The following is a 57671-nucleotide window of genomic DNA, read 5'->3' as shown; positions in this document are numbered from 1 at the left end:
GGACGGATTTGGATTGATCGCGTTCGCAAGCGTTTTCCCTATAATAACCGTGATGGGGTATGCGCAAATCACACGCTGGCTGGTGGCGCGTAGCGTGAGAACAGCAAAGGAGAAATGACATGAATTTTAAGTTAATCGTCGCAATGGTCAAGACCACGGAAACAGACCGGATTGTAGAAGCCGCTCAATCTGCGGGCAGCACAATGGCAACAATCATCCCAGCCCGGGGCACTGGTAAACATGAGGCAAAGACCTTCTTCGGTCTGCACCTTGAAGCGCAGACAGACGTGGTGCTCTTCCTTCTGGAACAGAGTCTCGTAAATGGGGTCCTTAACGCCATTTATGAAAAAGGGAATTTCAGCAAACCGGGTACGGGTATTGCGTTTGTACTGGATGTGGAAAGCGCGGTAGGGATGGAAGGCCAGATTGAACGCTTCAAGCAGTTCATGGGAAAAAATCCATGATTTTGAAGGGACAGGATTTATATTTGTGTCAGTGATTGCCTGACCGGAGATTGAACAAAATCGTCCTTAGGAAGGAGTTAATATGCTGAAAGCGAAAGATATCATGACGAAAGATGTGATCACAGTTGCACCAGATACAACGATTGAAGAGTTGGCACGCCTGTTCATCCAGCATCATATCAGCGGCGCGCCGGTGGTGGATGATGAGGGAAACCTGAAGGGGATCGTTACGGAAAATGATCTCATTGCGAAAAACAGCAGACTCCATATCCCTACCATACTGCGGCTGTTCGATGCCTATATCCCTCTCGGGACAAGCAAACTTGAAGAAAAAATCAAAAGGATGACTGCGTACCGGGTTGACGAGATATGCACAAAAAAAGTGGTGACAGTCGACGACGAAGCTTCCGTAGAACATGTTGCGACGATAATGACCGAACAGAAGATACACCTTTTGCCTGTTTTAAGAGACGGCAAATTATCTGGGATCATCGGCAAAAAAGACCTTATTCGGGGTATTGCGGCTGAGGGTTCCGGCTCTTAGGATATGCCTGCGGTGTCACCTGATGAATGGAGGGAGAAGTCTCCCAATTCTCTGTATCGCTGATGGACTTCAATCAGAATGTGGGAGTTCCTTCCGGCAGCGGGGACAGATTATTGCATCTGATCCTGTCTTTTTTGCACAGTAAAGACAATTTCTGTCCCGGACCTCTCCCTCTTTTTTACCGGAGACAGGCTTTTCACGTGCTCTCTGCATTTCATCAACGATATCAAGAAATGCTCCGAAAGAACACTTTTTTTTCTCGTGCTTTTCACCCATTGTCACGTTTCTGAATTATAGGATACCATGATAAATACATCTGTTATTCCCTGTCTTTATATTATATCCCGCGAAGCAACCTTGTTTTCATGGTCACCCCGGGAGTAAATATACATACTCCGGAGCCCTTCGGGGCATTTCTCCCTCATACAACTGTTCCCGGATACGCTGTGTCTCTCCACTCCTGCATCAGCCGGACATGGAATAATGTGCAGAGGAGCGGGACTGTGATGAATCCAATGGCAAGGCGGAATAGCGTTTTGGCCATCCCGCCTTTTGTAGGCATGAGATTACCGGATAATCTATTTGCTCTCCGGTACAATAACACCACAGGGAAATATGTAAAAAGTATGAAGACTTATAAATCCATTTTTTTTATTATAGGTTTATTATCGGATACGTAAAGAGTTATGAGTCAGAATAATACGCACAACCGGCCCTACCCTGTGAAAGGTGAAGTAATCTTCGAGGTGCGGAACCTCACAAAAGTCTTTGATATGGGAGAGGTAAAGGTGCATGCCCTCCGGGGGATCAGTCTGGAGCTGTATTCCGGTGAACTTGTCGTGCTCCTCGGTCCTTCAGGCAGCGGGAAGTCGACCCTTCTGAATATCCTTGGCGGACTCGATACTGCCACAGAAGGGACTGTGACATACCGCGGAGAAACCCTGACACATGCCGTGGAAGCACAGCTGACGGCGTACAGGCGGTTTCAGGTTGGATTCGTTTTCCAGTTCTATAACCTGATCCCGAGCCTGACATCGCTTGAAAACGTATCGGTCGTTACGGAAATCGCCACTGATCCCATGAGGCCCGAAGAGGCCCTTTCGCTGGTAGGGCTTGAAGAGAGGCTTCACCATTTCCCCGCACAGCTTTCGGGCGGCGAACAGCAGAGGGTTGCCATAGCACGGGCTATTGCCAAAAGACCGGGGGTGCTCCTTTGCGATGAGCCTACAGGCGCGCTGGATTTTGCCACCGGCATCGTGGTACTGGATGCGCTTGAACGTGTGAACAGGGAACTCGGCACCACAACAGTCATTATCACGCATAATTCCGACATCGCCCGGATGGCAGACCGCGTCATATACCTCAGCGACGGGCGCATTGCCGAAATAAAGAAAAATGAGAAGAAGAAATCTCCGAAGGAACTGAAATGGTAGGAAGAATCAGTTCCCTCGACCGGAAACTCCTCAGAGATCTGTGGAAGATGAAGGGACAGGTCCTCGCGATCGCACTGGTGATCACGTGCGGGGTTGCCGCTTTTATCATGATGATAAGCACGATGGACTCCCTGAATGTAACCCGCGAAAAATTCTACCGTGAGTACCGGTTCGCAGAGGCCTTCGCTTCGCTTAAGAGAGCTCCCGAAGGACTCAAGGAACAAATACGGGAAATCCCCGGAGTGAATATCGTCGAGACCCGGGTAGTAGCCGACGTGAAACTCGACATTCGGGGGTTTGAAGAACCGGTAACCGCACGTCTTGTTTCCCTGCCTGAGGAAAGCATGCCCCTGCTCAACGGTCTCTTCATAAGAAAAGGAAGGCTTCCGGAGCCGTGGAGCGAACGCGAGGTTGTAGTGAGCGAATCTTTCGCCGACGCACACGGATTCTCTCCGGGTGACAGTTTCGGCGCGGTCATCAACGGCAGATGGAAGAACCTGGTCATCACGGGCACTGTCCTGTCTCCTGAATTCGTCCTTCAGACAAGACCCGGGGCAATCAGTCCGGATTACAAAAGATACGGCATACTCTGGATGAGACGCACTGCCCTCGGGACAGCATATAACATGGACGGTGCGTTTAATGATGTGGTCATCTCTGTTGCACGGGGTACTCATATCTCAGACACGCTGCAGCGGCTTGATGAAATAATCGACCGGTACGGAGGCCTTGGGTCCTATGCCAGAAAAGACCAGATATCGCACCGTTTCCAGAGCGAAGAATTCAACCAGCTGAAGCGGTATGCGGAGATTTTTCCTGCGCTCTTTATCGGGGTGTCAGCATTCCTTCTGAACGTCGTCATCAGCAGGATCATTCTCACCCAGCGCGACCAGATAGCGATTCTCAAGGCGTTCGGTTATACGAATCTCTCGGTCGGCATGCATTATTTCAAGATGGTGGTGTTTATAGTGCTGATAGGAATAGCAGGCGGTCTTGGGGTAGGCATCTGGATGGGACAGAAGATGGCGGGGATTTATATGGATTTTTACCGTTTTCCGTATCTGATATATGTGCTGAAACCATCTGTTGCAATCACTGCCGCCCTGATCACTCTTGCCTCAGCGACAGCGGGAACGCTGATGTCTGTACGGAAGGCAGTTGTGCTTCCCCCGGCTGAGGCAATGCGTCCCGAACAGCCCGTACTCTACAGAAAGACCCTTCTCGACCGCATCGGTGTCGGCCGTTTTCTTTCACACCCCATGCGCATTGTCATCAGGAACATCGAGCGCAGGCCCCTGAAGGCATTCTTCACCATTACCGGCACATCTCTCTCGTGTGCTATTATGTTAGGTGGTACGTTCTCGTGGGATGCGGTCGACTTCATGATGGACGTGCAGTTTACCCAGTCTCAGAAAGAGGATATGACCGTCACATTCACAGAGCCGACTTCAAGAAAAGCGGTATACGACCTGAAAAGCCTTCACGGAGTGGTCCATGCGGAAATATTCCGGTCTGTTCCTGTCAGGTTCAGGTTCGGCAACCGGAGCTACCGCACCTCCATCCAGGGTGTCGAGCCCGGCAACCGCTTGTCGTTTCTGCTTGATGACAGGCTGAAGCCTTTCACCCCGCCTCCCGAGGGAATCGTACTGAATGACTACCTCGGAAAGATCCTCGGCGTGAGGCCGGGAGACATGCTCACCGTCGAAATTCTGGAAGGAAGCCGACCGGTTCGGCAGGTGCCGGTCGTGAGTACGGCAAAGCAGTATATCGGACTGACGGGGTACATGGATCTCACTGCGCTGAACCGCATGATGAGAGAAGATGATACGGTGTCCGGCGCCCTCATTACAATAGATTCGCGATATCAACAGGACATATACCGGAGACTTGTCACAATGCCCAGGGTCGCAACGACTGTCGTGCGCAGGGATGAGATACGGAACTTCTACGCGACACAGGCAGAGGCAATTCTTTTCTTTACCCTGATCACCTCCATTCTCGCGGGGAGCATCGCTTTCGGAGTGGTATACAACAGTGCAAGGATTGCCCTTTCCGAACGGGGCAGGGAACTCGCAAGCCTCAGAGTGCTGGGATATACGCGGGCAGAGATATCATATATCTTTCTTGGCGAACTCGGGGTGCTGACACTTGCCGCAATTCCGGTCGGTTTTATCCTTGGGAACGCGCTCTGTACTTATATTGCCGATATGGTCAGTTCTGACCTTTTCAGGATACCGGTCGTCATCGAGTCTTCGACCTATTCGCTTGCTGCCACAGTTGTACTGGTTTCCGCCTGTCTTTCTGGTCTCATCGTAAGACACAGGCTGGATCACCTCGATCTGATCGCGGTTCTGAAAACAAAGGAATAATTAAGAAATGAAGAAGGGCAGATGGATTGTCATCATTGCGATTACCGCAGGGATACTGCTCGCGGTCCTTTACGGTTTCAGGGCACAGCCCGTTCCTGTTGATATCGCAAAGGTTTCAAAAAACCCGATGCAGGTGATTGTCGAAGAAGAGGGCATTACGAGGGTGAAAGACAGGTACAGAATCTTCGCCCCGGTATCCGGATTCATGCAGCGCATCATGCTCAGGGAAGGAGACCCTGTAAAAAAGGGGCAGGTTGTTGCACGCCTCGAACCATTACGGTCTGCCGCGCTTGATCCGAGAAGCTATGCGGGCGCAGAGGCTGCGTTCTCTTCGGCAGAAGCCGCGGTCAGGGTATCTGAGGAGAATATGCGGGCAGCCGCTGCTGATGCTGATTATTCCGCCCATAATCTGGAACGAATGACACAGCTCTTTCATAAGGGATACGTGTCACGGGACGACCTCGATAAGGCAGAAAGCGAAGCCAGGCTTACTGCTGCAAAACGGCTTGCTGCCGAAGCCCAGGTAAAGGTCAGCCGCTTCGAGCTTGAAAAGGCAAGAAGCTCTCTCAGGTTATTTACTGACGGAGCAAAGAGAGAAGACCGTATTGTCCCGGTACAGACCCCTGTATCAGGGCGCGTGCTCAGGATGCATCGCGAAAGCGAGGGGACAGTAAACGCGGGAGATCCCCTGCTCGATGTGGGAGATCCTGAACATATCGAAGTCAAGGCCGAAGTACTCTCTGTTGAAGCGGTAAAGATGAACCCCGGGACACCTGTCGAATTTGTGCGGTGGGGAGGGGGTTCTATGCTTGCGGGAAAGGTAAGGGTCATCGAACCCAGCGGGTTTACCAAGATATCAAGCCTCGGCGTGGAGGAACAGCGCGTGATGGTAATTTCAGACATTACCTCGCTGCCGGAAGACTGGCAGAACCTCAGGGACGGGTACCGGGTTGAAGCGCGCTTCGTAATCTGGGAGGGCAAGGATGTGCTTCAGATACCTGCAAGCGCCCTGTTCCGCAAGGGGGAAGGCTGGGCGGTCTTTGTGGTGAAAAATGGCAGGGCCCATGAACGCGCCATCAATGTCGGACACAGGACCGGTCTTGCTGCGGAAATCATCTCAGGAATCACTGAGGGAGAGATGGTGATTACTCATCCCGAAGATCAGGTTAAGGACGGAACCCGCGTCCGCCCGCGATGAAAGAGGCAGATTTCACAGTTTCCGAATAACGGGAATGAACGCAAGTACCATGTCCCTTCATCACATATATTTCTATCTTTCACTCGGGATAAGGCCTTGCTTTCTCTTCCCGGATGATACACCTGAGTGTTTCCACAGAAGGGGCTGGCAAGAGTCTTCCAGACTCATCGGGGAACATCCTTCAGGAAAACCCCTGCACATCAACCGGCTGGACCTCTCTTCCATTGATTAATACTGAAGGAGAACCCTTCAGCCCACGCGCTGCTGCTTCCCCGTCTGATATCCTGGAGAAATTAACCACAGCATCCGCAGCTTCCTGCGCAAGGGCCTGACGGATATTTTCTCTCAGCACGTTCTCTGACGCACAGCTTCCTGAAAGGTAGCAGTCGATCTGCATATTGACTTATATAAATTTATTTTTATATATTAATTTAAAGCGATTTTAATTTCGGCATAAAAACAGTATTTTGTATATATTTGCTTCTATTTAATATACTTTTTCATTACATTTTTCGCAACTTTATTCTCCAGGGAGGTATGCATTATGCAAATTAAGGTACTGGGACCCGGTTGTCCGAATTGCCACAAGGTTGAGGAAATGGTAAAAACCGCGGTAAAGGAACTCGGCATCGATGCTGAAATAGAAAAAGTAACAGATATGATAGACATTATGAAGTATACAATGTCTACCCCCGGAATTGTGGTAAACGGCACACTGAAATATTCAGGCAAACCACTCCCCACGGTCGAAAAAGTGAAGGAATTGCTGAAGGCGGAAGCATAACATGCGGGACCTCCTGCAGATCTATAAGGCTCTTTCAGATGAGACAAGGCTGAGAATCATTAAGCTTCTGGAACAGGGTGAACTCTGTGTGTGCGATATCGTCGCCTCGCTCAATATCATTCAGCCGAAAATATCATTCCATCTCGGCGTTCTGAAAGAAGCGGGACTGGTAAAAGACAGAAGGGTGGGGAAGTGGATTCATTATCGCCTGGATGATTCAGAGATGTTCAGAAGGTTCCTTCTCCTTTCGACCATTGAGAAGGCTGAAGACGGGTTACTGCTTGAAGATAAAATGAGGCTTGAAGAATTTTTGCAGTATAAGAAAGGGAAAATCGTCTCCATGAAATTCAAAAAAAGTTGCCATGGGAGGTAGCGTGGTGAAGGTTATGTTTCTTTGCACAGGAAACTCCTGCCGTTCCCAGATGGCCGAGGGGCTTGCGAGAGAATTGGGCACGGGGATACTGGAAGCGCACAGCGCAGGTCTCTCGCCGAAAGGAGTGCACGATAAAGCTGTCCAGGTAATGAAAGAGCTTGATATCGACATTTCCCGGCAGGCATCAAAATCCATTGATGAAGCACTGCTCAGGGATATGGATATTCTGGTCACCCTTTGTGACAATGCCGCAGAATCATGCCCGCTGACACCTCCCGGGAGCAGGAGCATGCACTGGCCGCTTGAAGATCCTGCAAAAGCTAAGGGTACCGAAGAAGAAATACTGAATACATTCAGAACTGTAAGAGATGAGATCAGGGAGCGGGTTCTCGCTTTAATAGGGGATATCCGGCATGGCTGAAAGAATCAGAAGATTATCCTTTCTCGACAGGTTTCTTACGCTATGGATATTTCTGGCCATGGCGGTTGGGGTTGGATCAGGGTATCTGTATCCGGAGATTACTGACTTCTGGAACACCTTCCAGGTCGGCGCAACGAATATCCCGATAGCTGTCGGCTTAATCCTCATGATGTATCCGCCCCTTGCGAAAGTTCGGTATGAAGAACTGCCGAAGGTTTTCAGCAATTACAGAATCCTCGCAGCAAGCCTCATTCAGAACTGGATTGTTGGTCCGGTCGTCATGTTCGCACTCGCAGTCGTCTTTCTGCATGATTACCCCGAATATATGGCCGGAGTGATCCTCGTCGGCCTTGCACGCTGCATAGCCATGGTGCTTGTATGGAACGACCTTGCCTGCGGGGATCCTGATTATGTTGCAGGACTGGTCGCATTCAACGCACTCTTCCAGGTGCTCACCTATTCAGTCTATGCATGGATATTTGTGACAAAGCTGCCGCCATTGCTCGGTCTTCACGGAGCGGTGGTGGATATTACCATAGGCGAAATCGCCAGGAGCGTCTTTATATATCTCGGGTTGCCTTTCATCGCAGGTCTCATTACCCGGCTCATGCTTGTGAAGTCGAAGGGAAAACAGTGGTATCACGACAAATTTATTCCCAGAATCAGTCCCATTACTCTGGTGGCACTGCTCTTTACCATACTCGTGATGTTTTCTCTGAAGGGCGAATTTATTATCAAGCTCCCTTTTGACGTTCTGAGAATCGCTGTTCCGCTGTTTCTGTATTTCGTGTTCATGTTCCTGACCACCTTTTTTATCGCAAAAAAGATTGGCGCTGATTACCAGAAATCCGCTACGCTCAGCTTCACTGCGGCTTCCAATGATTTCGAGCTTGCTATCGCAGTCGCGGTCGCGGTATTCGGTATTAATTCAGGCGCTGCATTTGCAACTGTCATAGGACCACTTGTCGAGGTACCCGTTCTGATTGGTCTGGTCCATGTTGCCTTCTATTTTCAGAAAAAATATTTCACTGAAAGAGTGTGTAAAATCGAGGGAACTGACCTTTTGTAGGCAAGCAAAGGGAGCCGGAAATTGTTGGGAAAATCAGATCAGAAAACTGCAATGAAAGAGATAGAAGAGATGGAACGGCAGGTCCGCATGAAAGCATCGGCACGTTTATTCTGCTGCATGCACACGGGGGACAAGAATTATGTCTATTCAATGGACAATCAGGAAAGGATTCTCGACAGCTACCTGGAAAAAACAATGGAGATCGTCCGGGCATATGCTCTCGGTGAAGAGGTATTTCTTAATTTCCGGAAGGAAGCTGCTGAGATACTCTGCGAAGCTGCCATTCAGAGAAATGAACTGGAATGGGCACGTTATTTTGCGAAAAAGTACAGATTGGATAGCATAAAGACTGGTGTGTGATGAAAGAGCGATATAAATTGCTGATCGTAATTGCGGTATTCCTTGTCTGTTATTTCCTGCCTGTTGAGAATGCACGGTTTGCCAACGCGGTCAATGAGTCTCTTGCGCTGACAAAGTGGTACGCTCGCGAGCATGTGCTCCTCTGTCTTGTGCCCGCTTTCTTCATTGCGGGTGCTATTGTGGTCTTTGTCAGCCAGGCGTCGGTCATGAAATATTTCGGGGCTGGGGCAAACAAATGGCTCTCATATTCGGTCGCCTCTGTGTCAGGCTCCATCCTGGCGGTCTGCTCATGCACTATCCTCCCGCTGTTCATGAGCATATACAGGAGGGGAGCCGGTCTGGGTCCTGCAATCGCATTTCTCTATTCCGGCCCTGCAGTCAATGTGCTTGCGATAATCCTTACCGCAAGGATACTCGGATGGGAGCTGGGGCTTGCACGGGCAATCGGAGCAGTTGTGTTCAGCATTGTGATCGGACTTCTGATGCACCTCTTCTTCCTGAAGGAGGAGAAATCCCGGCAGGCAGGAGAGGATTTCGATTTCAGCAATACAAAAGAGGTTCATTCTCCCGGGCAAACAATCCCTTATTTCTTTTCCATGATCGCAATACTCGTTTTTGCAAACTGGGGAAACCCTCCCGAAGAGACACACTCCCTCTGGCAGCTTATCTACCATTACAAGTGGTGGCTGACTGGATTTTCAGTGATTGCGCTGTCGGTGATGCTCATGAAATGGTTTACAAAGGAGGCACTGAAGGAGTGGGCGCAGCAATCATGGATACTTGCCCTGCAGATTCTTCCGCTTCTTCTTGGCGGCGTGCTCGCTGCAGGATTCCTCCTTGGCAGGGTTGGATATGAAGGAATTATCCCGTCACAGCATATCACTGCGCTGGTCGGAGGAAACTCCTTCTTTGCGAATTTCTTTTCGTCGTTTGTCGGGGCATTCATGTATTTTGCTACCCTTACGGAAGTGCCGATACTTCAGGGGCTGATCGGTTCCGGCATGGGGAAAGGACCTGCGCTGGCACTGCTCCTTGCCGGCCCGGCCCTGAGTCTTCCGAACATGCTGGTTATCAGGCGTGCCATGGGTACAAAGAAGACCATGGTCTTTGTATCACTGGTCGTAATTATGGCAACCATTTCAGGAATACTCTTCGGCGCCATAGCTGGATAATGAATCTTCATCTCAACCACCAGGGAAAAACATACTTCCTGCTGTCGCGGCCTTTCGTACGGCTCGACAATCTTCCTGTACCTCTGATAGTATGTAAAAACAATGGACCCGTGCGTGAAAAGGAAAATTGTCAGAATTGCGGGCTCTTCTTCAGAAGAAACAGAAGACACTGTCGCCACAGAAAAACTGATAATCATCTCCGTGAATAACGAAAAAGTATTGAGTCTCTACTGCACCCCTTTGATGATAAAAGAATTTGTCGTCGGTTTCTGCCTGAATGAGGGGATCATCCATGGTCATTTCTGTGCTGATGCAATTACAATCCGTTACGGGGAAGGAATGGATATTTATGTCAATGTCCCTGCAGACGGAGAGATCTCAACAGAGGGAATGGTAAGGACGACAGGATGTATCGGCGGGCTTACCTTCGGCAGCAAAGAATACAAAAAAGCGTCTGACAACCTGTTCGTTGCTCCGGATACAATACAGGCGCTGTTTCACGATTTCAACACAAAATCCATGCTTTTCAGGGCCACCGGCTGCATGCACAGTGCCGCGGTCTCGGACGGAGAAACAATCATGGTGATCGCGGAGGATATAGGAAGACATAATGCAGTGGATAAGGTAATCGGCCATTGCATTATCGAAAATGTTCCCCTTGAAGATAAAATGATGCTGGTCAGCGGCAGGCTTTCGTCAGAGATTGTCTCAAAATGTGCAAGATGGGGAGTTCCTTTTCTCATAAGCAGGACCTCACCGACAAACTATGCGATCGAGATAGCAGAGAAGGCGAATATCACCCTGATCGGTTTCGTAAGGGGAACCCGTCTGAACATATATACCCACGGGCACAGAGTTATCCGGAAAGCGTAAAAATCCTTCGCCTCGTAAAAAAAATAATGAACATCCCTTCCTCTACGTTCAGGGTGAACAAAGCTTCTTACACCCCTCATCTGCTATTCCACGCTTCATGAAGAATCTGGGTTAAACCTTTACCGGAAATATATTGACTCATCCGATTCCCTGCGGAGCAAATCTTTTTACCGTACGGAAATCAGGTACTTCTGCAGTTCCAGCCTTCCTTTGCCGGCTGATATCTCATTCCCGAATTCGATGGAGGCGAGAAACTCTTCCCGGGTGATGTGTGCATTTTTCAAAAGGTATTCCAGAAAACGCTTCACGTTAATCTTCCCTACGCGAGAACGTGAGGTACTGACAAACGCAAGGTAGTCCCATTCCTTAAACTTCTTCTTGTAGAATGCGTAGTCCATTTCGTCTATTGCGATATTGTCAACAAGCGTCCCTGCAGGCTGGATTCCTTCCTGATCGATCCATATCATTATCTCTCTCGTTATTCCCTCAGGGGACGGAATGCTGCTGCGGGTAAGCCAGAGATCAAAAGCAAGATTGTATATTCCTGTTGCATGAAATTCCAGCTGGTAAGAAACGGTAAGTTCATTAATGGCGCCAACCTGTTTCGGCAGATTTGCAGTAGTCGATTCCTGACTCCAGGGTTTCCAGCCATACGCGATTGCCGGATAGGCCAGAACCTTCCTCTCGCTCCACGCAGGCCATATCCAGTCCCATCCGGCCTGATCAGGACCCTTCACCCCGGCAGAATAAATACATTGTGCATATGGTGCAGAATACTCTTTAATGTTGTCCTTTCCCCATACATTATTTGAAATGGCATATTCATCGATTCGGTACTCACACCAGTCTTTGCATCCGGGATGAGATGTTCTGCGTGCCGCTTGATATTCCAACACAGGCTGCGGAGACTCCCTGAAGTAAAGAGGATCTCCCAAGGAGAGTACAGCATGTGGAGACCCTAATGAAAATGGACTATCAGACCGGGATGAAATAGCATGTGTCTGTGCAGGTGGCGATATTACCTCTGCAGTAACAGATTGGGAGAGGAGAAAAAGAAAAAAGCAGCAGAGTATGCTCATGCAATTTTCCTTTTGTGTATGCCGGACGGAACCATGTTTTGTCCATGCCGGCATATGTCTTCAGATACCCATGCGTACAAAGGAGAGCCGCAGGCTGAACACTGCGGCTCCTGCTATTTTTTTGTTGTCCGCTTCTTCGCTGCCTTTTTTGCAGGCGGCTTTGGCTTCCCTTCAAGCTTTGAAATCTGCATCTCGAGCTTATTGATTCTGTTGTAAAACGCAGCGACCTTCTTGTCCTGCAGGGGATTCTTGTCTTTCAGGCCAAGTTCGTAAACTCTTCCGCCGAGACCGGACATCTCTTCCTGAATCCTTGTTTTAAGTTCGATAATCTTATACCGCTGTTCCTCTTCCTTCGAAATCTCCTTGCTCTTCTTCCTGAGAACTGCCGTGCCTTCCTTAATGAACGCATAACTTGCCTTCAGCTCTTTTTCCAGATCCCTTCTGATTTTCTCCCATAAGTTCATCGTATTCCCTCACCCCCCGGTTATCTCTTTGCTTCCTTTTTCTGCTCCATGGCCGCTGTTAAAGTCTCCCTCTGTCCGGCAATGTGCTCGTTCAGGGAAACGAGAAGGTCATGTGCAGCGCGGATTTTCTGTTCCTGCAACTGATTTTTTACGGAAAGCAAGTCGAGTTCGTACTGCCCGATAGCCGTCTGGAGTTCTTCCTTACTGACAGGTGACTTTTTTCTGATCGCTGCTGAGGCAAGGGCCTTCACTTCATCCAGCGTTTTCTGCGTTGCATCCACCATCTTCAGGGTTTCCTCCTTCAGGGCCTCCCTGTTTATTACCACAAGGGAAATGGCTTTCAGTGCGCTGCCGGAAGCTGTCTCTGCAGCAGCCTTCGCCTCTTTGTATTTCTTCTCACCGATAAGTTCTTTCGCGTTTTTCAAGGCTTCTTCCGCCTTAACGAACTCATCCTGCACATAAAGGTCTGCCTCTTTCTGCTTTGCCTCAGCGATCGCCTTCTCCGCGCTCTCAACTTCCTGGGTCGGCGGTTTTGCGCAACTGCTCATAAATACAAGTGATATCATGCAGACCCATAAGAGCCCGATGGAAGAACTGAACATTCTTCTCATTTCATTCTCCTCCTTTATTTTCAATAAAAAACTGTATGATTATAGTGCAATTTTTTTTCATATTCAAGCTTTTTGTGCAGCAGTGTGCCGCAGAATCGCATGAAGCGTACCCGGCAGTCTCTGCACGGTCTGACACCCACAGGGAGATTATTGCCTTACAGTCTTCTTCCCGACTCCGCATCAAACAGGACGATTCTGGTCACCGGGAATTGAATAAAGGCACTGTCGCCGGTTTTAAGCCGCGTTTCCGCCTCTGCGGTCCCTCTGACTTTGAGTCCGTTCCATATCACATCAACCCAGGCAAAGGACCCTGCCGGCTCGATAAGTGCAATATCCACCCTGACACTTTCAGCGGTCTTTTCCCCGGTGACTGAGATGTCTTCAGGCCTGATCCCTGCTTTTACGCCTTTTTGTACAGGCAGTTCGCCTGCTGGCAGCAGAAAAGTCCTGCCGTTCAGATCTACTTCCAGCGGTGTGCCGCTGACCACAGATCCGGGAATAATGTTCATCGGCGGGCTCCCGATAAAGCCTCCGACAAAGATATTCGAAGGCCTTGCATATACCTCATAGGGCGATCCGCACTGCTGTATCTCCCCCTGGTAAAGAACCGCGATTCTTTCCGAAAGGCTCATTGCCTCTTCCTGGTCATGTGTGACATACACGGTAGTTATCCTGAGCTGGTGATGAAGCCTCTTCAACTCCGTCCTCATGTCGATTCTCAGCCTCGCGTCAAGATTGGAAAGCGGTTCGTCCATCAGAAAAACCCTGGGCTTCCTGATGATAGCCCTTCCGAGGGCCACCCTCTGTCTCTGGCCCCCGGAGAGTTCCTTCGGTTTTCTCTGGAGCAGTGCGTCCAGTCCCAGAATACCCGCGACCCGGTGCACCTCCTCCTGTATTTCATTCTTCCGGATTTTCTGCATCCTCAGCGGGAAAGCGATATTTTCATACACCGTCATGTGAGGATATAGGGCATAACTCTGAAAGACCATGGCAACATCCCTTTGCCTTGGAGACAGTTCATTGACAAGCGTATCGCCAAAAAACAGCCCGCCTTCAGTCACAGGCTCCAGACCTGCGATCATGTTCAGGATGGTTGATTTCCCGCATCCGCTCGGGCCTACAAAGGTAAAAAACTCCCCGTCGTGTATCTTCAGATCGATTGCGCTGACAACCGCAACATTACCGAACCGCTTGCTTACTCCTTCAAATCTTATCTCAGCCATGATTTCATCCTTTTATCGCACCTGCGGTAAGCCCTTCGATAATCCTTTTCTGGAACACGAATACGAGAACGACCAGGGGCAGGGTGACCACCATGGAGGCAGCGGCGATATCCCCCCATGGGACCTCATGAAGTCCGGGAAAAAGGGCGATTGCCACCGGGATCGTCCTTGATGCCTGTGTCGAGGTAAACGTGAGGGCAAAGAGAAATTCATTCCACGAAAATATGAATACCAGTATCGCGGTAGTAAACAGCCCGGGCATCGAAAGGGGGAGCATTATCCTGTAAAAGATCTGGAACGGGCTGCAGCCGTCCACTTTTGCAGCCAGATAAATCTCGTCGGGAATCTCCTTGAAAAAACTCGTCATGATCCAGACAGACAGAGGGAGGGAAAAGGTGGTATAGGTAATGATAAGCGCCGTTAAGGTATCCCGCAACTCCAGAAACCGGATAATGATATAGAGCGGGCTTACCGTCGCAATCGGCGGAAACATGGATACTGAAAGGATGAAGCCGAGGATAAATGCCCTGAACCCCACCCTGAGCTTGGCAAGTGCGAAGGCACACAGGGAGCCGATGGCAAGAGAGAACACCGTCGTCGACGCTGCAACAAGAAAACTGTTCATGATAATCCGCAAAAACGGATATTCCCTGAATATCGCCATGTAATGCATACCGGTGGGATTAAGGGGCAAGACAGGAGGAATCACTGTCAGTTCATGATCCGGTTTCAGGCTTGTCACGAACTGCCACAACAGGGGACCGGAACAGTATATTACTGCAAGAGATACGAGGATGACAAAGCCCGCTTTTCTGATCATCTTGCCCCTCTGCTCAGAATTTTTATATAGAAGAGGCTGATGCATGCCGTGCAGATGAAGACAATAACCGAGAGTGCTGAACCGTAGCCAAACTGAAGTGTCTGGAACAGCACTTTGTACGCATAGATAGAAAGTGTTTCGGTAGTATTTGCAGGACCTCCGCCGGTCAGCACATATACGGCATCGAAAACCCTGAAGGCATCGAGGGTCCTGAATATCAGCACCACGAGGATGACCGGTTTGAGCAACGGCAGCGTGATGGTCCTGAAGACTGCCCAGTTGCCGGCTCCGTCGATTCTTGCCGCATGATACAGTTCACGGGGGATTACCTGCAGTCCGGCAGTAAGCAGGATGACAACAAAGGGAGTAGTTTTCCAGACATCCATAAGTATCGCCGCGTTCATTGCCCAGAATGTGCTTCCGAGCCAGTTTATCTTCATGCCGAGCAGGAAATTCAGGAGGCCAAAGTCCGTGTTGTAGATCCACTCCCACATCTTTGCAGAAACTACGGTAGGAATAGCCCACGGTATGAGCACCACAGCCCTCACGAGCCCTTTCAGCATGAACGTCCTGTTCAGGAGCACCGCAATACAGAGACCGAGGAAAAGCTCAAGCGAAACAGACATGAGGGTAAAATACATGGTATTTGAGAAAGCGTTCCAGAATCTGTCATCACGTGCGAGGAAGAGATAATTCTCAAACAGGACAAATTCCGAGATATCGAAAATCAGCAGCCTCCTGTGAAAGCTGAGATACAGGACATAGAAGACAGGATACACCGTGATGAAAAAAAGGAGGAGCACCGCGGGCATCACGAACCTGTTTCCGCTCTCTCTCCCGGTCATCTTTCGCCTCCGAGAATATGCTCAATCTGCTTTCGTGCAGACTCTAGCGCATCTGCCGGCGACTTGATCCCTGAAAGGGCAGCGCTGAATTCCGGCTGCATGACCTGCGTCATCATCATGTAGTACGGCGATACCGGTCTCGGTCTCGCCTTCATGAACACCTCATGCAGTGCGGCAATAAAGGGCTGCTCCCTCTGCAGGTCTTTGTCTGCGTACAGGGATTTTCTGGAGGGTTTGTAGCCGATGGAAAGTGCCATGGTCTTCTGCACTTCAGCAGAGGTAAGAAACCGTATCAGTTTCTCTGCAGCTTCAGGATGTTTCGAGTATTTGTTTATCCCGAGCTGCCAGCCGCCAAGCGTGGAAGCGGACATTCCTTTTCTGAAAGAAGGCAGCAGGCCGACACCGACCTTTCCCCTGACCGGGGAGCCCTCCCTTTCGAAGATATTCCATGCATACGGCCAGTTTCTCATGAACAGCGCCTTCCCGTTTCCAAAGATATGCCTTGTCGGCTCCTCTATCGCGGTAGTCACCAGTTCAGGCGTCACCCTGCTTGTCACGATGAGGTCCCTCATGAAGCCGAGGGCATGGATATTTTCCGGGCTGTCAATGACAACTCTCGAGTCCTCCAACACATCCCCGCCGTTCCCCCAGAAATATTCCAGCACATTGCATACCAGCCCTTCATACTGTTTCCCCTGCCAGATAAAGCCGTAAAGGTCTCGCTCCCTTGAGATGATATACCCGGCCGTCGATACAAGCTCCTCCCACGTCTCAGGAGGAGAAAACCCGTATTTCTGAAGCAAGTCCTTCCGGTAATACAAAAGACCGGCGTCGATATACCATGGGACTGCATACATCTTTCCGCTGTAGGTTACCGCTTGCATAGGTCCGGGGAAAAACGCGCTTTTGTCATCCCCCGTGAACAGGTAACTCACGTCTCTCAGCCATCCGGCACGGGCAAATTCCTGCACCCACACCACATCCATGCTCAATACATCAAAATCAGCGCTTTTCCCTTCAAGGTTGACCACATAGAACTGGTGCTGCTCATCCGTGGAAGCGGGGAGGATTTCGTCCCTGACCGATATTCCGGGGTTCTGGGACTCAAAGGTTCTGATAATCTGTGCAAATTTCTCCGGATCTCCGGCGATTTTGCCGTGTTTGAAGACAAGCACTGTGACGGTATTCGCGGCCCTGTCTTCATCAGTACATCCTGCGAGTGCATGAAAAAGGGACAGCATTAATAGTATGGATACAATTTTTTTCATTTTCATTTTATTATGCATGTAAAAGCTGCAAATCTTTCACTGTCTCAGGGATAATGCCGCAGGTGGAAAGAATTCAGCAATGATGCGTATCACGGGGAAAAGATGCTATATCAGGCAGTAGTGTCATCTCCTTTTTCCGCTTCCTTTTTCCTGACAGTCTTTCTTTTCAATCCCTTCCTCGCCTTGTCATATCCCTTCACAATTCCGCCTGCAAGGCTCTTTTCCCTTACCAGAAAGTCGACATCCGGCATGTTTTTCACTTCACCGCCGGTGGCCACCGTGATCGACGACGACTTGGAAGTGGCAAGCACCTGGCTCGGAAAAACGCTCCTGTGTCCAGTCATGAGGAAACTGATAATACATGCAACTGCGGCGTACGGTCCTACAGCCGGCCCAAAAATTTCGACCGCCATAATACTCGCGGATATCGGTGCATTTGCCGCACCTGCAAGAAGGCTGACCATTCCAACGGCGGCAAAAATCGCTGCATCATATCCCATCAGATGACTGAAAAGGTTCCCTGAGGTTGCCCCCACAAAAAAAATCGGGGTTACTATGCCGCCGCTTCCCCCGAAACTGAGGGTGATCGAGGTAAAAACCATCTTCAGCAAAAAAGCTGCTGCCGGAATGCTGTCTCCTTCAAGCGCACCCTGAATGGTATCCAACCCGAGCCCCAAATAACGGTCAGAGAATACGAGTGTGAGAATTACGAGCGCAGCGCCGCCAAGCAGTCCCTTGAATGGTCTCCATATCCTCAGCTTACGGCTCAACTCTCCAAATAATTTGAGGATCTCGATGAAGAAGAGGGAACATATCCCGAAGAACAGACCGCTCAGGCAGACCTTAATGAAGAACTGGCTGCTGAACATGGGCACAAAATTTAAAGGCTCATAGAAATAGGTTATCCCGAGAGATGAAGACACCTGATATCCCACAATGCCTGCGACAAAGGAAGGGAGCAGCACATCATAGAGAAGCCCGCCGATGAAGAGCACTTCCACCCCGAATATGGCCCCTGCAATTGGTGTGCCGAATACCGTCGAAAATCCGGCGCTGATTCCGCAGATAACCAGCTTTTTTCGGTCCTTTTCATCGAACCGCAGGATATCGGAAAATACCGAGGCAAGTCCTGCCCCTATCTGGGCGCATGGCCCTTCCTTTCCTGCCGAACCACCCGATCCGATCGTGATTACTGTTGCAAGGAGTTTCACCGGCACAACAAACGGGTTGATCCTGCCGGATCTTTTGTGGACCGCTTCAATGACCTTCTCTGTTCCATGTCCCGATGCTTCGGGTGCAACATATTTCACGAGAAAGCTGCTCACAAATAACGCAAGAGGAAGCAAAAGATAGTAATGGCTGAAGCTGCCGAGCAATCCAGAACTTTTCTCGAGCGCCTTCAGGAAAACCGTTGTGGACAGACCGACGAGAACTCCTATGCAGGATGCAAGAAACAACCATTTCAGAATGCTCACAAACAGGACTGATTCTTCAATGACTTTCTTCCTCAAGGATCACCTTTCAAAAATTACAGTTCGATTACACTCTCCCCTTTATGCTCGAGGTAATACCACAGGGACAGGTACTCCCTGATCTGCCTGGTAATGAGGAAATTATTTCTTACATACTCTTTCCCCTTTTCCCCCATCCTTCTGGCCATCTCGGGATTATTCATAAGCTGCCGGATCCTGAACGCAGCGCCTTCAACAGAATGCACGAGGAAGCCGGTAACCCCATGCACAATCTGAAGGGGTATGCCTCCGACAGCGCCTCCGATAACCGGTTTTCCCTTCCACATGGCCTCTGAGACTGTCAGACCGAATCCCTCCTTGAGGGACTTCTGGATCACGACAGTCGCTTTTCTCTGCAGCGCATTGATGTCCTTGTCACTGAAAGGCGGAAGCAGCAGAATAAAGATATCAGGGTCATTCGCCGCATACTCCCGGACCTCGGCGAGGACTGCCTCCCCTTCAGGATCATCCGTGGCAGGACTCCCTGCCAGGATAAGTATGCAGTCATTGTATTTCTTGATAATTCTGTATGCCTTTATCACGCCGGTAGGGTCCTTGAAACGGTCGAATCTCGATACCTGGAGTATTATCGGCCTGTCCGACGGAATCGTAAATTTCTTCAGCGTTTCATTTATCTCATTGTCCGTCAGTTCCCTGTTCTTGTCGCTTATGGGGTCTATCGAAGGAGAAACGATAAATTCGTCAATGGGGAGTGCCCGGGCAAACTTTGCGACGGAAAAGATGGCCGATTCATATTTTTCGCAATACCGGGCAAGGTAATCGCAGACATCCTTCTGCGGATTGGATACATCTATATGGCATCTCCATATCCATCGGCCTGATTTCCTGAACTCGATCAGGGCGGAAGGCTGCGGGTCGTGGATCAGGACAGCGTCAGCATCAAGGTTCAGGTTCTCTGCGTTTTTCCTGTTTACCTCCAGATGGTATTCCCACATCTCCTCAGTAACGTTTTCCTGATTTCCCTGAAGTGCATTATGGATTTTTTTGGTAATATCGAAAAACTTTGCATCTCCCTCGATAACTTCCCATCTGGCCTGAATGCCGAGTTCACCGAGGATCGGGATCATTCTCTGCAGTATTTCGGCAACCCCTCCTCCTTCACGGGTGGAATTGATATGCAGGAACGACTTATTATGGAGCTTTTCGCCCAGTATCTGAAGGAGCAGCAGATCGCTTTTCGGTGATATGCCTACATACTGGTTAAACAACGGTCTATCACCTCCATATCCTTTCTGACCTCCTCTTCGATTTCCTCGATGATGTGATTTTTGATTGCATCGAGGGTATGCATAAAGGGGTCGATCGCCCTTATCCTCGCAGCGAGTTTTTTCTTTCCGAAGACGTCCTCGATCCATCGGGAGAAATCATCGATCCCTCCACCGAGACGTATCCTCGCTTCGTAGAAATGATAGTAAATTGAGGCGGTATTGATATATCTCATTGCAGTCAGGAACTCCGCAAGGTTGCGGGCACGTATGCCGAGGGGGAAGATCAGCGTGACCGTTTCATTGAAATGAAATTCATCACCGGGCATCACATCCCTTGGCTCGGGAAACTTCGCGAGATATTCGTCGATCACCCGCACAATCTCGTTCCTCAGATCCGAGATCTCCCTGAAATCGTAAGGGTCTATATTGGAAAGACGCTCGGACAGTGAACTCTCTTCAAGACTTTCCCCTGCCCAGTGAGCAAAATCACTGGTGTACTCGAGGATATGACCTTTTAAAAAATACTGGTAGGTATGATGAAATATGCATTCATCACTTACCGTGCTGATCATTTCCTTCAATTCCCGGATGTTTCTCGCCTTTTTGCCTGTTGCCTTTTCGATGCTGATGCACTGCCTGAATTCAAAGGGCATTATCTCCTGTATTTTTTCTGCCATGTCCTCTCCTTCCTTTGATGCAATATGTTGCAGGGAAACAGTCATCCGGCCCCCGCTCCCGCTTTCCTCCTGCTTGTTTCATTACAGGAAACTTCCCTAATACCCTCTTGCCCCATATCTGCAGCCTACAGTTTGTTTTTGGTGTCCCCAGAAGCGTCCGCGAGATACGGGAGCGCAATTGATGCGATCTCCGTATCCATCCGGTGCTTCAGGTCTTTAAATTCGGCCATTAAATTTCCGGGGATAGCCCTGCCTTTCGGCATTTTTATTGACAGCGGATTTACCGGTTTATTCCGTATCCTCAGCTCATAATGCAGATGCGGGCCGGTTGCAACACCTGTCGAACCGACATGTCCGATAATCTGGCCCTGATGAACCTTCTTCCCCTGACGGACCCCCTTCCCTATCCTTGACAGATGTCCATAATACGTCTTCCAGCCGTTGGGATGCTTCAGCACCACAAGCTTTCCGTATTGCCCCTTATGTCCTGCAAACAGTACCGTTCCTTCACCCACCGCAGAAACGGGGGTACCTGAAGGAGCAGCATAGTCAAGGCCGTGGTGCGGCCGGGAAATCCTCAGAATAGGGTGAAAGCGGTTCTTTGAGAAACTGGAACTGATGCGCCTGAAACTGAGAGGCGCCTTCAGGAATGCCCTCCGCAGGGATTTCCCCTCATCGTCGTAGTACCCGGGTTCCCCGTTCTGTACGAACCGGTAGGCATGATATGTTTCTCCATTATTTACAAATTCCGCAGAAAGTATATCGCCGAATTTTCTGAATTCACCTTCCAGGTAATACCCTTCAACCACAATCCTGAATGTGTCGCCTTTTCTCAGATCAGTGGTAAAATCTATGTCCCAGGCGAAGATATCCGAAAGCTGGAGGGCCAGCATCACGTTTTCCCTTCCTTCACCCATGGACGTAATGAGATTGTCCTGTATGATTCCCCCGATATGCTGAACCCTCTTCTCATAATCAACGCAGACCTTTTCGGCGCAGAACCCCGAATCGGTGCGGGTTATCGAAAGAATATTGTCTTCATCTATCCAGTAGGAAAAGGCGTTGATCTTGTTCTGCTCATCGATCAGAATTCTGTATGTGCGGCCGGGATACAGGTCCTTCAGCCTGTGGATGTCAGCAGAAGCCTCCTTTATCTTCAGGAACTCATCCATATCCAGACTGTATCTCCTGAAGATATCGAAAAGTGTTTCCCCCTTGCTGACCGTCCCGCTGATTTCGCGGCAGTTCTCCTGAACAGGGGGAGACCCATGCGGAGTCTCTTTAATACTGAAATTGCTCCGTATGACAACAAACATGATGAATACTGCAGCGGAAATAATCAGAATATTCCTCATGAGTCCTCCTCTGTGGTATTTCTGCTTCTGATGAAACGTATAACGGAGTCTGTTTTTGCAATGAAGAAGACTGCTGATAATGCCATCAGGCCTTCCTCAGAAGCCTGCTCATTTCATGCCAGAGACTGTTCAGCCGGTTTACTGCTGAGGGCAGGTCAGTGTCTATGTCTGACTTGATCTTTTTCACAGATGCCTTGAGATCGCTTAATGTTTTCTTATTCTCTTCGGTCGCAAAGGTTATGACTTCTGACAAAAGGTCATCGATGAGGTCGACCTCTGCCCGGGCATTGCCAATATTTTTTGCTACTGTTTCGAGGCGTGCCTTCAGGATATGCTCCCTGATATCGGCGATTGCAGATTTGAATTTCACCGATTGGGCCTTTGCCTGTGCTTCCCTGAGATTTTTTTCGATAGCCTCCGTCTGTTTCCTCAATGCCTCTTCCGTTTCCGTCTTCTGTTTTTTAATCAACCCGTCAGCAGAAGACTTGTCTTTTCTGAAGGATTCCTCCATGCTGCTCAGTTTCGCAGACACTGCATTCACTGTCTTGATTATCTTACCGGCGTCCGCATCATGGGGTAAGGGTGCTCCTTTTGCCTCGTCCTCCATCTTCTGCACCTTCAGCTTCAAGTCCTGTACTTCGCTCCTTAGCGCTGAGGTATGGGTTTCCATAAGCATGGGAACACCGAAATATCCCGCGCCAAGCGCAATTACTAAGGCGATAATGACAGCTATTACTGTTTTCATTATTTTCCCTCCACCTGTTTTTTTGTATTATTGATTATCGTCTTCCACAGCCTCTTTTATCTGGTTCAGGATGTCGGGGATTGCAGAGGTGACCCTGTCCCAGCTCGCAATCAGAGGCACGCCGAGGGGATCCTCAGTTATCACCTCAGCAGCCTTCCTGATCCCGCTCGTAAATGTCTCGACAGCGAGGCTTTCCTCATGCCGGTCAAAATAAAGACCGTTGATCGCTGCATCGTCCTCGTATCTCTTGAGCATGTCCTGAGCTGTTCTCACATAGGTAGCCATGAGCGTCTTGAAAAACCCTTCGGAAAACACGATACCTTCAGATGCCAGCGTTCTGAAAACAGACTTGCATATGTCTACACACATTTTATGGAGTCCCTTCTCTGAATCCTCAGAAGAGAGTTCCTGGTGCTTGTGTTCATAATTCTCTGCGATATCAACCTGACAGACTCTCCGGGTAGAGGTGTTCCTGTAGACCTCTGCAAGCACCCCCACTTCAAGCCCCCAATCGCCGGGTATCCTGTTCACCCTCGCAAGGTCTATATCCATCGAAAACTCTCCTGCCAGAGGGTACCTGAAACTGTCGAAAAAGACCAGAATCGGCAGATACCCGAGGATCTTCTGGAGCGACCTGATCAGGGGTGTAACGAGCAGCCGGGTTACCCTTCCGTGAAGCCTGTCGGTGACCCTGCTGTAGAAGCCTTTGCAGAAATCATAATCAAGACTGGGATTAATGACCGGATAGCATAACCTTGCAAGCAATGCCCTGTTGTACGTCAGGATATCACAGTCATGCAGCACTATTCCGTGGAAATGACGCTCTGAAAGAATATAACCGTACGCCATCCACGCAGATCTTCCTTTTCCGGGAAGGCCGATCGGGAGATCAGCAGCTTCAATCGCCTTGTACACCTCGACAATTCTCGGTCCGGAGTTCCAGATAATCCTCGTTTTCTGGGGAAGAACAGAAAAAAATTCCTTCGCATGCTTGAATTCCTCTTCAGATGCGGGTCCGAGAGTCACAATAATCTCACTGACATATTGGACTGACTGCAACTCCCTGATAATCCCCTTTAATGCATCTCCGGCAAGTTCGCTGTAGAGCGACGGCAACACAAGCGCAAGCGGACGTTCATTGACATACCAGGACAGTTCCGATTCGATCTTGTCAATATCTACTGCGCCAAGTCTGTGAAAAGTCGCGACAACTCCTGTTTGATAAAAGTCGGCCATGCACTACCTCCTTCCCGGCTGGTTATCATTATTTTCCGCGTTTTCACAGGAACGAGAGAACCTTCAGTCCTTCTGCCGCAGCAGCCCTGCACAGACTCTCGTCAGCCGATGAAAACGCGAGCGAAATGTCTTTTCGTTCCCTCTGGATGAGCTTTGCCGCGGACAGGTGAATGGAATCAAAATGTTTTAACCCGTATTTCTTCACAAAAACCGCCGCCTCACGCTCATCAAAATCAATAATAGCAAAATCTGGCCAATCCTGAGCGAATTTCTTCAGTACCATTTCGTAGTCACTCTTGGAGAGATCATGCATTCTGAACCTTTTCTCAAGGGCAGATATCATTTCGGTATATGCAATGCGGCACGTTGCGATTATTTCGTATTCCTTGATCCAGCTCCTGACAATATCTGAATATGGCTCTTCGAGGTATAATTTCACAAGCGCGCTTGTGCCAAGATAAAGGATCATATGCGTTCTTCCAGTATCGTTTCCGACATCAGCTTTCCTTTGATCTTCACGCCATGCACCCCGTAAGGTTTTCCCCCTGACCAGTGGGCCTTGCCTGCTTCAATCAGCGCCCTGAGCGCCCTCCGTTCATTCGAGATCGGAATAATGAGCGCAACTTCCTTGCCATGTTCCGTGACAATAACCTGTTCTCCCTGGTTTACCATATCGATATAACTGCTCAGTTTTGCCTTGAGCTCCTTAATGCCAACGGTCACGTTCAATTGTAACTCCTTTACAAAAATTAAGTAACTATATTATTATATCGAAATGGTTACAATGTCAAGAGATTTTAGAAAGGAATTGAAAACAGATGAACAGCACCCACCATACCACCGCTGCTGATATTTTTCAGTCTGCATTGCAGGCAGTTTCACCATACGGTGCGGTGAAGAGATACTGCAGCTACATTGAGTCTGCATTTGCATCAGGTAGGTACACTCAGCTGCAAGTTGTCGGATTCGGCAAAGCCTCATGTCCCATGGCAAAAGCAATCGAGGATTGCATGCCGGATCTTGCCCGCAGAGGTTTTATCATCACGAAATACCGGCATTGTATGGAATCCGGTCTCCTCGCGATGCAGGTCCGTGAAGCAGGACATCCCCTGCCGGATGAAAACGGCTTTCACGGGACCACAGAGATCATGGATATCCTCAGGAAGTCCGACGAAAAGACTCTCATAGTCTGCCTGATATCCGGAGGAGGCTCTTCACTCTTGGTATCACCGTATTCAGGCATAACGCTCTCCGAAAAACAGAGGATCACCGACTTGCTGCTCAAAGCCGGAGCGGATATCTATGAACTGAACTCCGTAAGAAAACACCTCTCGAGAGTAAAGGGGGGGAGGCTTGCCGAACTTGCACATCCTGCGGGGATTATTTCACTGATTCTTTCCGATGTGATCGGTGACAGACTCGATGTGATCGCATCCGGACCTACAGCTCCCGATAAAACCACATACCATGATGCATGGGCTGTCCTTGAAAAATACCGGTTGCTGGAAAAAGCCCCTGGAAACGTCCTTGACATCCTTCGCAAAGGAGTTACAGGTGCGATCCCCGAGACACCCAAGGAACAGGATGCGGTCTTCAGAAAGGTGCAAAACATCATAATAGGAAGCAACAGAAAGGCCCTTGAGGCGGCAAAGGCAAAAGCTGAGGAACTCGGGATGCATGCGGAAATTCTCTCTTCTGCAATTGCCGGTGAGGCGCGGGATACTGCAAAACTGCTCGCTGAAAAAGCATTAACGATAAAAAATTCAGGAAGCGCCAGATCCGGCAGACCGCTGTGTCTTATCTCGGGCGGTGAAACAACCGTTACCGTCAGGGGGAACGGGGTGGGCGGAAGAAATATGGAACTTGCACTGGCCTTTGCTATCGCAATCGGAGGTACAGATGGCATCACCCTTCTTTCTGCAGGCACTGACGGAACAGACGGGCCAACAGATGCCGCCGGAGCGATCGTCGACGGTGATACCGCCGGAAAAGCCAGAAATGCCGGACTGAATGCGGATGAATACCTTGCAGCCAACGATTCATATAATTTTTTCAGTCAGCTCAATCAGCTTCTCATTACCGGACCTACCGGAACAAATGTGATGGACATCCAGCTCATTGTGATAGAATAATGCTATAGTGAACTGTGTTGTGGATAATCCGGAGAATCATATGAACAAAATGCCACCACCCTGCATGGTGTGTTTGCAGTCGATGCAGCCAAAGGTTTTTCATGAATAACCGGGATACGCAGCAGTGAAAGGATCCGGTTTTTTTCTTACTGTCTGAGGACCTATGGAAAAATTTCTGGAACGATTGCTGTCTGACCCGCTAATCGACAAACTGATCTATGCCATCGCGACCGTCGCTATCATCATCATCCTTGTCGTGTTCTTCAAGCGGTATCTCGCCCGGTATATAAAAGACACGGACACACGGTACTACGCAAGAAAATACATCTCCTTTATCGGGTTTGTTCTGGCGTTTCTGCTCATCGGCGCGATTTTCAGTGAACGCATCGGAAAACTGACCGTTGTTTTAGGTGTTGCGGGCGCAGGGGTCGCATTTGCCCTGCAGGAGGTGATTGCAAGTTTTGCGGGCTGGTTCGCGATTTCGGTGAGCGGTTTTTACAGAATCGGGGACCGCGTCCAGCTCGGGGGCATAAAAGGGGATGTCATTGATATCGGGCTGCTGCGTTCGACACTGATGGAATGCGGAGAATGGGTCAAATCGGATCAGTATACCGGGCGGATCGTTCGCATTGCGAACAGTTTTGTGTTCAAAGAGCCGGTCTTTAACTATTCCGGCGACTTCCCCTTTCTCTGGGACGAGATAACCGTGCCTGTAAAATACGGGAGTGACCACGAGCATGCCCGGAAAATCCTCCGCCAGGTCACAGAAGAGACAGTCGGGGATTACATCGCCTCGGCAAAACACGCATGGTCTGATATGCTCATGAAGTTCAGAATCGAGGAGGCAAAAATCGAGCCGGCGGTCACCATCATGCTCAACGATAACTGGATCGAGTTCTCGGTCAGGTATGCAGTGGATTACAAAAGTCGCCGTTTGGTGAAAGACAGGCTATTCACCCGCATTCTGGAAGAATTTGCGAGGACTGATGGTCGAGTTTCGATTGCATCCACCACCCTTCACCTTGTCGAAACACCCGTCATCGACGTGAGAATCGACGAAAAGGCAAGGAAGTCACAGGATAAGACCTGATGACTCTTTCCGGCCGTTCACGTGTAGTCATTTTCACCGACCTTGACGGCACCCTGCTTGATTTTTCCACGTATTCATTTGAGAAAGCCTTTCCGGCGCTTGCGTCGATTCGGCAGGAACACATCCCGCTTGTGCTCTGTTCGAGCAAAACGCGGAAAGAGATCGAATACTACCGGCAAAAGATGGGGAACCTGCATCCTTTCATTTCAGAGAACGGAGGAGGAATCTTCATCCCTTCCGATTATTTCGATTTTCAGGTACAGGCTCCTGATACCGCAATCGGGCGTAAGGGCGACTATCTTGTTATCAGGCTTGGCGCACAATATTCTATGCTGAGAAACGCAATCGCATCACTGAAAAAAGAAGGCTTCCGCATAAGAGGGTTCGGAGACATGTCGATAGCTGAAATCGCGGAGGTTACGGAATTGAGCATCAGCGAGGCGGCAATGGCAAAGGAACGTGACTTTGACGAACCCTTTTTGTTTGAAGGGGACGAAAGAGAAACGGGCAGGCTTCTCATGGCGATCAAGGCACAAGGACTGCATTCAACACGGGGAAGGTTTTTTCACCTGCTCGGCGACACCGATAAGGGCAGGGCTGTAGCGATCCTGATTTCGCTGTTCCGGAAAAAATTCGGAAGAGTCACGACTGTTGCAGTCGGCGACAACCCCAACGATATTCCGATGCTTGAAAAAACGGACTATCCGGTGATTGTGCAGCAACACGACGGGAGCTACAACCAAACGATACAGATCCCGGGTCTGATAAAAGCTGAAGGCATTGGGCCGGAAGGATGGAACAGGGCACTCCTTACTCTTTTATCAGCTTTCCGCTCCGGGGAACAATAGCAATCCCTGACGCGTCGATATGACAGCGGAAGCGGTCTTTGGCAGAATCAAAACCGATCTCCGCCCCTTCGTCGATAACATTCATCTTATCCACGATAACATTCTTGAGCCTGCTTCCTTTTTTGAGTACAACATGGTTCATTATGAGACAGTTTTCCACACTCACGCCATTTTCAATGGTGACGCCGCTCCGGATGAACGAGTTGCGTATCTTTGCCCTGCGTATCGTGCAGCCTTCAGCAATAATGCTGTTCCGTATGTCGCCTCTCAGTATCTTCGTGGCAGGACCCTCATACCCTGAAGGATGAACCGGCCAGGACTTGTTATCGAGTTCAAACAGCGGCGTCTCTCCGAGCATATCCATATGCGCGTCGAAAAAAGCGGAGATAGTCCCCACATCCCTCCAGTATCCTTTCTCCTCATACGGCATGGTACCTGAGATACTGTTTTTCTCAAAATCATAGGCGTATACTTTTCCGGTATCTACCAGTCCAGGTATGACATGGGCGCCGAAATCGTGCTGCTTGTTCCTCTGTGCCTTTGCGAGTGCTTCAAGAAGGACGTCCTTGTTAAATATATAGTTTCCCATAGAGACGTATGCGCGGGAAGGGTCACCAGGCATCGGACTCGGCTTCTTCGGTTTTTCCTGAAAGCCGGTAATCCGGTGTTCATCATCACACTTGATCACTCCGAATGATGATGCGAGTGTAAGCGGTGCGGGCCGAGCAGCCACCGTAACATAGGCGTCGTTTCTGAGGTGAAAGTCCATCATCTGCCGGATGTCCATCCGGTAAATATGGTCTGCGCCGAAGATAATGACAAGCCTCGGGTTATGCTGCTGGATCAGGCTTGCATTCTGAAAAACCGCATCAGCCGTACCCTGAAACCATTCCGGGCCCATTCTCATCTGCGGGGGAACAACGGTGACAAAATGATCCTTCACGACTGAAGACAGGCCCCAGTGCATCCTCACATGCTCAATGAGTGACTGGGATTTATACTGAACAAGAAGGTAAATGGAATAGATATGGGAATTTACCAGATTGCTCAGGACAAAATCGACTATCCTGTACCTTCCGCCGAAGGGAACAGAAGGTTTGGAACGGAATGCTGTCAGGGGGAAAAGCCTCTCCCCTTTGCCGCCGGCAAGAACAAATGCAAGGACCTTTGTATGTGCCATTATTCCTCCAGAACAATTAATGGTTTATCTAATGTTAAACAATACCTGAAAAAAATAAAACTCCCAAAATCTTCGTGTATCTTCATAATGCCGGCCGTTTCTCTGCATTTTGCAGAAATCAGCGGAAATACTTCTTTAATCCGGAAGAGAGACCGTTAAAGCGCTCATCCTGCATTATCTCCTCAAGTGTCGATGGCGTTTTCTGTATCCAGTTCTGATGGGTATCGACCGTCCCCGGCATGTTCTGCTGGTTCAGCGTACCGATGATGTCATCAAGGCTGACCAGCAGGAATTTGCAGGGCGCGAGAGCGAGAAAACGGTAGATAGCAAGACAGAGTTCAGGAGTCATTTCCGGCACCATTTTAGGGTTTTCAGGTATGCCTTCAGGCAGAACGCCTTGAGATTTCAGGGCCCTCAGGATAAGCCCCTTATCCCTCTCCCTGTCACGGACCTGCTTCCGCCATGTTGTCTCATTCGGGTATTTCCCCAGGGCTTTTCTGACCTCAATATCCCTTCCCTTCCAGTATCCGTAAATGGTTGGAAGATCATGCGTGGTTACGGCACAAAGCGCCATCTCAGGATATTTGCCGGGTGGAAGAAACTCAGGATCAGGGTATTTCCTTTCAAAATAGAACAACCGGTAAGAGAGCATTCGGAAATGCTTCAACATCTCTCTTACATTTTCCCCCACCGTGCCAAGGTCTTCTGCAATCACCATAGTCCTGTTGCGTACGCTTTCAAGCGCAATAATCCTGAGCAAATCTTCATGTGGATAGGTCACATATGCACCGTGTTTCGGAGACATCCCTTCAGGTATCCAGAAGAGCCTGAACATCCCAAGGGCATGGTCTATTCTGATCGCCCGGCCGTATTTCATGTTCTTCTGCATCGTCCTGATAAAAAGCTCATATCCGGTATCCTTTATCTTTTCAGGGATTAGCGGAGGGAATCCCCACTTCTGCCCGTCAGGGCTGAAGTCATCCGGAGGTGCACCCACATCAGCGCCCGTTGCTATTACATCCTGATAACACCATGCATCGCTTCCCCCTCCGACAGCACCGATGGCAAGATCATAATAGAGCCCTGCCTTCGTTCCCGAACATGCCGCATCTTCTGCAATTTCCCTGAGCTGGCAGTCAATCAGCCACTGGACATATTTGAAGAAGAGGATCTCCCTTTTCTTTTCCATTTTCAGTGCCGCGGCCTCACTGGCACTCAACGTACGGTAGCGCTCAGGCCATTCCTGCCACGAATATGCCTTTTCAGTCTTTTTCATCTGTTCCCATAAGGTCATGAATAATGCAAAAGATTCGAGTGCTTCCCCCTCTTCTCTGACGAATTCCCTGAATTCATTGCCCCTGCCGGTATCCCCTGAAAAATGCTTCGCATAAAAAATGCCGAACGCCTCTCCCAGTATTTTTTCCTTGAGCGCTGCTACTTTCTCATAGTGAATGATATCCTGTCTTCGCATCATGTCCAGATCTTCCCTGAATCTCTCTGATACCGGAGTTTTCCTTTCTTCGTTCAGTTGCTTCACCTCAGGTATCTTTTCAACATCAAGGTAGATAAAATTTTTGTAGAGTCTGCTGAGAGGAGAATACGGGCTGATGCCATAGGGTTCCGTATTCGGGAGGGCGTGCAGAGGATTGATCCCTACAAGACTACCCTGCAGCCCTCCGATCCATTCCGCGATCTTCTTTAAATCCGAAAAGTCCCCGATACCCCAGTTCCTTTCGGATCTGACTGCATACAGGTTTACCGAAAGTCCCCATGCCCTGCCCTTTTCGAGTCCAGGAGGGATATAACATGTATCAGGAGTAATGATTATTTTTGCATGCTTCTGAAGGCGTTCGGCTGTACCGAAAAAGTCTTTTTCAGGGTGCCTGCATTCGACGTGGAGAGTATAATACCCGATGCCATTATGTTTGATGGCAAGGCTTGTCCTGATGTATCTGATGCCGTCTATCCACTGCTGTTGAGAAACTTTGATCTCTGCGCCATCAATAGTATACCGTGTAGTTCTTCCTGTCTCATCCTCAAGCGACCAGACAATGGAAAGTCCTGATTCCTGTCTTTCCCTCACAGGGATATACACAGGCACCGAGAGTGGTAAGGCTTTTTCTGACAGCACATGTACCGGCGCTATAAGGCCTGTCCATGAACTCCATTTTCTCCGGCGTATTTCGCTGATGAGGTCTTCAGATGAATCAATGCTGATTTTCATCGCCCTGAGAACAGATTTTTTTGTGTCGACAGATGTTATATGCTTTTTCCCGAAAATATCCCAGTATTCCGGCAATATCCCGCAGATTTCCGCCAGTTCATGCACCAGTTCATCATAATGCGGCATGTTCATGAATACATATTCCTTTCAGTCATTTCTTTCACACAACACTCCAATGAGTATATAATACCCCATCCTTTTCGCCGGACGTGATGTTTTTGTGAAATTTTCAGGTCAAAGGGGTAAAATCTCATGAAGCTCTGCTCAGGGGAATGCATCGATGAAAGATGGAGATATATGCTTCTAACCAAGGGAAGTTGCGCACATCTGCAGGTATCGGCAAATCAGGTCTGGCAGCATGTCTAAGATGAGGGTAGCCGCTCTTTTTTCTGCCTCGATCCTTATTATCGGCATCTCCCTTCTCCTCGGTCCGCATACTATCAATCCATTCCAGATGAATGACGTCGAAAAGGAAATCCTGCTTTCCATACGTCTTCCGCGTGTTGTCATTGCGGCTCTCATGGGGATGGCGCTCGGCGCCTCTGGAGCTGTACTGCAGGGGATACTGAGAAACCCTCTTGCAGATCCCTACATTCTGGGGATATCAAGCGGCTCAGCCCTCACCGCAGCCTTCGGGCTTCTTTCCGGCTCATATCTTCTTGGAAAATTCACTGTCCCGCTGTCAGCTTTTCTTGGGGCTGCTGTCGTAAGTGTGCTGGTCGGCACATTCGGCTGGAAACAGGGCAGGCTCCTCCCTGAAAGACTCCTCCTCGCGGGAGTGGGGCTGAGTTTTCTGTGTTATGCAATCCTGATGCTTCTCATCAGCGTGTCCTCCAATGAAGGCATCAGGCGTGCCGTGCTCTGGATTTTCGGAGACCTCTCAATATCTGACTGGTCATTGATCCCCTACGGACTGGCATTTATCGCCGCAGGACTGTATATTGCCGCCTCCAGGGCAAAGGCACTGAATGCATTAATGCTCGGTGACGAACTCGCCCACAGCCTCGGGTTTTCAGTGCAGCGGGAAAGACTCCTGCTTTTTGTCTCTATTGCACTGATGACCTCCGCATCAGTCTCCCTCGGGGGAACGATCGGATTTATCGGCCTTCTCATTCCCCATATCGTCCGGTTCATTGTCGGCGCCGACAACAGAATCCTGATATCAGTATCCTCTGTCTGCGGTGGTGCGTTTCTCTGCCTCGCTGACCTGATCGGCAGATCAGTCATTCCCCCCATGGAAATCCCTTCAGGGATTATTACCGCAATTATCGGCTCACCGTATTTTCTCTATCTGCTGAGGAGGAGAGATGTTCTCAGTACATAGACAGAACATTCTGGAGCTTCAGGATGTCGGATTCAGTTATTACAGGCAGGGGAATTTTATTGAGAATCTTGCGTTCACCATCGGAGACGGGGAATTCATCGGTCTCCTTGGTGCAAATGGTTCCGGCAAATCCACGATTCTCAAACTTGCAGGAGGTCTGATAAGACCCCAAAACGGCAGCATACGTCTCTGGGGCAAACCCCTTGAGTCATACCGGAATAAAGACAGGGCAAAGCTCCTGTGCTACCTGCCGCAGCTTCTGGATGCCCGCATCCCCTTCAGGGTCAGGGAACTCGTTGCGATGGGGCTGTATCCCTATGATATCCCACCAGAAATGACCGTTGATGAGGCATTGCGTGCAGTGGGCCTCCGGGAAAAAGCTGATTCATATCTTGCAAACCTGAGCGGAGGTGAGAGACGAAGGGCTTTCATCGCAATGACGATTCTGCAGGGGGCAGGGCTTCTCCTGCTCGATGAACCTTTGGCAAACCTTGACATCAAATACCAGATAGAGTTTCAGAGGCTTCTCAGCGAACTGAGAGAGACAAAAAATATCTCGGTTATCATGGCACTTCATGACATCAATCTTGCGTTGCGGTTTGGGAAAGTGATACTCCTTAAAGAAGGAAAGGTCCTTGGCACAGGAAAGCCGGAAGAAGTTTTAACAGACAGCCTGCTTAAGGAAGCTCTCGATGTCAGTGTCGAAGTACGGCAGGATTCAGACGGTTCCTATATCCGGTATGGGCGTGCCCTTTAACTTCTGTCACTGCATTTCTGCCGTTACCGCGTGACCGGAATATGGCTTCTCAGAAACTGTTCCTGACTGTCATCCGACTGACAGACCAATGACAGACAATCAATACCTCACGCAATACTCTCATGACCTGTTCCATTGCTGCATTACAAGACAGGAACAGCGAACAGGGGTGTCCCTTCAGCGCCCTGAAAAACGTTATTTATGAAATCTTCTTTTTCACGGCCTTTACTGTCTTGGCGATCTTCTTTTCCACTTTTTTCGCATTCTTTGCGACCGTCTTTTTCACCGATTTTGCCTTTTTTGTGACTGTCTTTTTTACCGCCTTTGCCTTCTTCGCAACCTTTTTCGTCACTTTTGTCGCCATTCTTTCCTCCCTTAATAAAATTCGTAGTGGCAAAAAACAAACGTAATCGTAACAGACATATTTTGCGATGTCAATCAATTATTTCACCAATGTTTCATCAATTGTTGTTTGAGATTAGTTAAGCGTACCGCGAAAGAGCGGCAAAAATGCCTCTGTTCTGCAATGAAAGGAGCGCGAATGATCCGGGATAAGTATACCCTGAGCAAATACCGGATGAGTGAGAAAGGAAAATCAATTGCCCCGGCTTCTTCTGACTTTCTTGTTTTCGTACATCGCGTTATCCGCTCTGGTCAGAAGTTCATCAACTGTACACGGAGATTCGGGGTCATAATATGCAACACCAATACTCATTGAAATTTTGTAGGCAGGCGATACTCCGGAGTTATGCAAATCAATGTTGTTTTGCAGCCGTGAGATGATCATCTCAACATTGTCTCCGGCAGTTCCAATGGGAAAAACCACGAATTCGTCTCCTCCCATTCGGGCTATGATATCTGAATTCCGGTACGTTGCGGTCAAAATATCAGCGGCTCTGATCAGAATCTTGTCGCCTTCCTTATGGCCGAGGGTATCGTTGATATTCTTAAGACCGTCAAGATCGGCATAGAGAAGGAAGTGCCCCTGCCCAAGCCGGTTCGCTATCTTGAGCTGATGCTCTGCCAGTGCACCAAACCCTCTCCGGTTGTAAAGGCCGGTGAGTTCATCGGTAATTGACAGGCTTCGCAGTTCAACTTCCATCTGTTTTCTCTGCTCGATTTCCTGTTTTGCAAGTGACAGCTCGATCTCGATCTCGGCGACTTTCTTCAAAATGGATAGAACCGGACGGTTTTCGATCGGGAGGCCTTTCTTGTCGCTCTGCCAATGCAGATATCCGTATAAAAAGGGAAGCGCAAACACGGAGACGATCAGGCGGCTTACCAGTGTCCCCTGCATAATGCTGAAATATTCGGGAGTGCCCGCAAAGGCACCGGTCGCGAAAAGAATTACATCTAGCCACATGACCCCGAGAAGGGTTAAAAATGCACGTAGCCAGAGTTGTATCTTCAGAAAAGGCTTCCCAAAAACCTCCCAGACAATGGCAAGAAAAACCAGATCGAGCAATGTGGCAATCACCGAGGCCGCATTGATTCGCAGGCTCGGCACAGGCACATGCGCAACTGAATTATACCCTATCAAAGCAGCCTGAAAATGCAATGCTACAGCAACGAGCGGTACCATAATTGATACTCCCACAACGGTAGAAATCGCAATTCGCGTAGCCCTCGGGCCATCAAATACATACACGACAAAAACCCCTAAAAGCAGTGAGGTATAAAAAACCGTCGAACCAACCACAAAGGTAATTCCTGACACATGAACTTTCAGGCCTGCATCGGTAACCCAGGACATGATGGCGGTTATTCCGCCGATAAGGGCGTAGAAATGCACAGGTCCGAAACGATGGCGGAGCGAGTGCGCAGCAAGAACCATGAAGTATACCACCATCGCCTCGATTATCAGGATGACAACTTCAGTGCCCATTCGCCGTTATTCCCTCCCCGGTCCTGCCATGCATTTCCGGGCCGGTGAAAAGCCCGGCAGGTGCAAGGCGCTGTACCTCATTGTACCCGCATCCGCCTTCAGGCTGCGCTGAATATGGATCCACAACTATAATTATAATCCATGCCTGCAGTCTTTTCCCTTCTGATCTTTTTCCCCGGCGGGGAACATTCTTCAGGGTCGGCTGTCTTTTCTGTCTTTTATCCAGTACACAATGCCGAAGATTATCGCCACTATGGTTCCAGCAACTGTAATATAAATATGACTTCAACCACCAGCATCTCCTGTCATCTAGCAAAATACATACGATATCGCATTCATCAGAGGGAAAAAACTCTTTTGAAGATTCGCCCATAGGCCCTGGTCTCGATCCTCCCGTCACAGATAATGATCCTTCCCCTGTCGGTTTTCGCACGTATAAGCCTCCCGAACCCCTGCCTGAATTTCAGCACAGCTCTGGGGAGGCTGTATTCATAAAACGGGTTGCCTCCTTCCTTTTCAATCATCGCTGTCCGTGCCATGACAACCGGTTCGGTCGGAACTTCAAATGGAAGCTTGGTAATGATAAGAGATTTCAGTGAATTGCCCTGGACATCGATCCCTTCCCAGAAGGAATCAAGGCCAAACACGATACTGTTTTCGCTATCCCTCATGGTTTGAAGCATGACTCTGTTGGGCAGTTCTCCCTGAATCATTGGATTAAAACCCATCTGCTCAAGATCCTCAGCACAGAGTTTCCACGTCTTCTTCATAATATCCCGGGAGGTAAAGAGCACGAGAATTCCTCCGTCTCTTCTGGTTGCTTCGTCAATGATGACTTCCGCAAGTTTTTCCGGCCCATCCCTTTCCTTCAGATCCACCCCTTCCCTGATCACGACAGCAACCTGAGTTTTGAAATCAAAGGGGGAGGGAAGCGCTAGCTGCACAGAGTTTTCCACCCCGAGCACCTGTGCAATACAGCTGAAATTTCCTTCCACAGACAGCGTCGCGGAGGTAAGGATAATTGACTGGTATTCAGGCACAATACGGGTGAGAACAAATTCCCTGGGATATACAGGCGATATCCGCAATGCTGTCCTTCCATTCTCAATCTCCACCCACCTCACAACGCTTTCTTCCCCTGCGGTAAACTCCTCAAGACCGTATGAGAATACGCTGAGCTTTGCCAGCGCCGCAATAAGTTCGGTCTCTTCGTCTTCCTCGAAAAGACCGCTGACTGAAGTGCGTATGTCCTCGATAAGCGAGTGAATCGCCGCAGCAATACCAATAGTCATACCGGAATCTTTAAAAACACCTTCTATCATTTCCCTGTCCCTGTAGTTACTGTTCAGCATTGTCCAGAACATTCTCGCCTCAGCTCTCAGGGACTCAAGAGCAGAAAACAGATGGGGTGACTTCGAAAGCAGTCCCCTGTAATGTCCCCGCTCATCAGTCTTCAGCAGCCTGTTCAGCACGCTGTCAAACCCCCTGTTCGAAAGCGTGCTGCCGATCACTTCTGACAGGACATTGTCCAGCGCATGTGCTTCGTCAAGAATCATCACCTCTGCTATGGGCAGTATTCTCGCATCACCTGCAAGCATGCAGTTGATCCCTGTCAGTGCATGGTTCGCAACCACTATCTGCGCTTTTCCCCATTTCTGGCGTGCCCTGAAGTAGAAACACTGCCGGTAGTACCTGCATTTGTTACCCCTGCAGGCATCCGGATCTGCACATATCCTGTCCCAGAGAGAGGTTCTTCTGCCTTTGAATGTCTCGATGTCTCCGGTTTCCGTGTCCGATGCCCAAACCACAAAGCTCCTGTATTCTTCTGCTTCATATGAATCTTCATGCCGCAGCGCATTGAGGCGCCTCAGGCAGAGGTAATTTGACCGTCCCTTCGCTATCGCATAGGAAAACCCTTTCAGTCCGGAGAGAAACTTCAGGTCCTTTTCGACAAGCTGTTCCTGAAGGTTGATTGTTTTCGTGGACAATATCGTTTTCCTGCCGGAAAGGACGACCGGGATGAGATAGGCGAATGTCTTGCCGGTCCCTGTTCCTGCTTCTGCAAGGAGAATCCCGCCATGCTCAATATTCTCTGCACAGGCGCGCATCATATCGACCTGCGAAGGCCTCATCTCGTAATTCTTCATGGCCTCACTCACCGTATCCCTCAAAAAAGATTCTGAGTCCTCCGCCAGGTGAGATGCCTTTTTTCTTTTCATGTCTGTTGAATATCCTTTTCGATGTTACATTGTTTCGTTTCTTACCATTCGCGTGTAATATCAGAGATTCCCTGATTAATCTTAGTGAATAATCCTTGCGATAGTCAAAAGATTCCAAGCGGCCGAGAAATCAATGCTTCAATGTCTCTTAGCAAATCTTTCTTTGGAACATCATCCGATCCCCGAAAAGTCTGCGAATCGCAGGGCGGGGATGATGGTTTCCGGTATGTAATTGCCGTCGCAATAATCTATAATTACTAAAGGAAATGGTGCAGAATCCTCAGACAAAAGTTGACCTGGAAATACGGGCATTCAGACGATACGCAAGGGACTTCGACTGTATTGTCAGCATCGGCAAAAAGTCTTTTCAGGCAAAAACCTTTGATTACTCCTTTAACGGCATCAGCATTCTGACCGATGTATCAATTCCGCTCAGACCCGGGGATATCATATGCCTGACTGTGGATGGGCTGAAGCTGCGCCAGAAAGGCCGTGTGCAGTGGATACAGGCGATTCATTCCCGCCTTAGGGCCGGTATTCTTAAAACAGGTCCGATCAACGGCTCATTCAATGATTATGAACCATCAGATATTTTTCTCGGTCTTCAGAAAACCCTGAAGACAGGAATCCTCGATGTGCGCAAGGGGAATGTCATCAAAAATGTTTATATTAGAAACGGGAGCATCATATTCGCAGCATCAAATCAGGATGAAGATCGGCTCGGTGACATACTCCTCCTGTCCGGGAAAATCACTCGGGACCAGTATGCTGAAGTTTCAAGACTTAAGGAGCAGACCGGGAAACGTTATGCAGTAATACTCACCGGTGCAGGTTTTTTGCAGCCTGCCGGGCTTGTCACTGCAGTCGAACTGCAGGCAAAGCAGATTATTGAAAGCATTTTCTCCCTCAAAGACGCGGATTTTGAGTTCAGAGAGACTCCCTTCAGCCTGAAAGATGCGCCTGCATTGAGGCTTCCTGTCGCAGATCTGATCTTTGAAGAAACAAAGAGAAATGCGGATATCGGACTGCTTGAAAAACACCTCATGAACCATATAATAGATTTTTCAACAACTCCTCTGAACCTTTTCCAGAGTGTTGACCTGGATCCCGCAGACAGAACGGTCGTCTCGCTCGTCGACGGAAAAACACGAATGGAAGACATTGTAAGGCTCTCCCCTGAACCACCGGCCGAAACCCTGAAGACCATTTATGCTCTTCTGAAAGTAAGGATACTCGTCACAAAACAGGAGGATGAATCTCCTCACGGAATCAGTATTGCCGACGTGTTTGACAGAACCCAGGAACCCCCTCAGGAGTTGATCGAAAAGATACACGTAATGCATGCGCAATACAGCACTCTCGGATACTACGGTGTCCTCGGTCTGAAAAAAGATGCATCAGACGATGAGATCAAAAAGGCATTTTACCAAGCTGCAAAGGAATATCATCCTGACCGCAATTTCAGCCTCCCTGAAGATATGAAGAAAAAACTTATCGAGGTTTTCACCTATATCACCAACGCCTATATCACTCTCAGGGATCCTGAAAAAAGAAAGGAGCATGATGACAGCAAACCACCTCTCCAGTCCGGAACCGTGCAAAACAGGGAAATTGCCCAGTCCAAATTTTTCGAAGGGAAGATATTATTCAGAAAAAAGAAATTTGGTGAAGCAGCCGGCCTCTTTGCTTCCGCCGTATATTTTGACAGGTCTGTTGCGGTATTCCATTACTATCACGGCTGCGCCCTTGAAAGGGCCGGGAACCTGAAAGAAGCGGTCACCGCATTGAACAAAGCACTCGAACTGAAGCCTTCTGATCTCGATATCATGGCAGAGCTTGGACATGTCTACCTGAAACTCGGGTTCAAACTAAGGGCAAAGGGATATTTCACCAACGCCCTAAAGGTTAATTCTTCCCATAAAAGGGCTCTGGAGGGAATCGGAATCTCCGGGAAGGAATGACCCGGCCTTCCTGCTGAACTCTGTCCTCAATGCGTAACAGAGATCTCCCGGAATCTCACGGTCATTTCATTACTGTTCCGGCTTTTTTATTTTTTTCTTGAGTCTGGGCAGTACGACAAAGAGAATGACGATAATGCCAATGATAATGAATACTTCCAAGACGCCCTGCTCCTTTCCCGGGACATGCAGTGACCGGCATAATGCAAAATCTTATATCTGTCGCCGTCCCGGCAACATGAATACCGGAGTATTTTACCTTTTTCCCCTCAACAAAAGGAGCCTTTTCCATTCACTGAAAAACTCCTGCTCCTTCTGCCTGTCATTGTCAAACAAAAAACTGCACAGGGTTTTCGAAAAGTTCAGACGTATCAGCGGGGCATAGTTCAGTTCTCCCTCGTATTTCCTGAAATGGTGCTCATCAGGCTCAATCTCGCTGTCCTTCAACGCGAGGAAATACCACAGAAGAATGATTGCGTGGCGCTCATCAGGGTCAGTCTCCTTCTGTTCGTTCACGATATCAAGAATGGCATTAAGGATAATTTTCCTGATCTTTCCCATGTCTTCTTCTGAAGAGAGCATTTCGGCAAATCTGGTGGGGTAATAACGTTTTTCGATCCCGGGGCCCTTCTCTTTTCCGATCAACCCCAGGTGAAATCCTGCCTTCAGATAATCATTGTAATTGCTGCTGAAGAGGGAAAATTCCTTTCTGTACAAAAAAGCGCGACCATTGTCATGGATGATGATTTCCCGGACCCTTTCCGAGAAATTTCTGATGAACTCAGGAAGACGATTCCATGATTTTTTCCCGGCCATGACCTTGCTTGCAGTCAGCGCATAGTCCTGTACCGGTGTGCCGCGGTACAGAAACCGTGTCTTCATAGTCTCGTGAATGCCTTTTTTATGTACCGGCGTGCCCATCCACTCATCTATTTGCCCTCTGTGAAACCGGAGAAACCCATGGTTATTATGAAAGGGGATCTGGTTATGTCTGACAAGAAACCGGACCTTGTTCTCTGAAATCTGCAAATACTGGCTCACATCTTTTATGGTCATCCAGCTATTCATGTTGTTGTCATTTATATATCATATTTTTCTCATATTAATTTCATTCTCTATCATAGCATATTCTTCACAAAAAGCTCTGAGGAGCTGTCGTCTTACTGTACACCGAGGGATTCCTGTCACTGCATCTGGTTCGTAAGCAGAAAGCATAAAGGGCAAGATATCGTGCAGTGAGGTTAGAGTAAGCTCTTTCTCAGCGACTCAAGGAACCTGAGCCCGGAATATTTCGCGTGGTCATAGTGGTATTTCGGTAAAACATCGCGTTTCCATCTCCGGAATGTCTTCAAATCGTTCGAACCCAGCATGCCTCCGCGTTCGTGCATATCTTCGATGGCCTTTTCGATATCCTTCACGGAAAAATCCATCGGTAGTTCTACCGCAAGCATAACCCGGGAATCCCCGTTTCCGTATACATCAAATTCATACCTCACCCCATTCCATCTCCCCCTGAGTTTCTTGCAGCGGCTGACGCCATAGAATGTCAAATCCCCGAGAACAGACGATGCCTTATTGTCAAAGGGGAGTTCATCAGCCTCCCAGAAAAACCTCTGAATTTCCCTGTCAGTCAGTCTCTTTTTCATATCAGATCAGCAATTCACCCGCAACTGCCGTCATACACGCCTTTTATTGTATATCTTTTCGCACATGCATAACACAAAAAAATGTCCTTATGAAATGCGGGTCGCGTCTTCCGGAAAGAGCGGCCCGGGATGTGGGGATTGCTCTTTGACAGCATCTTTTCTTACAGACATGCGGCAATACCCTCAGAAGACAGCGTAGCCGGGGTATGCCTTAGGATTGCTCCCGAATATTATCGCGAGGGAATTTTGTGCAAACAACGAGGATGTGCATGAACAACAATGCTGCAGTCCCGTCCTATTTATTGCGTCTTTTCGCCTGTTCCAGCTCCTTTTTCAGAGCCTCTATCTCTTCCTTCAACTCGATCATCTTCAATTCTCTTCCGACAGCCGCCTCATAGAATTCCTCAAGCTCCCTGACTCTCCTGTAAAGCTCTTTTTCACTCATCTGCAACGCGGCTTCAATCTTCTTTCTCTCTGTGATATCACGTCCGACTGATTGATATTCAATGCGTCCATGCTCATCGAAGAGGATTCTGTGTGTCCATTGATGCCACCGTATCTCTCCCCCGTGGGGCACCACACGATGCTCGATCGTGACCACATTGTTCTCACCGCTGAGGGCAGAAAACGCCTTATTGACATATTCGCGGTCCTCCTCAAAAACCATCGGCAGAAAACTCTTCCCGGTCAGTTCCCTTTGCTTTTGCCCGAAACAGCGGCAATACGGCTCATTCACAAAGGTAATGATCCCGCCGGGCAGGAAGCGGCAAATCATCTCTGTCTGATCCTCAACAATCGAACGGTACTTTTTTTCAGAATCCCGCAATCTGCGTGTCTCTATTGCACGGACCACGACAGGCATCAGGTTCTTCATCTTAAAGGGCTTCAGCACATAATCAAATGCACCTGCCTTCATTGCATCTACTGCTGTCTGCACCAGACTGTTCCCTGTAATCACCACACATACCATCAGTGGCTCAATCTGATGGATCATGTGTATCAGCTCAAGTCCGTCAATCTCGGGCATTGAGAGATCAGTAATAACGATGTCATACGACTGTTCCCGCAAGGCACTCAGTGCATCCTTTGCTGTCAGAAACCCTTCTGCAGAATACCCGTTCTCGGAAAAAAAATCGCATAGCAGCGCGATTATCTCGCTCTGGTCATCGACTACCAAAATACGCCCTTTGGCGCGCCTTTTCCCTGAAGTGTCCGGCCTTCCCTGGGATTTTCCGATATCCTGATCCTGCATCGTCATATTCCGTCCAATCTGTTTACCACAAAATCATCCTTTATGCAATAATTGTAGTGCTATCGCGTCAATATTCAATCCTACCCGGGTAGGGATAATCGTGGATATTCCCATGAACTGCATGTAATTCCTTTACCGCAAATATTTTTTTATTGACAAGTTGCAGGTTTTATGTTTTTTATTGAATAAACTGGGTAAGGAGGTGATATCTGGATCCGGCGGAAAAACGACAGTTACTGATCAAAATATCAAAGGAGGTTTGATATGAAAAAAATTTTTTTATTGTTACTTATCATCTCGTTTCTGATTGTCTCCGCACCGCTGTATGCAGCAGAAAAAGCCCCTCTCGGGTTCGGCAATCTGGCAGTAAAAGCCGACTACATTAATTTCACCGAAAATGACATGGAAGACCTTGATGTTGACAAAGGGCTGTACCTTGGCCTTGAGGGATACGGCGAAATAGTCCCGAACCTTTACCTCGGCATGGAAGTCGGCTACACAAAGCCTGATGGAAAAGTTGATGTATTTATTCCGGAACTGGATGTGGTGAGGGTTGATACAGAGTTCACGTATATCCCGGTTGAACTGAACCTTAAATATGCGATACCGGTCAATCCGTTTATGGTCATCGATCTGGGCGCCGGTCTGTCCTACAATTATGCAAAGATCAAAATATCGGCAGACGGGATATCCGGCGATGACGATGACTGGCTTTTTGGCGGGCAGTTCTTCACCGACATAGTCTTCAAAATGGGACAGGTGTTCGTGAGTCTCAATGGGAAATACCAGATCACCGAAGATATCGAAATCAATGATTTTGATACGGATGTCAACGCCAACAACTGGAGAGTCGGAGGCCAGATAGGTATAATGTTCTGATATCATCTGCGTTACAGGGCAGAGCCATGCATGGCTCTGCCTTTTTTATTGACAGACGGGTTTCGTGTTCTGATCCCGCATAACCGGGGAAATACTCTCAACAGGGGTGCACCATAAAAAAACTTTCTTTATCGCTTTTGTGCCTCGTGATCGTATTGCTTGCTTTTTCAGCAGCACGTGCTGAACAGTCAATGCTCCGCATCCTCTATGTGAATGATTTCCATGGTTTTGCCGAACCGCATAAACCCTTCGGTTCGGATGAAGTGCTCGGAGGCATTGCATATCTCTCCTCAAGAGTGAATGCCCTCAGAAGCGAAAAACCCTCCATACTGCTTGCAGCAGGAGATATGATTCAGGGGGATAACTGGGCAACCATGACGACCGGTGCATCTGTCATTGAACTGATGAACCTCATGCGCTTCGATGCCATGGTTGTGGGCAATCATGAATTCGACTTCGGGCAGGATGTGCTCAGGAAGAGAATAGCGGAAGCAGAATTTCCTGTCCTCGGGGCAAACATTCAGGGTCTTGATGCTCTCAGGCCCTATGTCATTAAGGATATCGGGGGGATAAAGGCCGGAATCATAGGGGTAGTCACAGAAGAAACACCGGTGACAACTCATCCGCGAAACGTGACAGGGCTGACATTCCTTCCTCAAGAGACTACGGTAACAAGGTATATCCAAGAGATCAGTCCCGGGACAGATGTCATCATTGTCCTCTCCCACATCGGACATCAGGCCGACAGGGTTCTGGCAGCGCATGTTGAAGGGATCAATATAATTGTCGGCGGGCATTCCCATACCAGAATCGACAGTCCTGTACTTGCCGGAAAAACCATATTGCTTCAGGCCTGGGAGCATGCAAAGGCGCTCGGAGTCCTTGACATCACCATGGAGGACGGAAAGATCGTAAAGTCAGAGGGTCATCTGGAAATTATTTCGCCTGAACCCGGTACCGAGGACAGGGACGTGAGTTTTCTGGTCGAAAAATACCGCAAAAAGATTGATGCCGTACTCAGTGAGACGATAGGCGAAACTGACGTCGATCTGGACGGTGAAAATGTCCGCAGGAGGGAAACCAATCTCGGAAACCTTATTGCGGATATCATGAGAGAAACTTCGGGTGCAGACATGGCACTCATCAACGGCGGGGGAATCAGGACAAGCATCGGGAAAGGGGCTCTGACGGTGCAGAATATCTATTCGGTGTTGCCTTTCGACAACTACCTCGTGGCGGTCAGGCTCTCCGGGAAACAGATTAAGGGGGCTCTCGAACACGGTGTATCAGCCATAGAGGAAGGGGCCGGCAGGTTCCCTCAGGTCTCCGGTATTTCTTTCTCCTACGTCCGTTCAGCGCAGCCCGGTTCCCGGGTAAGGGACATTATTATCCGCGGCAAACAGATGGAACCGGACAGGGAATACCATGTTGCCACAAATGATTTCCTTGCGGCAGGAGGTGACGGATACGGTGCCTTCGGGGAAGCATTGAAATCCTCAAAGGATTTCTCTCTCGTCGGCGGAGTCATGACCGGCGAAAAACTCGTCTACAATGACTCCAGCAGATGGATAAGAGATGTTGTTATCGAATACATAAAAGACAAATGCAGAATATCCCCGTTGACAGAAGGAAGGATCAGAGAAATTCCCTGAGCATGAAGGTTTTTGTGGACAACATAGCTTACGAAATACTGCCAGGCATGAAGGTCAGGCACGCACTGCTCCGCGCAGGTCTCCTTGGGGAGATCGAGAAATCATGCAAGGTATACGACGAATGGGGAAATGAGGTTGGTCTTGACGGTGCGCTGTCAGAAGGTACAAAGATATTCACCAAATCCCGGCAGCAATGAGGCAGGCTTGTGCAGATTTTTCCTAATGCCGTGTGTCGAATGTAAGCAGATACGGCACCGCAGGATTACCCCCCCTATCCCTGAAATTTCTGAACTTCTGGGTATTCAGCCATATGATGTAGGTTTTTCCCGGTTCAAGCTGTACGTCGACAACACACGTCTTCCCGTCCTCAAGATACCGGGGATTGCTGATATGCTTCGGGAAATTCTCAGGTGCCACCTGCACCCATGACCAGCTGTTGTCCATCATTTCCCTGCTGAAGGTCACGCGTATTTCAGACAGCGAAGGGGCAACGTTTTCAGCGCCTGATTCGGGATGAGTGTTCACCACCACAGGGGCTGTTTCCCGCGCGGTCAATTCCGATGTCTGTCCCGCAGAAACACAGGCGGTGAGAAGGATTGAGAAAACCACGACACAAGAGAATTTCATGCCTGGTATTGTACCAGATTTCTCCGTCCGCCATCATGAATGCAGGGCACGCGTCTTCTTCCACCACGCATAGTACCATTCGCCGAAAACTATGGTTATGAGGGTTAACACAGATCCGGCGATTACATCCACCACATAATGATAGCGGCAGTAGACTGTCGAGAACAGAAGGGCCATCGCAACAGGGAAAACCACCAGAAAAAACCTTCTTCTGTAACGGTAGGAAAGATAGAGCACCGTGAGCACAATGCCGGTATGCCCGCTGGGAAACGCATCCCTCTTTATTCCCTCAAGCCTGTTCAGGAGGTTCTGCAGTGGTTCGGTAACAAAGAGCCCCTGCAGTTCCGCCGATTGGAGATGGGCTATGGTAAATCTCGGACCAAGGGCAGGAAAAAGGAGATAGCCGAGATAGGAGAGATAAAAGCAGAACAGAATCAGGAACAATGATTTGTTGAATTCTTCCCTCTGATTGCTTCGCAGAAGGAGCACTCCGAGGCTTATCGGAATGAAATAGTATGTTGTATATGCTATCTGCAGCAGATCTGTCATCAAAGGGTGCATGACGCTTTCAAGCATCACGGTAGGATGATTGCCAAATATCAGATAGTCAAGCCGGATCAGCAGCGGGTCAATATCCTCCGGATTCACGTAGTGCACAACCCACTCAAGACTGTCAAAAACTGCAAGCACGCATATGGTCGGAAATATCAGATCATAGAAAAAACTGAGGAACTTCCCGCTGTTTCTCAGTTTGAAGAACATGATCTGTCCTGCAAGAAGGCCGGAATACAGGAGCAGCAGCACAGGTGCCTTTGGTATGACGGGATAAAACAGTACCGTAAGAAAAAAAAGAAACATGAGGAAGAGAATGGTTACTGTATCTCCTGGTCTCTGTTTCCCGAGGTTTCTTGTGATCCCGCCCATCAAAGCTTGCTCAGAGCCCTTCCGACAGCCTTTGCCTTTTTGGAGATCCTTCTCGGGTTCCCTTTCCCTGAAGGTCTGTGATATTCCTCCGAGGGTCCGTTTTTTTCATCATACGGCGGCTCCCTTCTGCTAATGACTCGGAGAAAATCCTCTGATGCCACCGGCACGGAATCCCTCGACCATGCATGGTCAGCGATATCCCTGTCCGACGTAATAACGATCCACTGGCGTTTGACAGAGGAGACAAGGCGCTTTATGACCGCATCAGCGTTTTCCCCGATCCCCGAATATATAACACGCACACCGCCGGTGACTCCATGATGTTCATGTCCCTGCCCTGTTTTCCATCCGTCAAACACCACCGTGATGTCATGCCCCTTTCTTTTTCTGTAGGCAATCAGGCTTTCGATCAGCATGTCACGTTGCCTTTTCAGGTCTTCATGGTATATGCCGATGAGGTTATACCCGTCGATGATTATATGGGAAATCTCAGCACCTCCCTCTGTTATCGCTGAGTTACGCGGTATCCTTTCTGTTTCAGCCTTTCTATAATGCCCCTTGAGCCGACCAGATGTCCTGCTCCCACGATAACAAAATACGATTCTTTTGTCCGCAGGAAATCTTCGATTCGCGCAGTCATTGAGGTATTCCTTTCAAAAATGATCTTCTCATAAATGGCAGCCAGTCGCTGGTCATCCGGAATGCTCTTTATTATCAGGGATTCCATGCGTTCTGCATCCCCTGATCTCCATGCTGCAACCAGACCATCCACTTCCTTTCCGAACGATTCCAGATTCTTCATCGTATACAACAGAAGAGCTTCCTGATCTCTGTCGGGAAAGCCCGACAGAAGGGCTATCTGGGAGTCAATGCTCTCGAGCTCCCTGATCTTCTTTTTTCCGGAAGCAAGTGTAAGAAAATGCATGTCAATTCCGTACTCCGGAGTGTACCCCAGTCCGGCAAGCTCAAGGGATTCGAGTGTTAAGGCAAGAATCCAGGGTTTCTGCCTGTCAAGAATCAGCGGGGGAATATTGAACTGTTCAAATTTCTTTTTCACCAGTTCATAGGTCTCCCCCGAGACATGGTTTTGCAGCGAATCATTTCCCGGATAGAATGCGGTTTCGAGCAATTTCTGCATGTCTGCTTTGCTCACATCGTCAATATTCGCCTCAACAACAAGGATATCTGCTTTTTCGAACGCATTCCTGATTGTTTCACCGAGAGGATATGCATCTTTCTTCATGAAATGAATGGAACCCAAAAGATATAGCGTGCTTTCTTCCGAACGGACTTCCCAGAGAAAACTCTTGTCATCACCGGAACCCGCATGGAGTAGAGGGACGCATACGCCGAGCACAAGGAGGACAAGAACCAGAGACAGAATTCCGTTGCGGTATTTTTTCATTTCATTCCATCGTGCGGTTTTTCTAAGAACCAGGAAAATATATTAACAGATTTCCTGTGTTTTCCGGAGAACAGGGGAAACATTGTGGGTTACATGACAAAAAATGGCAGTGTTGTATGCCCCACAAGCACTACATGCAAGGAAAACCTCGCATCCCCCACCCGGGTAGGATGCAAAAAATCCCATAAAGTCGCATACTTAAAGAGAGAGAAAAGACGATTGCGAATTTATGGAGTCAATCGGACTCCGGTATGAAGGGACAGATAACGGGCATAAAGCTTGCTTAGTATGACATATTGCGTATATTGTATGACAATTGTAGACTCCTGATATTCGCTCGTAAATAGACTGAGATTAAATATTATTGCATCAATGGAGGTAACGCATGTACCTGAAGAAACACAATAGGCACAAGGGGATTCTTTCCCTTGCAGGACTGTTTTCTTTCCTGGCTGTACTCTCGATTACAGCCCTTCCCGCATATGCCGGCTTTAACGACTGTGCGATTGACTGGAACAAGTTCAACAGTCCGGGATATACCGCAGATTATACCTATAAGGGCCAGATCATACGCGATCATGAGTCAACAGGCTCCGGAGACCCCTCTCACGGGCAGGCGAATGTCCCGCCAGAAGCAACTGACCTTGCTTCCGGCGCCACATCATCGATTAATCCCGGGCCAAACGCCACGCCTTCTTTCGGGTACTACGACGGAGACACTCAATATGATCCGACAAATCTCTCTACAATGAATGACGATTACATCTTTTTCCGCATGCGCCTGACCGGAGACCCTTCCACAAACAAAAACGATTTCAAATCATACCACTGGAATGTGCTGTTTGACATTGATGCAGACGGGTACAAGGAATACTGGATCGACATTGACGGAGGATACGATTCGACAAGTAAGGACTACGACAGGCTTCAGGTGCTGTACGACAACCGCAACAGCCAGATCCTCAACCCGGACGAGCAGGGTGTCAGGGTAAATTTTTTCAGGGCATATAACAGAGACATCGCCGGGTCCTGCCCCGTAGGATCTCCGGGAAGGTCCCATACCCGGGTAATACCGGCAAACGACGGCACCGGGGACTATTTTATCGAGGAGCAGATCCCTATGACCGCGTTCAAGGACAGCAACGGCAACCAGTTGCTGTATCCCGATTCCCCTGTTGCCTTCGTCTTCTCGACCGGAGCATCGAATCAGGATCCTTTGCAGAAGGACTGGATGATGGATCTGAATTATCTCTCTGACGCAGATCCGATCACATTCGGTGACATCATCATCCCCCAGGGCACACCGATTATCGAATTTGCCGATGTCAACCTCAATTTTGTCAGTCTCTATTCGATCGGCGCCAATGTGTATATTTATCTGAATGACCGTTTTGCGAATAGAAATCCAGGTGTTGAGGAGTTTGTAGATGTAACGGTTACGGATCCCGTCACCGGAGATGATGAAGTGGTCAGGCTCCGTGAAACAGGCCCGAATACCGGAATTTTTGTCAATAAGGGAACAGGCAGCACCATACTCCAGACGGTAGTATCTGACGGCAACTTCAATAACAGCGATAACAGCGGCTCCCTTGAAGTGCTTTCAAAAAATACCATATATGTCTCCTATACAAATTCAAGGGCATATACCGTGACAGACAAGGCGGTCATGCTCGGGACCTGCGATGCGTTAATTCAGTTCACCCGTGCAAACGGACTTCCCTCGGAGAATTTCGTCCTCACAAACAACCAGTGGACCAGCGATAAGCTCTATGTAACGATTACGGATTTTTCTGCCAATACCAACCCGAACACCCAGCAGACAATCACTGTCAGCCTCTCGGGAAATGACAGCCAGACACTGACGCTGACCGAGACCGGAAATAATACCGGGGTCTTCCGCAACACTGCAGGACTGAATACAATGATTGCCGTGTTACCCATTCTTCCGAATGACAGTCTCTGGGAGGACAATGACGGCGGTGCGGTCACTGCAACCTATAACTACCAGTGCGGCGGCTCCTCGCGCACTGAAACCACGAGGGCAACCCTTTTCGTTGTCCCCGGCGGAGGAAGGGTATATTTTACTGACATCGGCGGCACACTTGACGTTGAACTCTACGGCCCCGGTCAGCAGGTCTATCTGAAGGTAGTCGATTTTACGAACTGCGCCGGGGGTACAGCACCGATCGCATTAACCGTCACGATCACGAGTTCCAGCGGAGACTCCGAATCGGTCACCCTCCGTGAGACCTCTCCGGGGTCGGGAGTTTTCAGAAATATACCCTCTCTGCTTACAACCGCAACTTTTACCGGAACGTTTGTACGCAACAATGGTCTCCTCGAAGCGTCCGACAGGGATATCCTCACGGTCACCTATCAGGACTGCAATGACGGAGATAATGAACCCACAAACAATAATAAAACAGATACCGCAAAATATAATGCCCCTGCGATCGTCATCAATGAGGTGCTTTTTTATCCGGAAAAAATCGTGGAACAAAGCTGTCAGACTGAATATGTGCAGCTCTACAATGCCTCAACTGCAGCGGTCAATGTAACAGGTTACAGGATTACCGACGGCGACGGGTTCACGTTTACCATCCCGCAGTTCAACAATGCGGACATCATGCTGGCTTCCCGGCAGAAACTCTATGTCTTCCTGTACGAAATAGTGCCGCAGCATCAAGAGGTGAATGGCACATACTATCTTTTTGCGCAATCGTATAATAAGTATTGCGCGGTATCGAACACTCCCTGCGCCACTGACAGCAACTGTTCAGGCGGTGATGATGTGTGCATTTCTTTCCCGTCCGATGATTTCGGAGACCCGCGGAACTCCTCCCCATCAGACCAGATACTGCTCTATAATTCCGGAGGAGAGGTTGTAGACTATGTGGCATGGAGTTCCACCATCACCCTGGATACCGATTTTCTGGGAGACGATTCTCCTGCGGTCGCAAAAGGGATATGGCAGGACGATGCATTTGTGAATGTAAGCACCGTATCTCCCGGCTGGTCGATCAGGAGAACATCCGACGGATTCGACAGCAACACCACGAACGACTGGAGCTACAATCAGACGGCAAAGATCTGTGAGCAGCTCGTAATCACCCGTGCGGTCATATCCTCATTCTCGGCAGGAGTTGAGAACGGCAGGACAGTGGTAACCTGGACAACTGCATCTGAAACAGGTACTGTCGGATTCTATCTCTACCGCCTGGATAAGGCATCGGGGGAATATCTGCAGGTCAATGACAGACTTCTTCCGGGACTGCTCACTGCTCCCCAGGGAGGCACCTACAGATATGTGGACAACAATGCATTTGCCGGCAACTCCTATGAGTATCTGCTTGTCGAGATTGAATCAAGCGGGAAAAACAACACCTATGGACCATACCGAGTACAGGCAAACAATCACCTCTCAGCATTCGGCATGAGCGGAAAACGGCATGCCGGATACAGCAGGACTGCACATGAGCTCTCTGCCCGCCGCGTCTCACAGGCAACAGCCGGAATCCTCGCAGGCGGAACAATTCAGGACACAGAGAAATCAAGGTATTCCGCACTTTCCCGCAAACCGTCTCCCTCGCTCCCGCCCGCCCCTGCCGCCCCGAATCAGACGGCAGCCGCCAAGATAACGGTAGGAGAAAACGGTCTCTATTTCATCAATAAGGCTGATATCTCTTTCCTGCTCCAGGGCGGCACTGCAAATCCTGCGCTAAGCAGTCAGTTGAGCCTCAAGAACCGTGGAAAGGATCACGCCTATTTGGTTGCTGATAACAACGCAGGAATCTATTTCTACGGGGTGGGTATTGAAAGCCTTTATACCGACAAGAATGTCTACCGGCTTGAAAAAGGCAAAGCAATGCTCATGGAGAGCATCTCCGGAAGGAGCCCTGTTCCTGCTTCTGTTGTACAGACATTTTTCGATACAGTCCATTATGAGGAAGACCTCTGGACCGCAACAGGCCTATTCACTGATCCTGAGTCCGATTACTGGCTATGGGACTATATAGTCGCTGACGACCCCGACTGGGGCAGCATCAGCATTGATATCAATGCGGGCGGAGTTGCCGGGGTATCCGGCAGTGCGATCCTTACCGTCAACCTCGTGGGCGCGACGAACACAGACCATCATGTGTCTGTAAGCATGAATGGCACCGAAATCGGGGAAAGCACCTGGTATGGCGCCAAGCCGCACACTTTCAGCGTCTCTTTCAGCCAGTCACACCTGACCGACGGGAATAATACCGTGAGACTGAACGGTCTGCTCGACGCAGGTGTCCCTTACAGCATCGTGTATATCGATTCCCTTGATCTGAGCTATCACCGGCTCTACAGAGCGGAAAATGATCAGTTGCTCGCCAGAGCAAACGGGAATCCTGTAGTGACTGCCGAAGGATTTACCGACCCGAAAATCCTTGTTTTCGATGTCACCAGACCGGACAAGGTCAAACTCATACAAGGAACGACAATTGACAGTAAAGGACCCGGCAATTACCGCGCAAGTTTCATGCCGTCATCCCCTGCTTCTGTATATTTTATACTCTCGTCCAAAGCCATCAAATCTCCTCTTTCTGTCCTTGCGGACCATCCTTCCCAGCTCAGGAGCAGGACAAACAGCGCCGATTATCTGGTCATCACCCCGAAGGAACTCAAGGGAGCATCACAGGCGCTTGCAGACTACCGGAAATCCCAGGGACTGAAAACCGCAGTGGTAGAGATAGAAGACATCATGGACGAATTCAGCGACAGTATCTTTTCACCTGAGGCAATCAGGAAATTCCTCGCATATGCCTACTACAGCTGGAATAAGGCACCCCGCTATGTCGCGCTTGCAGGAAAGGGCACGGAAGATTACAAGGACAGGCTCGGATACGGAACGAATCTCATGCCTCCTTTCATCATCGGCACACCTGACGGCCTGTTCCCTTCAGACAACCGTTATGCTGACGTAAACGGAGATCATGTGCCTGAGATGTCGATAGGCAGACTGCCTGCGGTTTCCTCACAGGAACTCCAGAATCTGCTGAATAAAATAATTTCCTATGAAAGCTCGTCAGGCGGAGACTGGAAGAACCGTATTCTCATGCTTGCCGATTATCCTGAACCCGGAGGGAATTTCCCTGCAGACAGCGATGCGGTTGCTGCGCTTGTACCTTCCCAGTATACGACAGAAAAAATCTATCTCTCTGACCATTCCGTGTCGGAAGCACGGAGTCTTACCCTGAACGGCATCAACCGCGGGGCCGTGGTGCTGAATTATATCGGTCACGCGGGCTTCGACCGGCTGTCCCAGGACGGTCTCCTGACAACAGATGATGTTGCCTTAATGAATAACATGGAGCGTCTCCCTGTTCTGACCGCCATGACCTGCCTTACCGGAGACCATACGGTCCCCGGGCTGGATACATTGGGTGAAGCGCTGATCCTGAAACAGAACGGGGGAGCTATTGCGGTGTTCTCACCAAGCGGGATGTCCATGAATCCTGAAGCGGTCGCTCTGGACAAGGCGTTTTTCCAGTCATATCTTGTGGACAATACAAAAGTCCTCGGAGACATTGTCCGCAAGACCCTGGAAAAGGGTGGCATAATGGGTGTCTCCGGATATATAATGGACTTATACGGCGTTACCGGTGACCCGGCACTGAGACTAAAATAGACAATAATGCATACTGACGGCAGAATCTGGTCGGAAACCTTTGTAAAGAAGGAGGACATTGTTCACCGCTCGATCGCGGGAGAAACCATCCTTGTTCCGGTCAAGGGAAAACTGGCTGATATGCAGAGGATTTTTGCACTGAATCCTGTGGCTGCATTCGTGTGGAATCAGCTGGATGGCAGAAAAACGCTCGGTGATATCCGGAGTGAAACCATCAGCCACTTTGAGGGCGGCCAGGGGCAGGCAGATGCCGATATCGAGGAGTTCATCGCCCAGCTTCTGAAAGAAGGGTTGATTCTCAGAAAAGAATAAAATGGAATGTTCGACCTCAACTCTCAGCAATAAGGAATATTTCCAATGGTTCAGCAACAGGCTCACAGCCCTGCGTGTTCCTTTATCCGGAACCCTGGACATTACGCATCGCTGCAACCTCAGGTGCGTGCACTGTTATATCCCTGCTGCGCAAAAAAACGGCATGAGCGAGATGGACACAGGGCATCTGTTGTCTGTCATCGATGACGTGACAGCCGCAGGCTGCCTTGATATCCTGATTACCGGCGGGGAACCGCTGTTGCGCAAGGATTTCCCTGATATCTACAGGCACATAAAACTGAACGGCATACTGGTGAGTGTCTTTACGAACGGGACGCTGATAACCGATGACGTGGCTGCCCTGTTTAGAGAACTGCCTCCCCAGTCCGTTGAGATAAGCGTGTACGGAGCCACTGCCGCAACGTACGAACATATCACCGGCATAAAGGACTCATTTGAAAAATGCCTTGCAGGGATCACAACACTGCTCGAACATAACATCGCAGTAAGACTCAAAACCATTCTCATGACCCTGAACCGCCATGAGTTTCATGCCATGGAAAACCTTGCGAGAAGTCTGGGAGTAAAGTTCCGGTTTGACCCGGCAATATTTCCGTGTTTTGACGGCGATCAATCACCCCTAACCCTTCGCGTCCCTCCAGAAGATGCAGTTGCGTTCGAATTCGCAGACGATGACAGAAGCAGGGACTGGAAGGATTTCTATGCGGGATATTCTGATACTTCATCGCTGGAAACGGTCTATTATTGCGGTGCCGGCGTTACGGATTTCTATATCGATCCAAACGGCATTCTCCAGCCCTGTCTGATGCCAACGGAACTTGGTTTCGACCTCAGAGAAGGGGGATTTATTGAGGGATGGAATATGGTCATCCCCCGACTCATGGAGAAAAAACCTGCATCAGACCATGTCTGCAGGGCATGCAGCAACAGAATCTTGTGCGGATACTGCCCGGCCTTTTTCAGGCTCGAGAACAATTCCGAAGATGCTCCTTCCGCATATCTCTGTGCCCTCGGCAGATCCCGTTTTCAGATGATACAAGAAATTCCCTAAAAAAAGGAGGGATGGAATGAAAGACGATTTTACACACACTGCTACAAAGCCTGTATATGAGAAACCAATGCTCAGGGTAATTGAGTTGACTGCGGACGAAGTATTGGCAATAGGATGCAAAACAAGCCAGTCAGGGGCTGCCCCGATAAAGCCCCCTCCCTGCATGGCGCATAGGTGCTCTAAAGCAGGTTCATAGGATTTTTCATCCATAAAGAACTAATCATGCCGGATATCCATAATCTGGACATCGCGTCTGTCCGTATGCACATTCAATGCAATCATGCAGGGATAGCACTGGATGACGATCCAGCATATGTGACTTTTTTCGTGTCTGAACCAGTCGCTGCTGCCGATATGCGGATCTCTCTTGAAACTACTCCCCTACCCGACACCGGCCGGATGAACAAAATCTTCGACAGTGAACAGGCATGGGCGATGTTCCGTGATGGTTCCGACTACTGCGTCCTGTATAATCCCCCTGTTTCGGAACATCCTCTGTGGCTCGCCAGAATGAATCATGATATTGCAGAGGTAACCGTATACTGCAGCGACTATCTCGCGATTGAAAAAGACGGCCGCCCCTTTCTCTCCAATCCCGTGCGATACCCCCTTGACCAGATCCTTCTTATGTATCACCTTGCACAGCGGGCAGGCGCTCTGGTACATGCAGCGGGGATCATTATTGATAAAAAAGGCTATATCTTTCCCGGGCGTTCCGGCGCCGGGAAGACTACACTTTCCCGGCAGTTTGTGAAAAAAGCATATGCTGATATGCTCAGCGATGACAGAGTCGCTGTCAGAATGACAGATAATGCATTCAGAGTATTCGGTACGCCCTGGCCGGGAGAAGGCGGAATCGCGATGAATAAAAGCGTTGTATTGGAAGGAATTTTCTTCCTTGCACACGCCGATGATAACAGGATAGAGCAGATAACTCAGCGGGAGGCATTTGAGAGCCTTATCGCAGTCGTATCCGTCCCTTGGTACGACCGCGAGATAATGCCGCACATTCTCTTCTTTTGTGAAGAGCTGACTTCCCGGGTGCCGGCATACAGGCTGCATTTCAGGCCCGGCACAGAAGTGGTAGATATCCTTGAAAATTTTCTCTCGGCATAACCCGCCAGATCTTACCGGAGACCTTGCTACCCCATACACATCTGCGCTTTTCAAAGAAATCCTGCGCAGCGGACTGACTCTCAGGGTGAAGGTAACCGGCCGCAGCATGGCTCCTTTTCTGAACGGAGGAGAAGTCCTGACAATCAAACAAATTCCCGTTCCTTCATTGCAGGTTGGTGATCTGATCTTTTTCACCGCAGCAGACAATTCCTTACTGCTCCACAGGGTCGTCAGAATGCAGCGGAGAGAGAAGGTGAATATTGTTCAGACAAAGGGAGATGCCTTAAGGGGGCTGGATGACCCGGTTTGTGCGGAGAATATCCTCGGGAAGGTGATCAGCGTGGAGAGATGTGGTGCAGGAGGCAGAAAAACATCTCTTGATATGGAATCCTTTCCCCGCAGAATCAGCAATTATCTCATTGCGAAGAAAAGCCTTGTAAAATCAAATTTTTTTGTAATGATCCAGCGGTGTTCAATCTCCCCCTCATTGCGCAGCTTCGTCAAAAAAACCTTTCTCTGAATCCCCGCTGTTCGAGTATCTCCTCCGTTCCCGGTCCCATCAGTAATTCACGTCATCCGGGAATTTTATTTCGGCAATCCATCTGATCCGTCTGTATCCCCATGTGTCTTTTTCAACACGCCGGAAGGGGAATGCCCTTTCAGGGCGCCTTTCCTGATATTCCGTATCCGCTCAACAACAGGGGGATGTGAATAATAAAATGCCGCATAGACCGGATGGGGATGGAGGTTCGAAAGGTTGTCTTTTGAGAGCTTTATCAGTGCGCTCGCCATGGCCTCCCGGTTTCCCGTAAGCTGGAAAGAAAACCTGTCAGCTTCTTTTTCAAAACGTCTGGAAATGTAACTGCCCAGGGGAGTGAACGGGAAGGCCAAAATACTTGCCATGAACCCGAGCACCAGGACTTTTGCAAATAACGTTCCCTGCTCGACCATGAACAGTTGCGTGAGAAAATCTGACCGGAGCACCCGGAAGGAGAAATAGATACCGATGAACGAGATGATTTCGGCCATGACGATCATTTTCAGAATGTGTCTTCTTTTCCAGTGTCCTGCTTCATGGGCAAGCACTGCGAGTATTTCCTCCTGGTTCATGTTTTCGAGCAGCGTGTCATAGAGAATGATCCGCTTCACCTTTCCGATCCCTGAGAAGTATGCATTCGTATGCCTGCTCCTTCTGGAAGCATCCATTTTGAAAACACTGCTTACCTTAATGTTCACACGCGCCATCATTTCCCTGATCCTGTCCTCCAGACCAGCCTCATCTATTGGCGTGAATTTATTGAAGAGGGGCTCTATGACATAAGGTGAAATATACATGATGAAAAGGCTGAAGACGAGAAAAAACCCCCAGACCCATATCCACCAG

Annotated in this window: 58 protein-coding genes (2 of these 58 cut by a window edge); 28 read left to right on the top strand and 30 right to left on the bottom strand. The window is 49.2% G+C overall.

The window, feature by feature from the left end; genetic code table 11:
• From AB1552_04125 to AB1552_04100, 6 genes are all read left to right on the top strand, one after another.
• Positions 1–118, top strand: partial view of a DUF1538 domain-containing protein gene (locus AB1552_04125; GenBank protein MEW6052964.1) — the final stretch only. 668 nt of this gene lie to the left of the window's left edge; the window shows 118 of its 786 coding nt (coding positions 669–786); its start codon lies beyond the left edge, outside the window; its stop codon occupies positions 116–118.
• A 1-nt stretch (position 119) separates the two neighbouring features.
• A complete protein-coding gene (locus AB1552_04120) occupies positions 120–464 on the top strand; it encodes a P-II family nitrogen regulator (GenBank protein ID MEW6052963.1) in 345 nt (114 codons plus the stop codon).
• A gap of 82 nt (positions 465–546) precedes the next feature.
• Positions 547–1008 carry a CBS domain-containing protein gene (locus AB1552_04115; protein ID MEW6052962.1) on the top strand — a complete coding sequence of 154 codons (462 nt, stop codon included), beginning with the start codon at positions 547–549 and terminating at the stop codon, positions 1006–1008.
• Between the two features lie 773 nt (positions 1009–1781).
• A complete protein-coding gene (locus AB1552_04110; GenBank protein ID MEW6052961.1) occupies positions 1782–2441 on the top strand; it encodes an ABC transporter ATP-binding protein in 660 nt (219 codons plus the stop codon).
• A complete protein-coding gene (locus AB1552_04105) occupies positions 2435–4810 on the top strand; it encodes an FtsX-like permease family protein (protein ID MEW6052960.1) in 2376 nt (791 codons plus the stop codon). Before AB1552_04110 ends, AB1552_04105 begins: the two co-directional genes overlap by 7 nt.
• A gap of 7 nt (positions 4811–4817) precedes the next feature.
• On the top strand, positions 4818–6008 hold the full coding sequence (locus AB1552_04100) for an efflux RND transporter periplasmic adaptor subunit (protein ID MEW6052959.1): 1191 nt from the start codon (positions 4818–4820) through the stop codon (positions 6006–6008).
• 181 nt (positions 6009–6189) lie between these two features.
• Here the strand turns inward: AB1552_04100 and AB1552_04095 are convergent, their stop codons facing one another.
• The gene (locus AB1552_04095; GenBank protein MEW6052958.1) at positions 6190–6405 is read right to left on the bottom strand and encodes a hypothetical protein; all 216 of its coding nucleotides are present in this window, start codon (positions 6403–6405) and stop codon (positions 6190–6192) included.
• 147 nt (positions 6406–6552) lie between these two features.
• Between AB1552_04095 and AB1552_04090 the strand changes: the two genes are divergently transcribed.
• The 7 genes from AB1552_04090 to fdhD all read left to right on the top strand — a co-directional run bounded on the left by AB1552_04090 (position 6553) and on the right by fdhD (position 11060).
• Positions 6553–6792: a thioredoxin family protein gene (locus AB1552_04090; protein ID MEW6052957.1), complete on the top strand. Its 240-nt coding sequence runs from the start codon at positions 6553–6555 to the stop codon at positions 6790–6792.
• Position 6793: 1 nt separating this feature from the next.
• Positions 6794–7165, top strand: coding sequence for a metalloregulator ArsR/SmtB family transcription factor (locus AB1552_04085; protein ID MEW6052956.1), 372 nt, complete (start codon positions 6794–6796; stop codon positions 7163–7165).
• Between the two features lie 13 nt (positions 7166–7178).
• Complete coding sequence (locus tag AB1552_04080; protein MEW6052955.1) at positions 7179–7586, top strand: arsenate reductase ArsC; 408 nt, start codon at positions 7179–7181, stop codon at positions 7584–7586.
• Entirely contained in the window at positions 7579–8655 is a 1077-nt protein-coding gene (gene arsB, locus AB1552_04075; protein ID MEW6052954.1) for an ACR3 family arsenite efflux transporter, read from the top strand. Before AB1552_04080 ends, arsB begins: the two co-directional genes overlap by 8 nt.
• Positions 8656–8706: 51 nt before the next feature.
• The gene (locus tag AB1552_04070; protein MEW6052953.1) at positions 8707–9015 is read left to right on the top strand and encodes a hypothetical protein; all 309 of its coding nucleotides are present in this window, start codon (positions 8707–8709) and stop codon (positions 9013–9015) included.
• Positions 9015–10187: a permease gene (locus AB1552_04065; protein ID MEW6052952.1), complete on the top strand. Its 1173-nt coding sequence runs from the start codon at positions 9015–9017 to the stop codon at positions 10185–10187. The genes AB1552_04070 and AB1552_04065 overlap by 1 nt, the downstream gene beginning before the upstream one ends.
• A gap of 102 nt (positions 10188–10289) precedes the next feature.
• Entirely contained in the window at positions 10290–11060 is a 771-nt protein-coding gene (gene fdhD / locus AB1552_04060; protein MEW6052951.1) for a formate dehydrogenase accessory sulfurtransferase FdhD, read from the top strand.
• Between the two features lie 167 nt (positions 11061–11227).
• On the opposite strand, the gene AB1552_04055 is transcribed toward fdhD, so the two are convergent.
• From AB1552_04055 to AB1552_03985, 15 genes are all read right to left on the bottom strand, one after another.
• Complete coding sequence (locus AB1552_04055) at positions 11228–11953, bottom strand: hypothetical protein (protein MEW6052950.1); 726 nt, start codon at positions 11951–11953, stop codon at positions 11228–11230.
• 299 nt (positions 11954–12252) lie between these two features.
• The gene (locus AB1552_04050; GenBank protein MEW6052949.1) at positions 12253–12603 is read right to left on the bottom strand and encodes a hypothetical protein; all 351 of its coding nucleotides are present in this window, start codon (positions 12601–12603) and stop codon (positions 12253–12255) included.
• A 20-nt stretch (positions 12604–12623) separates the two neighbouring features.
• Entirely contained in the window at positions 12624–13214 is a 591-nt protein-coding gene (locus AB1552_04045) for a hypothetical protein (protein ID MEW6052948.1), read from the bottom strand.
• Positions 13215–13369: 155 nt separating this feature from the next.
• The gene (locus AB1552_04040; protein ID MEW6052947.1) at positions 13370–14437 is read right to left on the bottom strand and encodes an ABC transporter ATP-binding protein; all 1068 of its coding nucleotides are present in this window, start codon (positions 14435–14437) and stop codon (positions 13370–13372) included.
• Between the two features lie 4 nt (positions 14438–14441).
• Entirely contained in the window at positions 14442–15257 is an 816-nt protein-coding gene (locus AB1552_04035) for a carbohydrate ABC transporter permease (protein ID MEW6052946.1), read from the bottom strand.
• The gene (locus tag AB1552_04030) at positions 15254–16102 is read right to left on the bottom strand and encodes a sugar ABC transporter permease (protein ID MEW6052945.1); all 849 of its coding nucleotides are present in this window, start codon (positions 16100–16102) and stop codon (positions 15254–15256) included. Before AB1552_04030 ends, AB1552_04035 begins: the two co-directional genes overlap by 4 nt.
• On the bottom strand, positions 16099–17370 hold the full coding sequence (locus tag AB1552_04025) for an ABC transporter substrate-binding protein (GenBank protein MEW6052944.1): 1272 nt from the start codon (positions 17368–17370) through the stop codon (positions 16099–16101). Before AB1552_04025 ends, AB1552_04030 begins: the two co-directional genes overlap by 4 nt.
• A 110-nt stretch (positions 17371–17480) precedes the next feature.
• Positions 17481–18881, bottom strand: a complete 1401-nt coding sequence (locus AB1552_04020; GenBank protein ID MEW6052943.1) for a chloride channel protein — start codon at positions 18879–18881, stop codon at positions 17481–17483.
• A 17-nt stretch (positions 18882–18898) separates the two neighbouring features.
• Entirely contained in the window at positions 18899–20110 is a 1212-nt protein-coding gene (locus tag AB1552_04015; GenBank protein ID MEW6052942.1) for a glycosyltransferase, read from the bottom strand.
• Positions 20092–20787 (bottom strand): DUF5752 family protein, encoded by a 696-nt coding sequence (locus AB1552_04010; protein MEW6052941.1) that lies wholly within the window; start codon positions 20785–20787, stop codon positions 20092–20094. Before AB1552_04010 ends, AB1552_04015 begins: the two co-directional genes overlap by 19 nt.
• 125 nt (positions 20788–20912) lie before the next feature.
• On the bottom strand, positions 20913–22142 hold the full coding sequence (locus AB1552_04005; protein MEW6052940.1) for a LysM peptidoglycan-binding domain-containing M23 family metallopeptidase: 1230 nt from the start codon (positions 22140–22142) through the stop codon (positions 20913–20915).
• An 85-nt stretch (positions 22143–22227) separates the two neighbouring features.
• Positions 22228–22887, bottom strand: a complete 660-nt coding sequence (locus tag AB1552_04000) for a hypothetical protein (GenBank protein MEW6052939.1) — start codon at positions 22885–22887, stop codon at positions 22228–22230.
• A 27-nt stretch (positions 22888–22914) separates the two neighbouring features.
• Positions 22915–24123 carry a glycosyl transferase gene (locus AB1552_03995; protein ID MEW6052938.1) on the bottom strand — a complete coding sequence of 403 codons (1209 nt, stop codon included), beginning with the start codon at positions 24121–24123 and terminating at the stop codon, positions 22915–22917.
• Positions 24124–24166: 43 nt separating this feature from the next.
• Positions 24167–24592, bottom strand: coding sequence for a type II toxin-antitoxin system VapC family toxin (locus AB1552_03990; GenBank protein MEW6052937.1), 426 nt, complete (start codon positions 24590–24592; stop codon positions 24167–24169).
• Positions 24589–24846, bottom strand: a complete 258-nt coding sequence (locus AB1552_03985; protein ID MEW6052936.1) for a type II toxin-antitoxin system prevent-host-death family antitoxin — start codon at positions 24844–24846, stop codon at positions 24589–24591. Before AB1552_03985 ends, AB1552_03990 begins: the two co-directional genes overlap by 4 nt.
• A 95-nt stretch (positions 24847–24941) precedes the next feature.
• Between AB1552_03985 and AB1552_03980 the strand changes: the two genes are divergently transcribed.
• The 3 genes from AB1552_03980 (at position 24942) to AB1552_03970 (ending at position 28193) form a co-directional block, all read left to right on the top strand.
• Positions 24942–26255 carry a glycerate kinase gene (locus tag AB1552_03980; GenBank protein MEW6052935.1) on the top strand — a complete coding sequence of 438 codons (1314 nt, stop codon included), beginning with the start codon at positions 24942–24944 and terminating at the stop codon, positions 26253–26255.
• A 163-nt stretch (positions 26256–26418) separates the two neighbouring features.
• Positions 26419–27345: a mechanosensitive ion channel domain-containing protein gene (locus tag AB1552_03975; protein ID MEW6052934.1), complete on the top strand. Its 927-nt coding sequence runs from the start codon at positions 26419–26421 to the stop codon at positions 27343–27345.
• Positions 27345–28193, top strand: coding sequence for an HAD-IIB family hydrolase (locus AB1552_03970; protein MEW6052933.1), 849 nt, complete (start codon positions 27345–27347; stop codon positions 28191–28193). Before AB1552_03975 ends, AB1552_03970 begins: the two co-directional genes overlap by 1 nt.
• Here AB1552_03970 and AB1552_03965 read toward each other — a convergent pair.
• Both AB1552_03965 and malQ read right to left on the bottom strand, forming a co-directional pair.
• A complete protein-coding gene (locus tag AB1552_03965; protein MEW6052932.1) occupies positions 28156–29373 on the bottom strand; it encodes a glucose-1-phosphate adenylyltransferase in 1218 nt (405 codons plus the stop codon). The genes AB1552_03970 and AB1552_03965 overlap by 38 nt on opposite strands.
• Before the next feature lie 118 nt (positions 29374–29491).
• Complete coding sequence (malQ, locus tag AB1552_03960; GenBank protein ID MEW6052931.1) at positions 29492–31723, bottom strand: 4-alpha-glucanotransferase; 2232 nt, start codon at positions 31721–31723, stop codon at positions 29492–29494.
• A gap of 232 nt (positions 31724–31955) precedes the next feature.
• Between malQ and AB1552_03955 the strand changes: the two genes are divergently transcribed.
• Together AB1552_03955 and AB1552_03950 are read left to right on the top strand one after the other, a co-directional pair.
• Positions 31956–32921, top strand: a complete 966-nt coding sequence (locus tag AB1552_03955) for an iron ABC transporter permease (GenBank protein MEW6052930.1) — start codon at positions 31956–31958, stop codon at positions 32919–32921.
• Complete coding sequence (locus AB1552_03950; protein ID MEW6052929.1) at positions 32905–33678, top strand: ABC transporter ATP-binding protein; 774 nt, start codon at positions 32905–32907, stop codon at positions 33676–33678. Before AB1552_03955 ends, AB1552_03950 begins: the two co-directional genes overlap by 17 nt.
• Positions 33679–33877: 199 nt before the next feature.
• Here the strand turns inward: AB1552_03950 and AB1552_03945 are convergent, their stop codons facing one another.
• From AB1552_03945 to AB1552_03930, 4 genes are all read right to left on the bottom strand, one after another.
• Positions 33878–34042 (bottom strand): hypothetical protein, encoded by a 165-nt coding sequence (locus AB1552_03945; protein ID MEW6052928.1) that lies wholly within the window; start codon positions 34040–34042, stop codon positions 33878–33880.
• Positions 34043–34273: 231 nt separating this feature from the next.
• Positions 34274–35563, bottom strand: a complete 1290-nt coding sequence (locus tag AB1552_03940) for a diguanylate cyclase (GenBank protein MEW6052927.1) — start codon at positions 35561–35563, stop codon at positions 34274–34276.
• A complete protein-coding gene (locus AB1552_03935) occupies positions 35553–35852 on the bottom strand; it encodes a hypothetical protein (GenBank protein MEW6052926.1) in 300 nt (99 codons plus the stop codon). The genes AB1552_03940 and AB1552_03935 overlap by 11 nt, the downstream gene beginning before the upstream one ends.
• Positions 35853–35901: 49 nt before the next feature.
• Positions 35902–37782, bottom strand: coding sequence for a helicase C-terminal domain-containing protein (locus AB1552_03930; GenBank protein MEW6052925.1), 1881 nt, complete (start codon positions 37780–37782; stop codon positions 35902–35904).
• Between the two features lie 266 nt (positions 37783–38048).
• On the opposite strand from AB1552_03930, the gene AB1552_03925 reads away from it, so the two are divergent.
• Positions 38049–39743 (top strand): DnaJ domain-containing protein, encoded by a 1695-nt coding sequence (locus AB1552_03925; GenBank protein ID MEW6052924.1) that lies wholly within the window; start codon positions 38049–38051, stop codon positions 39741–39743.
• A gap of 252 nt (positions 39744–39995) precedes the next feature.
• Here the strand turns inward: AB1552_03925 and AB1552_03920 are convergent, their stop codons facing one another.
• The 3 genes from AB1552_03920 to AB1552_03910 all read right to left on the bottom strand — a co-directional run bounded on the left by AB1552_03920 (position 39996) and on the right by AB1552_03910 (position 42638).
• Positions 39996–40796 (bottom strand): helix-turn-helix domain-containing protein, encoded by an 801-nt coding sequence (locus AB1552_03920; GenBank protein ID MEW6052923.1) that lies wholly within the window; start codon positions 40794–40796, stop codon positions 39996–39998.
• Between the two features lie 185 nt (positions 40797–40981).
• Entirely contained in the window at positions 40982–41386 is a 405-nt protein-coding gene (locus tag AB1552_03915) for a hypothetical protein (GenBank protein MEW6052922.1), read from the bottom strand.
• Between the two features lie 295 nt (positions 41387–41681).
• Positions 41682–42638: a response regulator gene (locus AB1552_03910; GenBank protein ID MEW6052921.1), complete on the bottom strand. Its 957-nt coding sequence runs from the start codon at positions 42636–42638 to the stop codon at positions 41682–41684.
• A gap of 264 nt (positions 42639–42902) precedes the next feature.
• Between AB1552_03910 and AB1552_03905 the strand changes: the two genes are divergently transcribed.
• The 3 genes from AB1552_03905 to AB1552_03895 all read left to right on the top strand — a co-directional run bounded on the left by AB1552_03905 (position 42903) and on the right by AB1552_03895 (position 45366).
• Entirely contained in the window at positions 42903–43517 is a 615-nt protein-coding gene (locus tag AB1552_03905) for an outer membrane beta-barrel protein (GenBank protein MEW6052920.1), read from the top strand.
• 146 nt (positions 43518–43663) lie between these two features.
• Positions 43664–45169, top strand: a complete 1506-nt coding sequence (locus AB1552_03900) for a 5'-nucleotidase C-terminal domain-containing protein (GenBank protein ID MEW6052919.1) — start codon at positions 43664–43666, stop codon at positions 45167–45169.
• A gap of 14 nt (positions 45170–45183) precedes the next feature.
• Positions 45184–45366 (top strand): hypothetical protein, encoded by a 183-nt coding sequence (locus AB1552_03895; GenBank protein MEW6052918.1) that lies wholly within the window; start codon positions 45184–45186, stop codon positions 45364–45366.
• A 22-nt stretch (positions 45367–45388) separates the two neighbouring features.
• Here AB1552_03895 and AB1552_03890 read toward each other — a convergent pair whose 3' ends face one another.
• Genes AB1552_03890 through AB1552_03875 form a run of 4 tightly spaced genes read right to left on the bottom strand, consistent with a single transcriptional unit; the run spans position 45389 to position 48125 of the window.
• Positions 45389–45796, bottom strand: a complete 408-nt coding sequence (locus AB1552_03890; protein MEW6052917.1) for an Ig-like domain-containing protein — start codon at positions 45794–45796, stop codon at positions 45389–45391.
• 33 nt (positions 45797–45829) lie between these two features.
• The gene (locus tag AB1552_03885) at positions 45830–46720 is read right to left on the bottom strand and encodes a phosphatase PAP2 family protein (GenBank protein ID MEW6052916.1); all 891 of its coding nucleotides are present in this window, start codon (positions 46718–46720) and stop codon (positions 45830–45832) included.
• Positions 46720–47193: an NYN domain-containing protein gene (locus AB1552_03880; GenBank protein MEW6052915.1), complete on the bottom strand. Its 474-nt coding sequence runs from the start codon at positions 47191–47193 to the stop codon at positions 46720–46722. Before AB1552_03880 ends, AB1552_03885 begins: the two co-directional genes overlap by 1 nt.
• Positions 47194–47225: 32 nt before the next feature.
• Positions 47226–48125 (bottom strand): TraB/GumN family protein, encoded by a 900-nt coding sequence (locus AB1552_03875; protein ID MEW6052914.1) that lies wholly within the window; start codon positions 48123–48125, stop codon positions 47226–47228.
• A 385-nt stretch (positions 48126–48510) separates the two neighbouring features.
• Here AB1552_03875 and AB1552_03870 point away from each other — a divergent pair, with 385 nt between their 5' ends.
• From AB1552_03870 to AB1552_03845, 6 genes are read left to right on the top strand one after another with little or no spacing between them, the layout of a single operon-like run.
• Positions 48511–53787, top strand: coding sequence for a C25 family cysteine peptidase (locus tag AB1552_03870; GenBank protein MEW6052913.1), 5277 nt, complete (start codon positions 48511–48513; stop codon positions 53785–53787).
• Between the two features lie 6 nt (positions 53788–53793).
• Positions 53794–54099, top strand: coding sequence for a PqqD family protein (locus AB1552_03865; GenBank protein MEW6052912.1), 306 nt, complete (start codon positions 53794–53796; stop codon positions 54097–54099).
• Between the two features lies 1 nt (position 54100).
• Positions 54101–55171: a radical SAM protein gene (locus AB1552_03860; GenBank protein MEW6052911.1), complete on the top strand. Its 1071-nt coding sequence runs from the start codon at positions 54101–54103 to the stop codon at positions 55169–55171.
• Between the two features lie 16 nt (positions 55172–55187).
• Positions 55188–55367 carry a hypothetical protein gene (locus AB1552_03855; GenBank protein MEW6052910.1) on the top strand — a complete coding sequence of 60 codons (180 nt, stop codon included), beginning with the start codon at positions 55188–55190 and terminating at the stop codon, positions 55365–55367.
• 26 nt (positions 55368–55393) lie between these two features.
• Positions 55394–56287, top strand: a complete 894-nt coding sequence (locus tag AB1552_03850; GenBank protein MEW6052909.1) for a hypothetical protein — start codon at positions 55394–55396, stop codon at positions 56285–56287.
• Entirely contained in the window at positions 56265–56807 is a 543-nt protein-coding gene (locus AB1552_03845) for a signal peptidase I (GenBank protein ID MEW6052908.1), read from the top strand. The genes AB1552_03850 and AB1552_03845 overlap by 23 nt, the downstream gene beginning before the upstream one ends.
• 65 nt (positions 56808–56872) lie before the next feature.
• Here the strand turns inward: AB1552_03845 and AB1552_03840 are convergent, their stop codons facing one another.
• Positions 56873–57671 carry the 3' portion of a M48 family metallopeptidase gene (locus AB1552_03840; GenBank protein MEW6052907.1) on the bottom strand. 482 nt of this gene lie beyond the right edge of the window, so 799 of the gene's 1281 nt are visible here — the last part of the coding sequence; the start codon falls outside the window, past its right edge; its stop codon occupies positions 56873–56875.

It is taken from the genome of Nitrospirota bacterium (genome assembly GCA_040754395.1).
Lineage (GTDB): Bacteria > Nitrospirota > Thermodesulfovibrionia > Thermodesulfovibrionales > SM23-35 > JBFMCL01.
The sequence above is the reverse complement of the archived record's forward strand: the minus strand, read 5'-3'. Positions and strand labels throughout refer to the sequence as shown.

Coding starts and splice junctions, on each gene's coding strand:
- AB1552_04105 (MEW6052960.1), top strand. CDS start 2,435: ATGGTAGGAAGAATCAGTTCCCTCGACCGGAAACTCCTCAGAGATCTG.
- AB1552_03875 (MEW6052914.1), bottom strand. CDS start 48,125: ATGAAAAAATACCGCAACGGAATTCTGTCTCTGGTTCTTGTCCTCCTT.
- AB1552_04035 (MEW6052946.1), bottom strand. CDS start 15,257: ATGATCAGAAAAGCGGGCTTTGTCATCCTCGTATCTCTTGCAGTAATA.
- AB1552_03890 (MEW6052917.1), bottom strand. CDS start 45,796: ATGAAATTCTCTTGTGTCGTGGTTTTCTCAATCCTTCTCACCGCCTGT.
- AB1552_03850 (MEW6052909.1), top strand. CDS start 55,394: ATGCCGGATATCCATAATCTGGACATCGCGTCTGTCCGTATGCACATT.
- AB1552_04095 (MEW6052958.1), bottom strand. CDS start 6,405: ATGCAGATCGACTGCTACCTTTCAGGAAGCTGTGCGTCAGAGAACGTG.
- AB1552_04000 (MEW6052939.1), bottom strand. CDS start 22,887: ATGAAAACAGTAATAGCTGTCATTATCGCCTTAGTAATTGCGCTTGGC.
- AB1552_03995 (MEW6052938.1), bottom strand. CDS start 24,123: ATGGCCGACTTTTATCAAACAGGAGTTGTCGCGACTTTTCACAGACTT.
- AB1552_04100 (MEW6052959.1), top strand. CDS start 4,818: ATGAAGAAGGGCAGATGGATTGTCATCATTGCGATTACCGCAGGGATA.
- AB1552_03940 (MEW6052927.1), bottom strand. CDS start 35,563: ATGGGCACTGAAGTTGTCATCCTGATAATCGAGGCGATGGTGGTATAC.
- AB1552_03970 (MEW6052933.1), top strand. CDS start 27,345: ATGACTCTTTCCGGCCGTTCACGTGTAGTCATTTTCACCGACCTTGAC.
- AB1552_03955 (MEW6052930.1), top strand. CDS start 31,956: ATGTCTAAGATGAGGGTAGCCGCTCTTTTTTCTGCCTCGATCCTTATT.
- AB1552_04050 (MEW6052949.1), bottom strand. CDS start 12,603: ATGAACTTATGGGAGAAAATCAGAAGGGATCTGGAAAAAGAGCTGAAG.
- AB1552_03980 (MEW6052935.1), top strand. CDS start 24,942: ATGAACAGCACCCACCATACCACCGCTGCTGATATTTTTCAGTCTGCA.
- AB1552_03870 (MEW6052913.1), top strand. CDS start 48,511: ATGTACCTGAAGAAACACAATAGGCACAAGGGGATTCTTTCCCTTGCA.
- AB1552_03905 (MEW6052920.1), top strand. CDS start 42,903: ATGAAAAAAATTTTTTTATTGTTACTTATCATCTCGTTTCTGATTGTC.
- malQ (MEW6052931.1), bottom strand. CDS start 31,723: ATGCCGCATTATGATGAACTGGTGCATGAACTGGCGGAAATCTGCGGG.
- AB1552_04065 (MEW6052952.1), top strand. CDS start 9,015: ATGAAAGAGCGATATAAATTGCTGATCGTAATTGCGGTATTCCTTGTC.
- AB1552_03975 (MEW6052934.1), top strand. CDS start 26,419: ATGGAAAAATTTCTGGAACGATTGCTGTCTGACCCGCTAATCGACAAA.
- AB1552_03885 (MEW6052916.1), bottom strand. CDS start 46,720: ATGGGCGGGATCACAAGAAACCTCGGGAAACAGAGACCAGGAGATACA.
- AB1552_04030 (MEW6052945.1), bottom strand. CDS start 16,102: ATGACCGGGAGAGAGAGCGGAAACAGGTTCGTGATGCCCGCGGTGCTC.
- AB1552_03930 (MEW6052925.1), bottom strand. CDS start 37,782: ATGAAAAGAAAAAAGGCATCTCACCTGGCGGAGGACTCAGAATCTTTT.
- AB1552_04045 (MEW6052948.1), bottom strand. CDS start 13,214: ATGAGAAGAATGTTCAGTTCTTCCATCGGGCTCTTATGGGTCTGCATG.
- AB1552_03855 (MEW6052910.1), top strand. CDS start 55,188: ATGAAAGACGATTTTACACACACTGCTACAAAGCCTGTATATGAGAAA.
- AB1552_04115 (MEW6052962.1), top strand. CDS start 547: ATGCTGAAAGCGAAAGATATCATGACGAAAGATGTGATCACAGTTGCA.
- AB1552_03945 (MEW6052928.1), bottom strand. CDS start 34,042: ATGGCGACAAAAGTGACGAAAAAGGTTGCGAAGAAGGCAAAGGCGGTA.
- AB1552_04070 (MEW6052953.1), top strand. CDS start 8,707: ATGAAAGAGATAGAAGAGATGGAACGGCAGGTCCGCATGAAAGCATCG.
- AB1552_04005 (MEW6052940.1), bottom strand. CDS start 22,142: ATGAGGAATATTCTGATTATTTCCGCTGCAGTATTCATCATGTTTGTT.
- AB1552_04010 (MEW6052941.1), bottom strand. CDS start 20,787: ATGGCAGAAAAAATACAGGAGATAATGCCCTTTGAATTCAGGCAGTGC.
- AB1552_03920 (MEW6052923.1), bottom strand. CDS start 40,796: ATGACCATAAAAGATGTGAGCCAGTATTTGCAGATTTCAGAGAACAAG.
- AB1552_04040 (MEW6052947.1), bottom strand. CDS start 14,437: ATGGCTGAGATAAGATTTGAAGGAGTAAGCAAGCGGTTCGGTAATGTT.
- fdhD (MEW6052951.1), top strand. CDS start 10,290: ATGGACCCGTGCGTGAAAAGGAAAATTGTCAGAATTGCGGGCTCTTCT.
- AB1552_04110 (MEW6052961.1), top strand. CDS start 1,782: ATGGGAGAGGTAAAGGTGCATGCCCTCCGGGGGATCAGTCTGGAGCTG.
- AB1552_03915 (MEW6052922.1), bottom strand. CDS start 41,386: ATGAAAAAGAGACTGACTGACAGGGAAATTCAGAGGTTTTTCTGGGAG.
- AB1552_03990 (MEW6052937.1), bottom strand. CDS start 24,592: ATGATCCTTTATCTTGGCACAAGCGCGCTTGTGAAATTATACCTCGAA.
- AB1552_03925 (MEW6052924.1), top strand. CDS start 38,049: ATGGTGCAGAATCCTCAGACAAAAGTTGACCTGGAAATACGGGCATTC.
- AB1552_03865 (MEW6052912.1), top strand. CDS start 53,794: ATGCATACTGACGGCAGAATCTGGTCGGAAACCTTTGTAAAGAAGGAG.
- AB1552_03860 (MEW6052911.1), top strand. CDS start 54,101: ATGGAATGTTCGACCTCAACTCTCAGCAATAAGGAATATTTCCAATGG.
- AB1552_03965 (MEW6052932.1), bottom strand. CDS start 29,373: ATGGCACATACAAAGGTCCTTGCATTTGTTCTTGCCGGCGGCAAAGGG.
- AB1552_04120 (MEW6052963.1), top strand. CDS start 120: ATGAATTTTAAGTTAATCGTCGCAATGGTCAAGACCACGGAAACAGAC.
- AB1552_03950 (MEW6052929.1), top strand. CDS start 32,905: ATGTTCTCAGTACATAGACAGAACATTCTGGAGCTTCAGGATGTCGGA.
- AB1552_04085 (MEW6052956.1), top strand. CDS start 6,794: ATGCGGGACCTCCTGCAGATCTATAAGGCTCTTTCAGATGAGACAAGG.
- arsB (MEW6052954.1), top strand. CDS start 7,579: ATGGCTGAAAGAATCAGAAGATTATCCTTTCTCGACAGGTTTCTTACG.
- AB1552_04025 (MEW6052944.1), bottom strand. CDS start 17,370: ATGAAAAAAATTGTATCCATACTATTAATGCTGTCCCTTTTTCATGCA.
- AB1552_04090 (MEW6052957.1), top strand. CDS start 6,553: ATGCAAATTAAGGTACTGGGACCCGGTTGTCCGAATTGCCACAAGGTT.
- AB1552_03910 (MEW6052921.1), bottom strand. CDS start 42,638: ATGCAGGATCAGGATATCGGAAAATCCCAGGGAAGGCCGGACACTTCA.
- AB1552_04080 (MEW6052955.1), top strand. CDS start 7,179: ATGTTTCTTTGCACAGGAAACTCCTGCCGTTCCCAGATGGCCGAGGGG.